Origin of the sequence: Pectobacterium artocarpous (assembly GCF_046159765.1) — a bacterium.
Classification (GTDB): Bacteria; Pseudomonadota; Gammaproteobacteria; order Enterobacterales; family Enterobacteriaceae; genus Pectobacterium.
Genome location: NZ_JBJXVK010000003.1, coordinates 57,672 through 115,342, shown reverse-complemented (window position 1 = coordinate 115,342; position 57,671 = coordinate 57,672). Strand labels below are relative to the sequence as shown.

Here is a 57,671-nt window from a genome sequence, read left to right as displayed (position 1 = left end):
TCAGGAGCATTTCCTGAAACTGTTGGCAAAACAGGAAGAAGGCACACAGATTCGCGTATTTGTTATCAATCCAGGTACGCCAAACGCCGAATGTGGCGTTTCTTACTGCCCACCGGATGCGGTAGAAGCCAGCGATACCGAACTGAAATTTGAAAAAATTTCCGCTTACGTGGATGAACTCAGCGCACCTTATCTGGAAGACGCTGAAATCGACTTCGTCACCGATCAATTAGGTTCTCAGCTCACGCTGAAAGCCCCAAACGCCAAAATGCGTAAGGTAGACGACAGCGCCCCGCTGATGGAACGCGTTGAGTATGTGCTGCAATCGCAGATCAACCCACAGTTGGCAGGCCACGGCGGTCGCGTGACGCTGATGGAAATTACCGATGACGGTATGGCGATTCTGCAATTTGGCGGCGGCTGTAACGGCTGTTCTATGGTCGACTACACGCTGAAAGAAGGGATCGAGAAAGAGTTGCTGGAAAAATTCCCTGAGCTGAAAGGCGTGAGAGATCTCACCGAGCACCAGCGCGGCGAACACTCCTACTATTAATCCTCTCCCCTGCTGATTATTCTTCTTCCTCCCCGACTCTGGGGAGGAAGACTTTTCGTTTCGCTTTAGGCTTTCTGCACTTACATCGGGGCGCCGCGACGTAAATCCATATCCCGAATCAGTCGTTCAAGGCAGCGATCGGCGAAGATGGATTCCAGCGGGCGTGTGAGCTTGCGCCGCCAGTTGGGGTATTCACGGTCAGTACCCGGCACATTGACCGGCGTGGCCATATCCAGCCAGTCTTCCAGTTGAAATCCAACCAGCGCACTTGCACTATCGGCGACATAACGATGAACACCGCGGCTCAACGGCGCGCCCATCGTCGTCAGTGCCGAGTTACGACCAACGCGCTGCGGCAATAGCCCGAATTCGTGCAATGCGTTGAGCAAGCCCTGTTTCGCTTTTTCACGCTGCAGCATCTGCTCTTGCAGTAGCGCTTCCGTCGGGTACAGTCCCAACTCCCGCCCCAGCGATAAATCCACGGTTTGCCAGTAGCCACGCAGCGTTGGGAGATCGTGCGTCGTAATGGTTGTCATGGCCTGACGCGGGTAGTCTTCCGGTGCGCGGAAGTGATTCTCCTCATCTTTTTCAAAGAACAGCACCTTGTAAGAATAGATACCGTAGTCATGCAGTTTGCTGACAATTTCCGGCGGCACGGTGCCTAAATCCTCACCGATAATCAGGCAGCGATGGCGCTGGCTTTCCAGCGCCAACACCGCCAGCAGATCGTCGACCGGATAATGCACATAAGCGCCGCTACCCGCCGACGCCGCCTTGGGTATCCACCACAGGCGCAAGAGTGCCATCACGTGATCGAGTCGCAACGCACCACAGTGCGCCATGTTGCTGCGCAGGACGTCGATAAACGGTTGATAGCCACGAAGCTGCATCATGGTGGGATTCATCGGTGCAAGCTGCCAGTCTTGTCCCTGTGGCCCAAGCGGATCCGGTGGTGCGCCGATAGAGGCATCAAGGCAATAGAGCTGTCGTTCGTCCCAGGTTTCCGCACCGCCCTGTGCGACCCCTACGGCCAAATCACGATACAGACCGAGCGGCAGGCCAAGCTGTTTACTGTGCGCGTAGCACTCCGCGAGTTGCTCATGCGCCACCCATTGCAGCCAACTGTAGAATGTAATCTCATCGCTGTTTTCGCGGCGGAATAACTTCACGGTTTCACTGTGCACGTCATGGTAATTGGCAGGCCATTGGTGCCAGTCCGCATAGTTCTCACCCTGCTTTTTCAGGTAGGCCTGTAATGCATCAAACGTCGCCTGAAGTTGGAGGCTCTGCCCGCCGCTAACGACAAACTGGCGAAAGGCGCTAATACGCGGATCCAGCGCGCTGCGGGTCGTAAAGTAGCGGAAAGCCAACCGTAAGGCGGTCAGTTTAAGGGCCGTCACAGGCTCATAATCGACCCAGCGCCCCGCTCGCAGCGAAGCAACCGCGCTTTGTGTCTCCTCACGGTGCCACCATGCCTGCGCCTCCTCGCTCTGCTGAAAATCATCAATACGATTCACATCGATATAAATAATGTTCAACCAGTGTCGGGAGGAAGGACTGTAAGGGCTTGCGGCTTCTGGCAGTGCGGGATACAGCGAGTGCAGTGGGTTCAAGCCTACAAAAGCGCCGCCGCGCCGGGCAATCTGCTCCACCAGTTGGCGCAGGTCACCAAAGTCCCCGACGCCCCAATTGTTCTGCGAACGTAAGGTGTAAAGCTGGACGGTAACGCCCCACCAGCGTTTTCCCTGCTGTAAGGCTTCAGGTTCATAGCAGCGGTGCGGCGCGACAATAATCCGGCAGCTCCAGCGCTGGTCAGCCTGCGTCAGCGTCAGGTAGTGGTAACCTAGCGGCAGCACGCCCGGCAAGGCCAGCGTTGAGCCGCCCGTTATCTGCCCTTGAATTTGACCGCCGTTTTCATACATCAGCGTCCAGAGGAATTCACCGTGACCAGCAAGCTCGATGGCCGCATTCCGCCCTTGCAAAAAGACACGAACAGGCGGCAAGGGCGCATTGCCGCTATCAGAAACGTCCATCATTGCCTGAATCTGGTTTCTGATTGCGGCCGCAACAATGTGCTCTTTGCCATAGGCATCAGTATAGTTTTCCGCGACGCCTGTCTGCTGGCTTGCCAGTTTATCCACCTTGAACACCCTCTCCTTTTCCTAACGATGCGCCTGCCAAATGCGCGTCTGGTAATCATGGATCGCCCGATCCGAACTGAACATCCCCATTTTGGCGGTATTCAGCACACAGCGGCGCGTCCATTCATCCGGCTCACGGTAAAGCGCATCAACACGCTGTTGCACCTCGCAGTACGGTGCAAAATCGGCCATTAACATATAGGGATCGCCCAGCTTCAGCAGGCTATCCAACAGCGGGGCAAACGCGCTTTTATCCCCCTGACTGAACACGCCGCTCGCCAGCTCATTCAGCACTTCACGCAGCAGCGGCGTCGAGGCAAGGTAGCCAGACGGCTCATAGCCCTGCGCCTGTAACGCTTTTACCTGTTCAACGGTGTGACCGAAAATGAACAGATTGTCTTCACCCACCTGCTGCGCCATTTCCACATTCGCTCCGTCCAACGTGCCGACGGTCAGCGCACCGTTCAGCGCCAGCTTCATATTACCCGTGCCGGACGCCTCTTTGCCTGCCGTTGAAATCTGCTCAGACACATCCGCAGCAAGAATCATCCGTTCCGCCAGCGATACACGATAGTCCGGCGGGAAGACGACCTTCAGGCGATCGTTAACACGGCGATCCTGATTAATGACCGCAGCGACCCGGTTAATGGCGTAAATGATGTTTTTCGCTAATACATAGCCCGGTGCCGCTTTGGCACCGAACAAAAAGACGTGCGGCACTATATCCAGATGCGGATTGTCACGCAATTGACGATATAGCGCGAGAATATGAAGCAGATTTAAATGCTGTCGTTTGTATTCATGCAATCGCTTGATTTGCACATCAAACAACGCCTGCGGATCGATCACGATGTCGTACTGCTGGCGCAGGTAGATTGCCAGTTGCGTTTTATTATCAGCTTTGATTTGTCGATAACGCTCACGAAAGCCCGCATCGTCAGCATAGGGTTCCAGCCCTTTCAGCGCGGGCAAATCATTCACCCACGGCGTGTGCAGCGTGTCGTCGATCAGCGCGGACAGCGCCGGGTTACACTGTTTTAGCCAGCGGCGTGGCGTAATGCCGTTGGTGACGTTATGGAATTTGGTCGGCCACAGATGATGGTATTCAGGGAACAGATCTTTCACCACCAGCGCCGAGTGCAGCGCCGCCACGCCGTTGACCGCAAAGCAGCTCACGACGCACAGGTTTGCCATGCGAATCTGACGCTGGTGACGGATAGCGAGCTTCGCCCACACCTGCCGATCGCCGGGCCACTTATCTTCAACCTGCGCCTTAAACTGCGTATCAATTTGCCGGACGATCGACAGGTGGCGAGGCAGCAAGCGGCCAAACAGCCGCTCATCCCAGCGTTCAAGCGCTTCCGGCATCAGCGTGTGGTTGGTGTAGGCAAAGGTGCGTCCGGTTATCGACCAGGCCTCATCCCATGACAGCTGATGTTCGTCCAGCAACAGCCGCATCAGTTCAGGAATCGCCAGCGTCGGGTGGGTATCATTAAGCTGGATGACTTCGTAATCCGGCAGCGTGGACAGCGCGCGCCCCGCCTTAAGATGGCAGCGCAGAATGTCAGCCACCGAACAGGCACAGTGGAAATACTGCTGCATCAGGCGCAGGCGCTTGCCCGCCGCATGATTGTCATTCGGGTACAGCACGCTGGTCAGGCTGGCGGCGGAAATGCCCGCCTGTGCCGCACGCAGATAATGTCCTTCGTTGAATAATGTCAAATCAAACGGATCGCGATGCGTCGCGCGCCACAGACGCAGCGGCTGCGCAGTGCCGTTATGATAGCCAATCACCGGTAAGTCACAGGCCTCGCCTCTGAAAACGGTATCCGGCAGCCAGCGCAGCGTCCCGTCCGTCTGGGGTTGCAGACGCCCGCCGAACCCGACATCCACCGCCAGTTCCGGGCGCGGCACAAACCACGGATAGGCGTCACGCTGCCAGTCATCGGCAGTTTCCTGCTGCTTTTCTTGCGCAAAGTGCTGACGGAACAGGCCATACTGATAGTTGAGGCCGTACCCCGTTGCAGGCTGCCCTATCGTCGCCATTGAATCCAGAAAGCAGGACGCGAGCCGACCTAATCCACCGTTGCCTAAACCTGGATCGGTTTCCTGCTCAAGAATATCGCTCAGGTTCAGCCCCTGCTCCGTCAGCACAGCGGCCACCGCGTCATACCATCCCAGATTCAGTAGGTTGTTGCCCGTCAGACGACCAGGCAAAAACTCCATCGACAGGTAGTTCACATGGCGCTGAGGCGTATTGGTAGTGGACGGCGTTGGCGACGCGATATGCATCAGCAGTTGTTCAGACAGCGCAAGGCTGACGGCACGCCAGCACTGCACCAGCGTCATCGCGTTAAGCGACGCAACGCCACCGAGCCACTGTTGACGGCGCAGCGCGGCGGCAAATTCTGATGCATCAAAGGCAATGGGGGGATGGGCGGAGGAAACAGGCTGCGCTAAAGCCTCTGGCTTTCTTGCAGCCGCCGAACGTGTTGACGAGCCTGATCGCTTTATAGAACCCGACTTTCTTGAAGAATCTGACATCGTGCCTCCTCCGTTCTCCGTCATGGAAAAGGCACATCGGGCTCAACACAACTCCAACTGTACCTTATGTTGTTCAATGATTTTCAGTACGCTGGGCGGTGGTGACTGATCGGTAAAAAGATAGTCGATCAAATCCATGTTGCCCAAATTCACCATCGCATTACGGCCAAACTTGGAATGATCCGTCACTAGCATGACGCAGCGAGAATTTTCAATAATCGCCCGTTTTGTGCGCACTTCATGGTAATCAAACTCCAGTAATGACCCATCCATGTCAATACCGCTGATACCCAAAATGCCAAAATCAAGACGGAACTGAGAGATAAAATCCAGCGTCGCCTCGCCCATAATACCGCCATCGCGGGTACGCACTTCGCCACCGGCCAGAATCAGACGAAAATCCTCTTTTGCCGTCAGCAGCGTTGCCACATTCAGGTTGTTGGTGACCACGCGCAGATCCTTATGCTGCATGAGCGCATAGGCCACTGCTTCAGGCGTGGTGCCGATATCGATAAACAAGGTGGCGCCGTCAGGAATCTGGCTCGCCACCCGACGGGCAATGCGCGCTTTTTCGTCCGACCACATCATTTTACGGTCATGGTAGGCCGTATTCACTGAACTGGACGGCAAGGCCGCACCGCCGTGGTGGCGATGAATTTTATTCTGCTCGGCCAGATCGTTCAGATCGCGACGGATGGTCTGCGGGCTCACCGCAAAATGATCCACCAGCTCTTCAGTACTGACATACCCCTGCCGACGCACCAGTTCAATAATGGCGTCATGCCGTTGTGTCTGCTTCACATTTATCCCCTAAGACGCCCCGATTTATCGGGGGTTTGTTTTATTATACGTGTCCCAAAAGGCCATCAATAGCCCGACAACCAGCCCAGCCACATGCGCCGCATTCGCGATCGACATGCCTAAAATATCGAAATATCCGGCGACCAGCCACAGTAAAGCGAAGACCATCAAACTGCGCGGCATCGATAAGTAGCCATCAGGCTCCCTTTCCCCACGCAGCCAGACATAGCCCATCAGGGCATAAACGACGCCAGACAGACCGCCAAAGTAGGTGCCGCTGAACCAAGACTGCGCCCAGCCGCTGACCAGCGCGGAAACCAGCGTGATGACCAGCAGTTTGCCGGTTCCCAACGCTTTTTCAACCGGCCCACCCAGATACCACCACCACATCAGATTGAACAAAATGTGCAGCAGGGAAAAGTGCAACAAAGCATGACTGAACCAGCGCCACAGCTGTAGCTGCTGTCCTTCCGCTGGGAACGCCAGCCACGTCAGCACGCTCTCATAGCCTGAAATCTGCATCAGGACAAACACCGCGATCGTTACGACCATCACGGATAACGTCAGCGGTCCCGCCTTTTGTTTCAGCGTTTGCAGGTAAGAATAACGTTGGTATTGAATACCGGTATCCATCGATCCCGTTTGCCAACTGGCCGCCAGATAGCGCGGGTTTGTCGGGTCGAGCAGGAAAATCTCCAGCGCTTCCTGAACCTTGCTCAATTGGGTTTCATCCTCCAGCCACAGTTCAGCTTCATACCCTTGGGGCCGCATTTCCAGATGCACCTGCTGCGTACGCATGTAATCAACAAATGCCTGAGCCAGACGTGGGTTGGAGAGAGCAATAACGCGGATTGTCATAATGAATTATTCACCGTAATGGATTGTTCTACGTATAGATTGCTCACCGTATCGTGAACTGATTGCGCGTAAAAATAACACATCTTGCTGTCAATCACCGTTTACTGCGCATTCCCCCTTCTCATTTACGGCGGGATTTACGTCACACATAACAACAAAAGCGTTTTCCAATATCACATTGATAACATAATAATTTATTTTTGTTTACTTCCGTTTCAACTTGTTTCTCATGACATTAGTCACTTTTTAATCAGCACACCTATTTTACTCTCCGGTAGAGACATTGGGAGGGAGCGTATGTTTCTTGAAGAAAGGCGAAATCGAATCCTGACCCATCTGGACAGACACGGACGGGTGAGCGTTGAGTTTCTGGCGAAAGAGTTCGCCGTCACTCGTGAAACCATTCGTAGCGACTTAAACGCCCTGTCAAATATGAACCTGATTCAACGTTGTCATGGCGGCGCCATTGTGACTCGCCGTAGCTTACAGTCCGAGCTTATCACTACCAACGGCGAAAATTTTGAAGTGCTGCTCAAACGTCTGGCCAGACAGCGCCATCCACAGGCTAGCAGAAACAAAGGAAGCAGGATGAACGGCAAGGTGTGTATTCTGGGATCGTTTAACATCGATATTGTCGCCAAGGTTGCCCGCTTTCCAAAAGGCGGCGAGTCGCTCATGGCGCAAGGCAGTACATTAGGCCCCGGTGGAAAAGGGGCAAATCAGGCGATGGCGGCCAGCCGGGCGGGATCGCGTGTCCATTTCGTTTCCAAAGTCGGCAAAGATCAATTCAGTCAGTTTGCCTACGACCATCTTGCGTCCTCTGAAATCCTGTCTTTTACGCTTTATCAATCTGAAACGGAGCCTACGGGCAACGCCATTATTTATGTCTCTCAGCAAAATGGGGAGAACATGATTGCGATTCATCCCGGTGCTAATCAAACGATTAATGAAGACGAAGTTGCAGCCATCACACCGGAGCTGACCCATGCGGATGTCCTGCTCCTTCAGTTGGAGAACAATTTCTCCGCAACCGTAAACGCCATGAAATTGGCTCGCGTGCTGGGTAAGAAGGTCATCCTCAATCCCGCACCTTATTCCGATGACATCCTGCCTTATCTGGATTATATCGATGTGATTACCCCGAACGAAACGGAGGCTTCACTCCTGTCTGGGATAGAGATTCACGACCTGGATAGCGCAAAAACAGCGGCACTGAAGATCGCCGAACGTGGCGCACGGTGCGTCATCGTGACAATGGGGGCGTGTGGCGCGCTATTGCTGGACAACCAACAGTTTCAGCATATTCCCGCCTTTCCCGCGCTCAGTATTGATACCACAGGGGCGGGTGATGCATTTAACGGTGCCCTCGCCGCCGCCATCGCCAATGGACAAAGTCTCGTTCAGGCTGCGACCTATGCCTCTGCTTTTGCATCGCTGGCCGTAGAACGCGAAGGCGCGGCGAACATGCCAGAACACCGTCAAGTCAAAGCGCGGCTAGCACAGCGTTAATGACACATTACATTCAAAAAAACCATCCGGTCAGGAGTAAATCATGAAAGAGATCGACGGCATTGTACCAGTCATGCTGACCCCGTTTACCGACAACAACAGTATTGATTACCCCGGTCTGGAAAAACTTATTGAGTGGTATCTGGATAAAGGCGTTGATGCACTGTTTGCCGTCTGTCAGTCGAGTGAAATGTTATTCCTTAGCCTGCCGGAACGTGTGGCTCTGGCTCGCTTTGTCGTCGACAAAGTCGATGGTCGGGTGCCTGTCATTGCATCAGGCCACATCAGTGATGATGTTGAGGAGCAGATTCATGAACTACGCGCGATGTCGGAAACCGGTATTGACGCTCTGGTACTGGTCACCAATCACCTTGACCCACACCATCAAGGTAGTGAGATATTTTACGCTACGCTGAACCGCCTGCTCACGGCGCTTTCGCCCGCTATACCTCTGGGGCTATATGAATGTCCGGCACCTTACCGTCGACTGCTGAGCGATGAAGAACTGAATTACTGCGCCCAAACCAACCGTTTTGTCGTGTTGAAGGACGTTAGCTGCGATTTGCCTACCGTCATGCGGCGCGTGGCGTTAACGGCTGGCACGCCGTTGAATATCATCAATGCCAACGCCGCTATCGCCTTTGAAGCAATGAAATCCGGCTCTAAAGGCTTTAGCGGCGTGTTTACCAATTTCCATCCCGAACTTTATCACTGGTTATACCATCACCATGCCCGCGATCCTGAATTGGCGCAGGAACTTGCGACATTCCTCTCACTTGCCGCCGTGACAGAAACATTGGGCTATCCCAAGAACGCCAAAATTTATCACCAACACCAGGGAACCTTCAGCAGTGCCCACTGCCGGGTCAATAAAGATGATGTGCTGGAAAAACATTGGGGATTGGCTGTGATCCTTGAGCAAATCCGCACGGGCACCGCACATTACAACAACAAAATAAACCAGATTAACTAACCGCCTTTTACCTATACCTCTATAAAAGGAAGCAATAATAATGAAATGCATCCGGTTAATGGCATTAAGTACGTTCTTCCTCTCCTGCTCCGCTTTTGCGGCCTGGCCGGAGAAACCGATTACAATTATCGTGCCCTGGGGCGCGGGTGGAAATACAGATACCGTGGCGCGCCTGGTTGCTCAAGGCCTGCAAAAAGAGCTAGGCGTGAATGTTAATGTCGTCAATCGCACCGGCGGTAGCGGCGTAGTAGGCCACGACGCTATCCACCGCGCCAAACCCGATGGCTATACGCTAGGGGTAGTAACCGTAGAAATCGCGATGATGCACCACCAAAAAATGACGAAGCTGAGCTACGAGGACTACACGCCAATCAGCCGTCTGGCCGTGATTTATGGTGGCTTGCAGGTCGCAAAAGATTCCCCGTATCAAGATGCCAATCAACTGATCGACGCGATAAAACAACAGCCCGGCAAGCTGCGCGCCTCCGGCAGTGGATTGAAATCCGTTTGGCATTTGAACACCCTCGGCATGTTAAAAAGTGCCAACTTACCGGAAACTGCGGTTCGCTTTATTCCATCGCAGGGGGCGAGCGCCGCCCTTCAGGAACTGGTATCCGGCGGCGTTGATTTCGTCACCTCATCGCCTGGCGAAGCCAAAAGTATGGTTGATGCAGGCATGGTGCGCCATCTTGCGATCATGTCCGATCAAGCCTCCGCGTTGTATGCGGCAATCCCCGTATTCAATGAGGTCACGCCTTATGACTGGTCATTGACTACGTGGAACGTGCTTTCTGCACCGAAGGGTTTGCCAGCAGACATTAGCGAAAAACTAACGGCGGCAATGAAGAAAGTGTATGAAGGGGGCGAACTCCAAAAATTCGCAAATAATCAGGGTTTTGAAGTGAGTGAACTGTACGGCGATGCGCTCTATCAGTTCATGAAAGACGAAGATGCCCAGTTTGGTAGCCTGCTTTCTGAAGCTAAATAACAGGCAGGTGTCATGAAAATGGCACCTGAACAATATGCAGAAACGACAATTATTGCTCCCTCTACTTTTCCTGCTATTTGGCCTTAGCGTCTTCGCCTATGCCTTCATTGAGCTCGGTGACGTCGCCACGTTTGGCGCAGGATTTATGCCAGCCATTACCGGTATGCTTATTGCGCTACTTGCATTACTGGATTTCATCACCGAGCGATTAAAAGCGGGCGTTTCCTCGTCCGATACGGCGCGTCGTGACATCCTGAGCGTAGCGTTAGTGGCATGCACGGTAATTTTTTATATCTATACCGTTGATTTAATAGGATTCATCTTAACAACCAGTCTCATTATGGCCGGGCTATTCATCTTTTTTATTCCTCAACACAGGATCCTCTCCGCTGTTGCGGCGGTGATGCTTTCGGCTAGTACTTACTACCTGTTTTCCAAAGTATTACTGGTGCCGCTCCCTGCTGGTATTCTCTTTTAAGGAAACATGACGATGGATATCCTGATTAACGCCAGCGATTACATTACGCTCAATGCCATCATTGCTATCTTCGCGGCAGGGTTATTCGGCCTGTTTGTCGGTGCCATCCCCGGCCTGACAGCAACAATGGCGGTGGCGCTACTGGTGCCTTTTACCTTTTTCATGGATCCGATTCCTGCCATAGCGATGATGATCTCTGTCGGTGCCTCAACGATCTACGCGGGCGATATTCCCGGCGTACTCCTGCGCATACCCGGTACACCCGCGTCTGCCGCCTATGTTGACGACAGCTACGCGCTAAGCCAACAGGGGAAAACCAACTATGTTTTGGGGCTTGGCCTGAGTACATCCGTGATTGGTGGAATCATCGGCGCGATAGTGCTGACATTTGCGTCACCGCTGCTGGCCTCCTTTGCGATGAAATTCAGTTCGTTCGAGTACACCTGGCTGGCGCTACTGGGGCTAAGTTGCTCTACGTTGATTTCTGGACAATATGTGGTCAAGAGCCTAATGGCGCTCTTGTTAGGGCTGGTACTGGCAACCGTCGGCTATGATGAATTTACAGGGCAACCCCGCTTTACGTTTGGGTATGTCGCGCTACTGGAAGGCATCAGTTTCATTCCTGCGATGATTGGTATGTTTGCGATCGCGAATGCTATTGAGTACTACGCCAACCGTCACCGCGACAATTCCCCCTCGCCCCGTGTGACCTCACAACCGGTGGAGACATCCTCATTCAATATTCTTTCCGGCATTCGCCCAGCATTAAAAAAGAATCGCCTCGGCATTGCGCGTAGTAGTGCCATCGGCACGCTGATTGGAGTTTTACCCGGTGCAGGGGCAGACATCGCCGCCTGGATTTCGTATGCCGTAGCGAAAAAATTCTCCCGCCAGCCGGAAAAATACGGTAAAGGTTCGGAAGAAGCGGTGATCAACGCTTCATCCAGCAACAACGCCAGTCTCGCTGGCAGCTATATTCCGACGCTAGTATTCGGCATTCCCGGCGATTCCGTCGCCGCTATTGTCATCGGCGTACTGTATATGAAAGACATGCAGCCGGGACCATCGTTATTTATCTTCCATCCCGAAAAGCTCTACGCGATTTTTATCCTGTTTTTTATCGCGAACCTCGCGCTGCTACCGCTGGCACTGGTGGTGGTGAATCTCCTGAAACGGCTGATTTCCGTCAATAAGGATATCGTGTATCCGGTGGTGATCGTGTTCAGCATTGTCGGCGCCTTCGCCATGAATAACTCAATGGCATCCGTGGTCGTCATGCTGGTAATGGGGATCGTAGGGTATTTCCTGCAAAAACATCACTACCCCATTGCACCCGTCATTTTGGGCATGGTATTGGGGCCGATGTTCGAAAAAAGCCTGCTTTCTTCCCTGCTGAAATCCGACGCGGATCTAATGGCTTTCATAGAGCGCCCGATTTCCGCCTTTCTGGCCGTGCTTTTCCTGCTGGTGGTGATCATGCAAGCGAAGAGCATTATGCAGGTATTCAGAAATACCGGATCCAAAACGACCCCGCACTAATCCCTGACGTCAAAACGGCGGCGCGTCCGAAAATGTGGACACGCCGTTTTTTAACTGGCGGATACCGTGTCTTGCGGGTAGCGATTTTGCCAGGCCTCAAAGCCGCCATCGATACTGTACACCGAATCAAACCCTAGGCTAATCAAGTACTGTGCGGCATTGCGGCTGCTAATGCCGTGGTAGCAAATCACCATGATCGGTGATTCGCGGTCAGCGCCGCGCACAAAATCAGATAAGGTTTCATTCGTCAGGTGCGTCGCGCCGGGAACATGGGCCGCAGCGAAGCTCTGTGGATCACGAATATCAACGACGGTGCCCCCTTCCTGCCAGCGGGAATGGGCTTGCTCAAGACTAATAGCTTCAAATTGTTCCATCGAAAGTGACAACCTTGTTAATAATGGACAGGATGTGAGTAACAACTGGCGTCATTGTAACCCGCCTTCGGTGGCATAAAACCTATATGGTTATAAGGTTATTTATAAAAACAGCGATTCATTAACGTGAGATATAACGACAAAAAACGGTAACCCTATGGCACAAACTTACTGGAACCGCATGGTACCTGAACTCACAGTGACGGATTTTTCCGCCTCGCGACATTTCTATGTACGCATACTCGGCTTCACTATCATGATACACCGTGAGAACCCAGATTTTGTCTATCTCAGTCTGGGGGAAGCGCAACTGATGTTAGAAGCGTTTCACGATGGAGGATGGAATACGGGGATACTCGCCAAACCGCTGGGACGGGGCATTAATCTTCAGATTGAGGTGGACGACGTAATGCCTTTACTAGATAGTCTGGCGCATCATCACATTCCGCTTTACCGACCGCTGAAAGATAACTATTACACAATAGAGGCTAGCGAAGGTACGACAGAAGCCACCAAAGCCTGTCAGCGAGAGTTTCTGGTTCAGGATCCCGATGGTTATCTCCTACGCTTCAGCCAGTATATCGAGCAACCGTAACGCCCTATGGGGCTATGACGTCAAAATAGCCCTAAAAAACCCCTAATACCCCTTATTTTAAGGTGGCAATCATCACCATATTGTTAGCTGTATCACGCATAAATGTTTTTATTTGGTTAACCATTAGCTGATTTGTTTGTTTTCGATTATTATGATGCTCGAAAACGAACATTTTGATTTATTCGAGGGTGGAGGAAAAAACGTGGAAACCAAAGATCTCATCGTTATCGGCGGCGGAATTAACGGTGCAGGCATCGCCGCAGATGCGGCTGGGCGGGGGTTATCAGTTCTGTTGTTGGAAGCGCAGGATCTTGCCTGTGCCACGTCCTCCGCCAGCTCCAAGCTGATTCACGGCGGCCTGCGTTACCTTGAGCACTATGAGTTTCGTTTGGTCAGCGAAGCGCTGTCTGAGCGCGAAACACTGCTGAAAATGGCCCCGCACATTATTTTCCCCATGCGCTTTCGTTTGCCTCATCAACCGCACCTGCGCCCAGCCTGGATGATTCGCATCGGCCTGTTCATGTACGACAACATTGGTAAACGCGTCAGCCTGCCTGCCAGTAAAGGATTGAAATTCGGTGTAGATTCCGTACTTAAGCCTGAGTTGAAACAAGGCTTTGAATATTCTGACTGCTGGGTGGATGATGCACGTCTGGTGGTGTTAAACGCGCAGGAAGTGACAAAACGCGGCGGCGAAGTCCATACTCGCACCAAAGTCACCCGAGCCCGCCGTGAACAAGGCGTGTGGATTGTGGATGCGGTCGATTCACTGACCGGTGAAACCTTCACCTGGCGCGCCAAAGGTCTGGTGAACGCCACTGGCCCATGGGTGAAAGAATTCTTTGATGACGGCCTGCAACTGAAATCGCCTTACGGCATCCGCTTGATTAAAGGTAGTCACATCGTGGTACCGAAAGTCCACAATCAGCCGCAAGCGTATATTTTGCAAAACAAAGATCACCGTATTGTGTTCGTGATCCCGTGGCAGGATGACTACTCGATCATCGGCACCACCGATGTGGAATACAAAGGCAATCCACACGATGTGAAGATCGACGACAACGAAGTCGGCTACCTGCTGGATGTGTATAACGACCATTTCAAACAGCAGTTGACGCGTGACGATATCGTCTGGACTTACTCCGGTGTGCGTCCGCTGTGCGATGACGAGTCTGATTCTCCGCAGGCGATTACTCGCGATTACACGCTGTCAGTGGATGATGATAACGGTCAGGCTCCACTGCTTTCCGTGTTTGGCGGCAAGCTGACGACGTACCGTAAGCTGGCAGAGCACGCGCTGGACAAGCTGCACAAATACTATCCGCAAGCGGGCAAAGCCTGGACAAAAGGTGCAATACTGCCGGGCGGTGATATTGCTGGAACGCGTGATGACTACGCCGCAGCACTGCGCCGTCGCTTCAGCCTGCCTGAATCACTGACGCGCCGTTACAGCCGCACCTACGGTTCAAACAGCGAACTGATTCTGACCAACGTAAAAAGTCTCAACGATCTGGGTGAAGATTTCGGTCATGACCTGTATGAGGCAGAGCTGCGCTATCTGGTCGAGAAAGAGTGGGCCGTTACGCTGGACGACGTTATCTGGCGCCGTACCAAGCTGGGCATGCGACTGGATGAGGCGCAGAAACAGCGCATCAGCGACTGGTTAGCCAACCACCGCCAGCAGCAAATAGTAAAAGCGGGTTAAAAAAATGGACGAGCATCTCGTCCATGTTGTTTCACCAGATGTTGCTGGCGTAAAAATCATGCTGAGGGGTGGGTTAACGCCGAGTGAGCGACAGGACGTCGCGAAAGCCAGTGCCGCGTCGGGAACGCGTCACTGGCGGCTCGATTCGCGTTAATCCAAGCCCGAAGGTACCGCACAGCGGCATGATTTAGCCAATAAGCTTGGGTACACAGGGCAAGCGGCGACTGAGCTGCCCTGTGTCGGGCGTGGCTCCCAGCAACAGAACCACGCCTATTCTCACCACGCACGAAACAATCACACTCCTCAATGTAAATCCGCAATAATGAAATGTCTTCAATCACAACCGTATCGGTTTGATATTCCAGATATCTTCTGCATATTCGCCGATGGTGCGGTCTGACGAGAAATAGCCCATGTTGGCAATATTCTGGACGGCACAGCGCGCCCATTCGTCCTTATTCGCATACAGCTCATCCACCCGATCCTGCGTGTCCACATAGCTGCGGTAGTCCGCCAATAGCTGATAGTAATCGCCAAAGTTCACCAGTGAATCAAACAGATCGCTGTAGCGGCGGCTATCGTCAGGGCTGAAAACGCCCGTGGTAATTTGCGTCAACACACGACGCAACTCGTCGTCCTGATCGTAGTATTGTCGTGGGTTATAGCCGCTCTGACGCAGCGCTTCGACCTGTTCAGCCGTATTACCGAAGATAAACATATTCTCTTCGCCAATATGTTCCAACATTTCGACATTCGCCCCATCCAGCGTGCCAATCGTCAGCGCGCCATTCAGGGCAAATTTCATATTACTCGTCCCGGATGCTTCGGTTCCCGCCAGCGAGATCTGCTCAGAGAGATCCGCAGCTGGAATAATTATCTGCGCCAGACTGACGCTGTAGTTCGGGATGAAAACCACCTTCAGCCGCTCGTGCAGTGCCGGATCGTTATTGATCACTGTCGCAACGTCGTTGATCAGATTAATGATATGCTTCGCCATGTAATAGGCTGATGCCGCTTTGCCCGCAAAAATGGCAACGCGTGGCACACGTTCAATCTCTGGATCATCTTTGAGCCGATTATAAAGCGTGATGATGTGCAACACATTCAGCAGTTGCCGTTTGTATTCGTGAATACGCTTAATCTGCACATCGAACAGCGACTCGGGATTAACCACAATATTCAGGTTTTCCGCCATATAGGTCGCTAAGCGCACTTTGTTCTTCAGCTTCACTTTACGGATTTTCTGCACAAACGCCGGATAATCGATGTGCTGCTTCAGTTCGCTCAGTTGGCTCAGGTCGGTGCGCCAGGTCTGCCCAATCGTGTCATCCAGCAGTTTGGATAGCGCTGGGTTAGCCAGTGCCAGCCAGCGCCGTGGCGTCACGCCATTGGTCTTGTTACAGAACCGGTTAGGGAAGAGGCGGGCGAAATCGGCAAACAAGGACTGCACCATCAGATCGGAGTGCAGTTCCGATACGCCATTGACCTTATGGCTGGCGACCACCGCCAGCCACGCCATCCGCACTTTACGCCCGTTGTTTTCATCAATGATGGAAACCCGCGCCAGCAGCTCGTTGTCATCGGGCGCTTCTTTCTGGACGTACTCCAAAAAATGCTCGTTAATTTCGAAAATCAATTGCAGGTGGCGCGGCAATATTTTACCCAACATATCGACAGGCCAGGTTTCCAACGCTTCCTGCATCAGCGTATGGTTGGTGTAGGAGAAGACTTTCCGCACCACAGTCCACGCCTCTATCCACTTGAATTTATGTTCATCAATCAGCAAGCGCATCAGTTCAGGGATAGCCAGCACCGGATGCGTATCGTTCAGGTGGATGGCGAATTTCTCCGCCAAATTGCTGAACGTTTTATGCATCATCCAGTGACGATTGAGGATGTCCTGAACCGTAGCGGAAACCAGGAAGTATTCCTGACGCAGGCGCAGTTCGCGGCCTGAATAGGTGGAATCATCGGGATACAGCACGCGCGACACGTTTTCCGAGTGGTTTTTATCTTCTACCGCTGCAAAATAGTCACCCTGATTGAATTTACCCAGATTGATTTCGTTACTGGCCTGCGCGCCCCACAGACGCAGCGTATTGGTGGCATCGGTATCAAAACCGGGAATGATTTGGTCGTAGGCGCAGGCGATAACTTCTTCCGTTTCCAGCCAGCGCATTTTGCTGCCTTCCTGCTGGATGCGGCCACCGAAACGCACTTTGTAGCGCGTGCTGTGGCGCGGGAATTCCCACGCATTACCGTATTCCAACCAGTAGTCCGGCGATTCCGCCTGCTTGCCGTTAACGATATTCTGTTTGAACATGCCGTATTCGTAGCGAATACCGTAGCCGCGACCCGGCAGCGCCATCGTCGCCAGCGAATCCAGGAAGCAGGCCGCCAGACGCCCCAGGCCACCGTTTCCTAAGCCGGGGTCATTTTCTTCCTCTAGCAGATCGCCCAATTCCAGCCCCATGCCATCCAGCGCCGCTTTCAGATCGTCATACAATCCCATCGCCAGCAGCGCGTTCGACAGCGTCCGCCCCAGCAAAAATTCCATCGACAGGTAATACACCTGTCGCACATCTTGCGAAAGCTGCGCGCGGTTAGAGCGCAGCCAGCGCTCCACCATCCGATCGCGCACGGCCAGCAGCGTGGCGTTCAGCCAGTCATGTTTATTGGCAATAGAAGGATCTTTCCCCACGGTAAACATGAGCTTGTAAGCAATAGAGTGTTTCAGCGCTTCCACACTGAGCGTTGGCGAAGTATAGATAAACGGAGAGTTCATAATATTCATTCCCAAGTGAGTGTTACCCTACCCTGTCGTTTTCAGGTTGCACGCGGATGACGCGCAACGGGAAAACTAGTGGGTATACAAGCGTTGATAGAGCGCACCATAAGCCTGAGCAGAAACCGGCCAACCAAAGTCCATCGCCATCGCCTGACGCTGCACATAGCGCCATAGCGTGGGTCGAGACCACAGCACAAACACACGACGAATCGCACGGGATAGCGACCCCACACTGCAATCGTTAAAGACAAACCCACTTGCCAGCCCATCCGCCAGATTCTCCAGCGAACAGTCTGCTACCGTATCCGCTAGCCCGCCGGTACGGCGTACCAGCGGCAACGTGCCATATTTCAGGCCGTAGAGTTGCGTTAACCCACAAGGTTCAAACCGGCTGGGCACCATGATGACATCCGCGCCGCCAATAATGCGGTGCGAGAAGGCCTCATGGTAGCCAATCTGTACCCCTACCTGACCGTGATATTCGGCCGCTGCCGCCAGAAAACCTTCCTGCAAATCGGCATCCCCCGCGCCCAACACCGCCAGTTGCCCGCCCTGCTCCAGCAGTTCGGGGACCGCACTCAACGCAATGTCAAGCCCTTTCTGGCTGGTCAAACGGCTGACAATGGCAAACACCGGCACTTTCTCATCAACCTTCAGGCCCATCGCCGTTTGCAGGCGTCGTTTGTTTTCGGCTTTGTTCGCCAACGTATCGCGGCTGTAGTGGCTGGTCAGTAAAGGATCGTGCGCCGGATTCCAAATTGCCTCGTCTACGCCATTGAGGATGCCGGACAGGCGCCCTTCCTCTTCACGCGCTTTCAGCAAGCCTTCCATACCATAGCCATACGCTGGCAACGTAATCTCATGCGCGTAGGTGGGACTCACGGTCGTAATATGATCAGCGTAGTACAATCCCGCCTTGAGGTAGGAAATCTGGCCGTAAAATTCCAGCCCGTAAACCTGAAAGAAATCGCCCGGCAACTGGATATCCGACATATGCCGGGCATCGAACAGCCCCTGATAGGCAAGGTTATGAACGGTAAAGACCGATTTAGCCGGACGGTTACGCGCCGCCAGGTAGGCGCAGGCTAGCCCCGCGTGCCAGTCATGGGCATGTACGATATCGGGCCGCCAGTAGTGGTCCAGGCCACATGCCATTTCGCATCCCATCCACCCCAACAGCGCAAATCGCAGATAGTTATCGGCATAAGCGTAAAGCGCCGGGTCGTGATAAGGGCTGCCCGCACGCTTATACAGTTCGGGCACATCAATCAAATAAATACCGACGCCGTTAAAGTGACCAAACAGCAGCGTGACGTGCCCGGCGAAGGTGTCCAGCTCACGCACAACCTGTAGATTGGCGATGCCTTTTTTCAGATCGGGGAAGGCAGGCAGGATGACGCGGGCATCCATCCCCGCCGTAATCTGCGCGCCGGGCAACGCACCCGCCACATCCGCCAGTCCACCCGTTTTTAGTAGTGGAAAGAGCTCTGAACAAACATGTAAGACCCGCATTATTACTCCCGTTTTGTTCCGATGGTGTTTACAGCTTTTCCAACATCGATCGCGTGACCAGCACGATCCCCTCTTCCGAGCGGTAAAAACGGCGGCTATCCTCTTCTGCGTTTTCACCAATCACCATGCCTTCCGGCAGGTGGCAGGCGCGATCAATCACGCAACGGCGCAAACGACAAGAGCGCCCAACGTTGACATCTGGCAAAATCACCGTCGAATCGATACTGCAAAATGAATTAACCCGCACGCGCGGGAACAGCACCGAATGCGTGACGACAGAACCGGAGACGATGCAGCCTCCCGATACCAGCGAGTTCATCGTCATGCCGTGGCTACCGGAACGGTCCTGAACAAATTTGGCGGGCGGTAGCGATTCAATCGCGGAACGAATCGGCCAGTGCTGATCGTAGACATCCAGTTCCGGCGTGACGGACGCCAGATCGAGATTGGCGCGCCAGTAGGCTTCCAGCGTGCCGACATCCCGCCAATAGCGGTGTTCATCTTCACCTGACGTAACACACGACAGGGTAAACGGATGCGCCCACGCCAAACGCTGCGAGACGATCTTCGGGATCAGATCCTGCCCAAAATCGTGGTTAGAGTCCGACGCGTGATGATCCGCTTCCAATAACTGATAAAGGTAGTCCGCATTAAAAACATAGATCCCCATGCTCGCGAGCGCCATGTCGGGGTTATCCGGCATCGGCGTCGGGTTATCCGGCTTTTCGGCAAAATCGAGGATACGGTGCTGTTTATCCACGCTCATGACGCCAAAGGCGCTGGCTTCCTCCAGCGGCACGGGCAGACAGGCGACGGTACATTCTGCGCCCTTCTCTACGTGATCGATGAGCATACGCGAGTAGTCCATCTTGTAGATGTGATCGCCCGCGAGGATCACCACGTACTCCGCACGGTAGCGCCGAATGATGTCGAGATTCTGACAAACGGCATCCGCCGTTCCCCGATACCAGTGATCGGTGGCATTACGCTGCTGTGCGGGAAGCAAATCGACAAATTCGTTCATCTCCGCATTCAGAAATGACCAGCCGCGCTGAATATGCTGCACAAGCGTATGCGACTGGTATTGCGTAATCACGCCAATACGACGGATACCGGAATTCAGGCAGTTGGAGAGCGCGAAATCAATAATGCGAAATTTACCGCCAAAATGGACGGCAGGCTTGGCACGCAGCGCTGTCAGTCCTTTCAGTCGCGTTCCACGGCCTCCGGCCAAAATTAATGCCACGGATTTCCGAGGGAGCTGTCTTGCCAACATCAGAGGGTCATGCTTGTCGTTATTCACCATGGCTATCTCCTGATTATTCTTTTAATGGCTTGCGCTTAGGTGGTAATACCGCTCGTTTAAGCATTGATATACACGGGGCACCCACAGGGGTGAGGCATCTCTGCGGGAACCTCCCCCTGTGTTTCCCCTCATAACGGGCTTAAGTGACCAGTATTGCGCTTAGGCGGTCTGCTTTATCAAGACGCATACCGCCTGCGCTTGTCCGTACCACATTCCACCCTCAGGCGGATTCGTCTCATCAAACGGCGGTGAAACTTGCCAGTGGCCTTCTGGCAATATGAACTCACCAGCGTGCAGGCTGGCGTTAAACAGCACTAGCCAACGACCAGACAGTAAAATCTGTAGCTGATGCTCCCCTTGATCCCACTGCTGCGGCGTCAACGGCTGCCCTTCTTTGTTCAGCCACCGCACCGCACCGTCCCCATCTTGCCACCACGTTTCCTGTTGTAATGCGGGAATCGTGCGGCGCAGTTGGATCAATCCGGCAACAAATTCACGCAGTGCGTTATTCCCGTTTTCCCAGTGCAGCCAGGCCAATTCGTTGTCCTGACAATAGGCATTGTTGTTACCTTGTTGGCTGTGCCCCAGTTCATCGCCCGCCAGTAGCATCGGCGTGCCCTGCGACAGCAGCAGCGTTGTCAGCAGCGCTTTCTGGCTAGCCAGTCGGCGTTGGAGGATGTCATCCTCCGCTTCCAGCCCTTCCGTACCGTGGTTATTGCTGAAATTGCTGTCTGTGCCGTCACGGTTGCCTTCACCGTTGGCATCGTTGTGCTTGTGGTTAAAACTCACCAGATCGCGCAGCGTAAAACCGTCATGAGCCGTCAGTTTATTGACAGAGGCGTAAGGCAGGCGGTCATGCTGTTGGAAGATGTCGCTGGAAGCTGCAAAGCGGCGAGCGAACGCACCGAGGGAAATATCACCATGCAGCCAAAAACGGCGCATGTCGTCACGGTAGCGGTCGCTCCACTCCGCGAAAGGCGTCGGGAACTGACCTAACTGATAACCGCCATGCCCGATGTCCCACGGTTCGGCAATCAGCTTGCAGCCCTGTAAGCGGTTATCATTTGTCATGGCCGACAGCAGCGGCGCGGCGGCGGTAAAATCTGGGGTACGTCCCAGCACCGTTGCCAGATCGAAGCGAAAACCGTCAACGTGGCAGACCTCGCGCCAGAAGCGCAGACAGTCCATCACCCAATCAATGATCGCAGGATGGTTCAGGCGCAACACATTGCCGCAGCCGGTCCAGTTATGGTACTCACCGTTTTCATTCAGCCAGTAATAGTTGCGATTATCGATACCGCGCTGGCACAGCGTAGGGCCTTCGACGTCCAGTTCGGCGCTGTGGTTGAACACCACATCCAGAATGACCTCGATACCCGCGTGATGCAGTGCTTTTACTGCATCGCGAAATTCATTGAGCGCGTCGTCACCCGCGGCCAGACTGTTATCCACAGCGAAGGGCAGCAGCACGTTATAGCCCCAGTAGTTACGCAGCCCCAGTTGCTGAAGCCGAGGTTCATCGGCATGCTGCTGTACCGGAAGCAATTCCAGCGCCGTAATGCCCAGCGAGGTGAGATAGTCAATCATCACCGGATGACCTAATGCCGCGTAGCTGCCGCGAATATCGTCAGGAATATCCGGATGCAACTGCGTCAGCCCGCGTACATGCGCCTCATAAATCACCGTCTGATTCCAGGACGTTTGCGGGTGTTGGTCGCCCTGCCAGTCGTACTCTTCCGTCGTGACCACGCACTTCGGCATGATGTCAGCGCTATCGCGCTCATCCCGCTGATCAAAGCCGCCTTGTAGGCACTTATCATCCACCACCCAACCATCAAGCTGGCGTGCGTAGGGATCTAACAGCAGCTTATTCGGGTTGAAACGTAAACCCTGTGACGGTTCAAACGGCCCATCAACCCGAAAACCGTAGCGTAGCCCCGGCCGTGCATCGGGGAGATAGCCATGCCAGATATCGCCGCTGCGTGCAGTCAGCGCAATCCGCTGCTCCTGCTGACGTTCATCAAACACGCACAGTTCGACCCGCTCGGCATTCGCCGAAAACAGGGCGAAGTTCACGCCCTTTCCATCAAAACTTGCCCCCAGCGGCGTCGGCTTACCCGTCTGTAGTTCCGCCATTTACGCCTCCTTCACCAGATACAGCGTGGCAAGCGGCGGAATAGTCAGAACCAGAGAATGCTGACGCTGATGGCTGCCCCACGCCTCGCTGTAAATCGTTCCGACATTGCCCAAATCACTACCGTTGTAGTGAACAGAATCCGTGTTGATCACTTCCCGCCAGCCACCGGGCTGGTTGATACCGATGCGGTATCCGTAACGTGGCACGGGCGTAAAGTTGCTAACCACCAGCACTTCATTGCCTTGCTCATCACGCCGGACGAAGGCAAAGACCGAGTTTTCCCGGTCGTCCACCACTAGCCATTCAAAGCCCTGCGGCTGAAAATCAAGCTGATACAGCGATGGCTGCTGGCGATAGTAGTGGTTGAGATCGCGCACCAGTGTCTGCACGCCGCGGTGCCACCCTTCCGGCTCATCCAGCAGATGCCAGTCCAGACTGGCGTCATGGTTCCACTCACGCCCTTGCGCAAATTCGCCGCCCATAAACAGCAGCTTCTTGCCGGGATACGCCCACATAAAGCCGTAATACGCGCGTAAATTGGCAAATTTCTGCCAGACATCGCCGGGCATGCGATCCAGCAGCGAACGCTTGCCGTGCACCACCTCATCGTGAGACAGCGGCAACACGAAGTTCTCGCTGTAGGCGTACAACATGCCGAATGTCAGCAAATCGTGATGGTATTTACGGTGAACCGGATCGTGCTGCATATACGCCAGCGTGTCGTGCATCCAACCCATATTCCACTTGTAGTGGAACCCTAAACCGTTGCAGTCAGGCGGCAGCGTGACACCCGGATAATCGGTGGACTCTTCAGCGAGCGTGATTGCCGCCGGTGCCGCATGTCCCAGCATGTGGTTGGTGTAACGCAGAAATGCAATGGCTTCGAGGTTTTCTTTACCCCCGTAATGGTTCGGCACCCACTGCCCTTCGCTACGGCTGTAGTCGCGATAAATCATGGAAGCCACAGCGTCCACCCGCAGCCCGTCGATGCCATAGCGCTCCATCCAAAACAGCGCGTTGCCCGCCAGATAGTTACGCACCTCATGGCGACCATAGTTATAAATCAGCGTGTTCCAGTCCTGATGGTAGCCTTCGCGTGGATCGGCATATTCATACAGCGCGGTGCCGTCAAACTGTGCCAGCCCGTATTCGTCGCCGGGGAAATGCCCCGGAACCCAGTCCAGCAGGACGTTGATACCCGCATCATGGAGCGCATCAACAAACGCCCTGAACTCCTGTGCCGTGCCGAAACGACGCGTTGGCGCATACAGCCCCAGCGGCTGATAGCCCCAACTGCCATCGAAAGGATGTTCGTTAATCGGCATCAGCTCCACATGCGTGAAGCCCATGAACTGCACATAATCAATCAGTTGCTTAGCCAGTTCTTGATAGCTCAGCCAGAAATTGTTATCCGTATGCCGCCTCCAGGAACCGAGGTGAACTTCATAAATGGAGATCGGTGAACGCAGGCCATTCGCCTCACGTCGGGCATCGTTGGTCGGGACTTTCTCGGGCAGCGGCGTAATCAGCGATGCGGTATCCGGGCGCATTTGCGCTTCAAACGCATACGGATCGGCCTTCAGTCGTATGCTGCCGTGGCTGTCGATCATTTCATATTTGTAGAGCTGTCCCGCTTTCACATCGGGCAAAAACAGCTCCCAAATGCCATTTTCCCTGCGCAGTCGCATCGGATGCCGTCGACCGTCCCAGAAATTGAACTGCCCCACCACCGAAACGCGCTGCGCATTCGGTGCCCAGACGGCAAAACGCGTACCTTCTACCCCGTCCAGCGTTTCCAGATGGGCGCCCAACCGCTCGTAAGGTCGTAGGTGAGTGCCTTCGGCCAACAGCCAAATGTCCATATCCTGCAATAGCGGACCAAACCGGTAAGGATCTTCAATCACCCAGGTTTCTTCACGCCAGGTCACGGCCAATTGATAGTGGAAGGCATTTTTACGGCGTGGTACCACGCTACAAAAAAAACCGCGGTCGTCTATGCGTTCCAGTTCAACGATTTTTCGTCCATTACTGGCATCAACAACCCATGCGGCCTGCGCATCCGGCAGCAGTGTCCGAACTTCAAGGCCTTTAGAAGAGTGATGCATACCTAACAGCGAAAACGGATCGGCATAATGTCCAGAAATAAGTGAATTAATCGCATCAGAAAACGCTGACATGGTATCCATCCTCTGATTAACCATTTGAATTAAATAAATAAGTAATATAAAAACGCATGACATTGCGCTTATATTCTCCGTTACGTGTTTTTAATAAAAAACCAATAAAAATAACGGGTTATTAGCTTGCTAATGAATAACGGCAACGTGTAAAAATAATGAATAGTATTAAAGAGTTCTTTAGCCACGCTCCTAATTTAGCGTAGTCAAAGAGTGGAGAAATATCAGAGATCTGATGCAACTTTTCCGTTTATATTTATATGAATAAGTTATGACACGGGATAATTAGCATCTTTTGTTTAAAGATCGATTCGTCCACTGGCAAAAAGCAGTACAATTTGACAATTGTGTATGTTGATAGATGCTGTATGACGAGACCCCGCCCATGGTTAGCCAGGTTGATCTGATTCTTTCCCTGTTACAGCAGATGTGTGTTTATCTGGTTATTGCCTATCTGCTCAGTAAGACACCGCTGTTCATCCCGCTAATGCAGGTCACCATTCGCCTGCCGCACAAGCTGGTGTGCTATCTGGTGTTTTCCGTGTTTTGCATTATGGGAACCTATTTCGGCCTGCATATAGACGATTCTATTGCCAATACCCGCGCGACGGGCGCCGTTCTCGGGGGCATGCTGGGCGGCCCTTCCGTTGGTTTTCTCGTCGGGTTAACAGGCGGATTACACCGCTATTCGATGGGCGGCATGACCGCACTGGCCTGTATGCTATCGACAATTGCCGAAGGCCTGCTCGGCGGGCTGTTACATCGCTATCTGGCACGCCGTAACCGTATCGATTTACTGTTTCAGCCCCTCGTCGTCGGTCTGACCGCACTGGTAGCGGAATGCCTGCAAATGGCAATTATCCTGCTGGTCGCTCGTCCGTTCGATAACGCCGTTGAGCTGGTGAGAGATATTGCGCTGCCGATGATGATCACCAATACCATCGGTTCCGCCATGTTTATGCGTATTCTGCTCGACCGACGCGCCATTTTTGAAAAATATACCTCTGCGTTTTCCGCCAAAGCGCTGCAAATCGCCGCCCGCGCCGAAGGGGCACTGCGTCAGGGGTTCAACCCACAAAACAGCATGCGCGTTGCCCGCATTTTGTATGAAGAGCTGGGTGTCGGTGCTGTGGCGATTACCGATCGCGACAAACTGCTGGCCTTCATCGGACTGGGCGATGATCACCACAATGTCGGTGCCCCCATCACGTCATCACACACGCGCCGGGCGATAGACAACAATCAGGTGGTGTACGCAGACGGTAACGAGGTGTCTTATACCTGTTCGGTGTCACCGCTGTGCAAACTCGGTTCCACGCTGGTGATCCCACTGCGTGGCGAAGATCAGCGCGTTGTCGGCACGATCAAGCTTTATGAGCCCAAAAATAAGCTATTTTCCAGCATTAACCGCACACTAGGGGAAGGGATCGCCCACCTGCTTTCCGCACAGATTCTGACAGGACGTTTTGAACAGCAGAAACAGCTGCTGGCTCAGTCGGAAATCAAGCTGCTGCACGCGCAGGTCAACCCACATTTTCTGTTCAACGCCCTGAATACGCTGTCCGCCGTGATACGACGCAACCCCGATCACGCTCGTCAACTGGTGCTGTATCTGTCGACATTTTTCCGTAAAAACCTCAAACGTAGCAACGATGAAGTCTCGCTCAATGACGAGCTGGAACACGTTAACGCCTATCTCGAAATCGAGAAAGCGCGCTTTGCCGATCATCTGACGGTAGAGATTTCGCTGCCGGAGACGCTGCGGGAGGCTCGATTACCCGCATTTTCCCTGCAACCCATCGTGGAAAATGCGATTAAGCACGGTATCTCACAAATGATTGAAAGCGGGCACATCCACATCAGCGGACGACTGCACGCCAACACGCTGGAGCTGTCAGTGGAAGATAACGCCGGTACCTATCAGCCTTGCAGCGGCGGCGATGGGCTAGGCATGAATTTGGTCGACCGCCGCATCAAAGCACGCTACGGCAACCGCTATGGCATCACCGTCGTCAGCGAAGCAGATAAGTTCACCCGGGTCGAAGTGCGTGTTCCACTGATTTCCCCTCGCAAGGTACTGGAACAGTTGGATAGCGTGGCGTGATGCTGAGAAAGCGTCAGATATCGTAATAAGAAGAGTGTCAGACATGTAATCGAAATATGGCGCAACACCAAGCGATGTTGCGCCAGACAAGCAGAAGTATTACAGCAGGATGCGCAGCATACGGCGCAGCGGTTCAGCGGCTCCCCACAGCAGCTGATCGCCAACCGTAAAGGCGGACAGGTATTCCGGCCCCATGTTCAGCTTACGCAGACGGCCCACTGGCGTACAGAGCGTGCCCGTCACCGCAGCAGGCGTCAGTTCACGCATGGTGATGTCGCGATCGTTCGGCACCACTTTCACCCAATCATTGTGAGTTGCCAGCAGTTGTTCGATTTCCGAAAGCGCCACGTCTTTTTTCAGTTTTATGGTGAATGCCTGGCTGTGGCAGCGCAGTGCGCCAACGCGCACGCAGAGGCCGTCAACAGGAATAACGCTGCTGGTGCCCAGAATCTTGTTGGTTTCCGCCTGACCTTTCCACTCTTCACGGCTCTGGCCGTTATCCAGTTGTTTGTCGATCCACGGAATCAGGCTACCCGCCAACGGCACACCGAAGTTATCGGTTGGCAGCGAACCGCTACGGGTCAACGCGGTAACTTTGCGCTCGATATCCAGAATCGCAGAAGCCGGGTCCTGTAGCGCTTCCGCCACTTCACCGTGCAGCGCGCCCATCTGCGTCAGCAGTTCACGCATGTGACGCGCACCGCCGCCAGAAGCAGCCTGATACGTCGCAGCAGAAACCCACTCAACCAGATTGTTGGCAAACAGACCGCCCAATGACATCAGCATCAGGCTGACGGTACAGTTACCGCCAGCAAAGGTTTTGATGCCTTTATCCAGACCCTGCTGAATCACCCCGTGGTTAACCGGATCCAGAATAATAATCGCGTCATCTTTCATGCGCAGCGAGGATGCGGCATCGATCCAATAGCCCTGCCAGCCACTTTCACGCAGCGTTGGGTAGACTTCATTGGTATAATCGCCGCCCTGACAGGTAATGATGATGTCCAGCGCGCGCAGGGCTTCGATATTATAAGCATCCTGCAACACGCCTTGATGACCGCCTAGCGTCGGAGCAGGTTCGCCGTGCTGAGAAGTCGAGAAGAATACCGGGTGAATCACATCAAAGTCGCGTTCTTCCACCATGCGCTGCATGAGAACCGAGCCGACCATACCGCGCCAGCCAATAAAACCAACATTTTTCATGGTAACTGTCCTGCTTTGGGGGTAACAAAAAGAATTGTGGCTAACGTCGATAGCGCCTGGTTATTGCTGACTCAGCGATCTGCGGCAGAGGTTGCGCGTGTCGTGTCGTAAACCCGTAAATAATTGTGTCATTCAGCCTTACAAAATGTACATCAAGTCGCAAGTGAATTTATTCGATAGTACGGCATTTTTCAGCAGTCATTCTAATATCATCGACCTGGCACAGGGTAATCACGTTGACCCGCCCGTGAAGATGGCACAGGTCAGGAAACAAGGTTTCGGGAGTAAAAAACCAACATGACAGAAATGATCTCCGCAACGGTGCTGCTGTTGCTCATTATGGATCCACTCGGCAATCTGCCGATTTTTATGTCCGTGCTCAAGCATCTTGACCCCAAACGCCGACGCGTGGTGCTGATCCGTGAAATGCTGATCGCACTCGGGCTGATGCTGATCTTCCTATTTGCGGGCGAACGCATTCTGGCGTTCCTGAATCTGCGTACCGAAACCGTCTCCATTTCCGGCGGCATCGTGTTGTTCCTTATCGCGATTCGTATGATTTTCCCCTCACAGGAAGGCAACAGCAGCGGTCTGCCAGCCGGAGAAGAACCGTTTCTGGTGCCCATGGCGATTCCGCTGGTCGCGGGGCCGTCGATCCTCGCGGCGCTAATGCTGCTTTCCCACCAGTATCCCGATCAGTTGCCGCACCTGACGCTGGCACTGTTTATCGCCTGGACGATCTCGTTCATCATCCTGCTGATGTCAGATGTGTTCTTACGTTTGTTGGGTGAGAAAGGGGTCAGCGCGCTGGAAAAATTGATGGGGTTGATTCTGGTGATGCTATCAACGCAGATGTTCCTCGACGGCGTACGCGCTTATATGAAGTTATAACTGCGTCATTGCCCTCTGTAGTCACATTTTTTATGCCGACTAAGAGGCGGTTTCGTGCGCGACAATACCGTAATTTCCATGCTACTGCGTAGCACGCGCCCGACGCAGGGCGCTCAGTCGCCGCCGCCCTGCGAACCCAGGCTTCCGGCTAAATCATGCCGCTACGCGGTGCCATCGGCGTTCATGATCACCGCTGCATAATTTTTACGCCGGATTAATGTCAAAACCTTCCCTTGTAAGAGGGGGGGTTAAACACATTAGAGGAAAATACTGCCCACCAGCGCAATCAGGAACGCGATAGTGCCAAGCAACGTTTCCATCACCGTCCAGGTTTTCAGGGTCGTTTTCTCATCCATTTCGAGGAAACGGCCAACTAGCCAGAAACCTGAATCGTTCACATGCGACAGCACCGTTGCGCCGCCAGCAATCGCCACCACAATAAAGCAAAGATCGAACTGGCTAAGGCCGGGGGTCGCTGCCACCGCAGGTGCCATCAGCGCCGCCGTCGTCGTCAGCGCCACCGTCGCGGAACCCTGAGCCACGCGCAGTGCAGCAGACACCACAAACGCCGCCACAATCACCGGCATTCCAGTATCCGCCAGCGCACCAGACAGCGCGTCACCAATACCGCTAGAACGTAAAACGCCACCGAACATCCCGCCCGCACCGGTTACCAGAATAATCGAACATACCGGCCCCAGTGCACCTTCACAGATCTTCTCAAGGTGTCTACGGCTATGCTGGCCGCTAAACATAATCATGGCGAACAAGACCGTGATCAGCAGCGCAATCGGCGTTTTCCCCAGCATACGCAGGAACTGCACCAAACCGCTATCGCCGCTGATAACGCCCATTACCGTCAGCGTATTCAGCCCGGTATCGAGGAAAATCAGGATCAGCGGCAGCAACAGCACCCACATCACCACGCTGAACGGAGGCGGCGTATGCTGTTCATCTGCCTTTACTTCGGTCAGGAACGTTGACGGCAGCGGCAAATGGAATTTTTTACCTGCCCACAGGCCGAACAGATAACCGCCAAAATACCAGGTAGGGTAAGCAATCACGGCACCCACCAGCACCAGCAGGCCAATGTTGGCACCCAGCAGCTCACTGGCAGCAACCGGACCGGGATGCGGTGGCAGCAAGGCATGCATAACGGCAAACGCGCCCGCGGCAGGGAAGGCATAAGTCAGCGTTGAGCCGCCAAAACGTTTCGCCACGCTGAAAATAATCGGCAGCATCACGATCAGCCCGGCGTCGAAGAAGATTGGGAAGCCGAATAGCAGAGAAGCAAGACCCAGAGCGAAAGGCGCACGTTTCTCACCAAATTTATTGATAAGCGTATCCGCTAGCACATTTGCGCCACCAGTCACTTCCAGTAGGCGACCAATCATTGCCCCCAGACCAACCAGCAAAGCAACGGATGCCAACGTGCTGCCGAAACCGCTGAGCAGCGTGGGAACGAGTTTCTCAAAAGGGGTTTTCGTCGCCAGTGCAGTGATCAGGCTCACCAACGTCAACGCCAAAAATGCGTGGACGCGGAAGCGCATAATCAGTACCAGTAACAGCGCGACCGAACCGGCGGCGATGGTCAATAACACACTGGCGCTATAGGCGGAGGTGATTTCTGTCATCGTTAATAATCTCTTTAGGGCACTCGATCTGGGTTGACTGATTGTTTGTGAGGTGTATCACATCATCATTTGATACCGGTAACATGATACGGGTAACATGTTAAAGTATGGAACCATTAAGTATCATTTAATTTACAGTTTGAGATAGAGATCAAATTATGTCAGGTCGAAGCATTATTCTGATGGGCGTATCAGGCAGTGGAAAATCCTCAGTTGGCGCTGAACTTGGCCGCGCCATTCAGGCAAAATTTATTGACGGCGACGATCTGCATCCGCGCGCGAATATCCAAAAAATGGCCAGCGGCACGCCGTTGAACGATGACGATCGCGCACCGTGGCTGGAGCGGCTTAGCGATGTCGCCTATAGCCTGGCACACAAAAACGAGACCGGCATCATCGTCTGTTCCGCGCTGAAAAAGCGTTACCGCGACCGCCTGCGCGAAGGGAACGAAAAGATGGTATTTCTCTATTTGAAAGGCAGCTTTGAGCTGGTGCTGGAACGTCACAAAGCCAGAGCAGGCCACTTCATGCCAACAGACCTGCTGAAAAGCCAATTCGATGCACTGGAGGAACCGGGCAGCGATGAGCCGGACGTCCTCAAGATCGATATTGACGGCACACGAGAAGAAGTCGTGCAACGCTGCGTTGACGCACTGCGCGCGGCAGGCTAACGCCGCAGTTAAAGGCTTCCACCGTCCAATATGGTAAAGCCGACATCGATCATATCCTGCGAAACTGGCTCACCCCGCAGACGAGCCAGCAAACGCTCGGTGCCGATGCGCCCCATATGCTCACGCGGCGTCAATACGCTAGCCAACTTCGGCACCATCGCCTGACCAATGTCGTGTCCGTGGAAACCCGCTACGCCGATATCTTCCGGCACGCGTAACCCCTGTCGTTGGCATTCAAACATCGCGCCGACGGCTAAATCGTCATTGGTACAAAACACGCTATCGACCTGCGGGTATTCCGCCTGCGTCTGCCGCAGCAACTCGCCACCGAGCGAATAGGAGGACGCCCTCTCGCTCATCACGCAATAGCTTTTGAGCCCACTTTCTCGCATCGCCTGTTCGTAGCCCTGACAGCGCATAATCGTACGTTCATCCTGCCGTGCCCCGAGATAGACGATATGGCGATGCCCCAACGTAATCATACGCAGCGTCATCTGGTAGGCGGCTTGAACGTTATCAAACCCGACGGCCATATCCAGACAGGGAGAGACAGAATCCATCAGTTCCACCACCGGAATACCGGCGACGTTCAGCATCTGGCGCGTTCGTGGCGTGTGGGTACGCTCAGCCAGAATCAGCCCGTCAATGTGATACGACAGCAGCGAAGTCAGACGCTGTTCTTCTCTGTCAGGATGATAGCCATAGTGCGCCAGCATGGTTTGGTAGCCATGCGCTTCCGCCGTGCGTTCAATACCGCGCAAGACCTCGGCGAAAACCTGATTGGTTAATGATGGCAGCAGCACGCCAATCGCCCGGCTGGTGGAACTGGCGAGCATATTCGGTGCGAGATTGGGAATATAGCCCAGCTCATCCAACGCAATCGCGATCTTTTCCTGCAACGCAGTTGACACCTGCGCAGGATTACGCAAATAGCGGCTTACCGTCATTTTGGTAATACCAACGCGGTCAGCAACATCCTGGAGAACGGGTCTTTTTTTCTTCATCGTCGACTAAAATGCCTGAAAAACAGTAATCTAAGTCTAACAAAAAAAGCATCAATAAAGTAAAGGCTGAGGGCAAAATCTGAAGGATAGCATGCGGCTTTTAAGAAAATAAAAAGCCCGCGTCCTTTCCTACGCGGGCTTCTCTGTAATGGCGTAGTGATTGTTATACTGGCGGCAAATCAAACAGCAGGATTTCGCTGTCCTCGCTGGCGTGTACGGAGATCATCGCTTCGTCCCAGATCGCGAACGCATCGCTGGTTTCCGCTTTCTGGCCGTTAATTTCTACCGTACCGCGCACGACCTGCACCCAGACGCGGCGTTCAGCCTGAATCTGATATACCGATTGCTCCTGCGCTTTCAGCGCCCAGCGCCATAGCCTCATGTCCTGAAAAACCTTCAGCGAGCCTTCACGCGCGTCCGGGGATAGCACCAGTTGACGCCCTTGCAGCCCATCAAATCGCTTCTGCTCGTAGCGCGGTGTCAGCCCGATTTTTTCCGGGATGATCCAGATTTGGTACAGGTGTAGCTGTTCGTCTTTGCTGGCATTGTATTCCGAGTGGCGAATGCCCGTGCCCGCACTCATAATCTGGAACTCGCCCGCTGGCACCTGCTCTTTATTTCCCATGCTGTCCTGATGCTCAACCGCACCGGACAATACATAGGTCAGAATTTCCATATCTTTGTGCGGGTGAGTGCCAAAGCCCTGACCGCCTTCGATAACGTCTTCATTGATAACGCGCAGAGCCGAAAATCCCATGAAATCAGGATCGTAATAATCGGCAAATGAGAACGTGTGCCAACTGTCGAGCCAGCCGTGATTCGCATGTCCGCGATCTTGCGCTTGACGTAAATAGATCATGTTCTTTCCTCCCACGTTTCTGATAAGGAAAGTGTAACGGGAAGGGGTAAATAAGATAGCGCAAAAAACTCACCGCGCTGTTCGAAAAATCAGAACGGGATACGGGACAAGAAAGATAGGCAAAAAAAAAGCCAGCACCCGAGCTGGCTAAATAATACTGGAAGCAATGTGAGCAATGTCGTGCCTTCACAGAGAAGCCGAATCGTCATGAAAACCATCGGTAGTTAACACAGGTACATGACATCGTTCCCCGGAACGCACAGCAATAATAATCATTATCATTCGCACTTGTAAAGTTATTTTTGCGATAGATTCTTATTCTCAACAAGAGTGGGGAAATAACCCGTTTTGCTCCCTGCCACCGTTTATTTTGGCTGCGCTAATGACCTCGCCAGCAGCGTGATCGGGTGTTCACACCGTTTGCTGGTCGACATCTCAATTTGCCACTTACAGGTTTCGCAGTCCGTCACCACGATATCGACGCCGCTTTCTTCAATCTGCTGGAACAGCGGTGCACCAATGCCTTGCGACGTGGCGTAATTCTCTTTCTTGAAGCCATAGGTGCCCGCAATACCGCAGCACTGGGAGTCCAGCATCACCAGTTCAAGGCTGGGAATACGTTGCAGCAGCGCCAGGGTATACGCTGTCCACCCCATCCTCTCCAGATGGCAGGGTGTGTGGTACGCCACCCGCAGCGGTAAGTGACGCAGCGGCAACGTTCGACCTTCCTCTTCCAGTAGGCGATAGAGCTGCCGCGTCACCAGTTCAACGCCATCACGCACGTGGCTGTTGTCCACCCCCAGCAGATGAGGGTACTCGTCTCGCAGCGTGAACGTACAGCTGGATGACGTCGCCACCACCGGCAGGGATTTCTGATTAATCGCCTCATCCAGCGACGTGATATTCGCGCGCGCCTGCTTTCTAGCCTTGTCGTGAAAACCATTGGCGATCAGAGGTACGCCGCAGCACTTCTCTTTATTCAGCAACTGAACGCCAATACCCATCGCGTTAAAAACCTGCACCAGATCTTTACCCAGTTGTGGATGGTTGTAGTTCACATAGCAGCCGTGGAAATAAGCCACCTGCTCATCATAGGCCTGCTGCTTCGCGGCCTGCTGACGATACCAACGCCGGAAGGTGCCGAACGAATATTTCGGCAACTGGCGACGGTGGTCGATTTTCAACGCGTTATCCAGCAATTGGCGTACCGGTTTCAGGCTGGTAGCGGTATTGACCAACGGCGCAAACGGCGTGGCAATCGACCCCATGAGGTCGGTATGGCTCAGAATTGCATCACGCAATGTCGGCTTGTGGCTGCTGTGCGTCGCTTTCGCGCGCTGAATGATGTCGCCAATTTTGACATCCGACGGGCACGCGACTTCACAGCGTTTGCAGTTGGTGCAATATTTCAACGCGTCATCGTATAGCGCCGGATCCTTGCGCCGCAGACGTTCACCGTCCGGTCCCGCCTGTTTCGGACCGGGATAAAGCGGATTCACGCGTGAAACCGGGCAATACGTGGTACAGACCGTACATTTGATGCAATCTTCAAAACTGTTATCGCTAATCAGGCTCATGGGTTGCCCTCCTTCAAAATCTGTTCGGCAACATGAAGTGCACTGAGCAAAGAAACGCCCGCCCCACATCCCTGCGCAATCGGATCGAAGCCTTCAAGCACTGCGCCAATAGCGTACAGATTATTGACCGTTTTTCCCCCGATACGCGGATGGAGATGCTCATCGACGATCGCACCAAACTGCATATAGGGCTGCGGCGCAAACACATCCTGCTGGCTCCAGCCCTCACGCTGGTTAGCGAACCGCACATCCAGCCCAAAGACCGGTTCGGTTACCCGATCAAACTGCGTTACCAACCCGTTGCTAAAGAAACTGCCGCTCGCCAATACCGCGTGCTTCGCCCGCAGCGGAATATCACGGTGATGGTGGCTATGAACGGCGATCTCCTGCGGCAACAGCGATGCCCGCACCGCACGATCGCCCGGCATCACCATGCCACCCAGTTGGCGAAAGCGCTGCGACAGAGCTTGATGCAAACGCAACCCGAGCACTGACGGCGGTAATGTTGGCAGTAGCAACACCGGTTTACCGAGTGCATCAGCGAGTTCACCCACAATCCCAGGGCTGTCCAATCCCAGACAGGCGGGCATGATGATGGCATCGTTACCGTTGGCCAGAAGCGACAGTTCTTCCAGCAGCGCCGAGCGATTTTCTGGTCGATCCAGCAGCCGGGCGATATTTACCGCGCGGAATTCACTGGGGTTTTGGCGTAACCGATCCAGTACGGGCAGCTTGAGTTCATCACTGCGTGCCGCAATCCCCTGCGCCTGAAGCGTGCCGGCAACAATACGTGACTGAAAATCCAGAAAGCCTTCGATACCGGCAATGAGCGGATTATCGCCAAAACCAGAATCCGGCAGACCACGCGTGACACTCTCGATCGGGCTCAGCCAGCATGGGCGGAATTTACCTAACGGCGTCATGCGCCAGTGGTTCTGCTGATACGTGCCCAACAGGGAGATAGCGCTGCGCTCCAGCAATGCTTCAACCTGTGGTAACAACGCCGCGAGCGCCTTCGCGCCCATGCGGGAATAAGGATGATGAGGAGCCTGACGCGCCAGCTCGTCTAGTGCTTCAAGCGGCTGGCTAACAAGCTGTCCATCGGGGAGATGAGAGAGTAAATCCAGCGCACCGGAAGAAAAATGCAGCGCATTCTGTCCGGCGCTAATAATCGCGCAGCGTTTCCCCTGTTCCGCTAAGCGAATGCCGCAGGTCAACCCCGCCAGCCCTCCGCCGATAACCACAACGTCATAGCGCATGGCGATCCTCCTGACTGTCGCTGGCCGTCAGGCCGCACAAGCCCTGATAAATCCAGCTGGTAAACTCGCTTTCACGCAGGGCATTGCCCCAGGCAATCGGGCGAATGCCTTTCCAGCGTTCGTTCAAAAACTGGCTGAGTTGCGTGAGCGACTGCTCCGGCCTCACAGTACCCAGACGGCACAACAGACCTGCCGCACGACAGGCGCACAGTTCCCCCTGACAGGTGCCCATGCCAACACGGGTACGCCGACGCAGGTCAATCAGGTTATTCACCTGCAATGATTCCACGGCGTAGCGCACTTCCCCCGCCGTCACGGCCTCACATTCGCACACCAGACTGCGGTCCAGACGCTCACCGGACAGCATTCGACCCGCGCGTTCACCGTGGCGATAAATCGCCGAACCGCGCAACGGTGCCGAGAGCGGTTTTGCTGGCGGATAAGCAGACAGCGCGTGGGGAACGGTTCTCACTTCATCCAGTGATTCCGATCCAGGCAGCGGCGTCTGTGCCGTCGAGCAGGCCACGTCATGGACCAGTTTTTTGCAGACAGCGTCCGTCACCCATTCCGCCATCAGGCGATAGGTCATCAGCTTGCCGCCAGTAATCGTGATAAACCCTTCCAGTCCGTCGCGGCTCGCGTGGTCAAGCAGCACAATGCCGCGGCTTACGCTACGGCCGCTGGGATCACTGTCGCTGGCAACCAGCGGACGGACGCCCGCATAGGCACGCAGAATGCGCGTGCTTGCCAGCGACGGTGCCAGCATGGAGCCTTCCCGCATCAGCGTTTCCACCTCGGCAGGCGTCACCAGCATATTGTCGATTTGGTCGTAGTCGATGTGGGTTGAGGTCGTGCCGATCAGCGAAATAGTGTCGCCCGGCACCAAAATGTCGGCATCCGCCGGTTTACGGCAGCGGTTGATCACCATGTTGTTGATGCGGTGCCCAAGAATCAATAACGCGCCTTTTGCCGGGAACATGCGCACGCGCAGGTCGGCATAGTCCGCAATGTGCTGCCCCCAGATACCGCCCGCGTTGACGACTACCTGTGCGTATATTTCTGTTTCTACACCTTTTTTATGGTCGAAAACGCGCACACCGGTAACCCGATCGCCCTGACGAATCAGCCCGATGACCTCATGATAGGTCAAGACTTCCGCACCGTGCTCGCAGGCATCGATCATGTTGGCCGCCGTCAGGCGAAAAGGATCGACGGAACCATCCGGCACGCGTACCGCGCCAATCAACGCCGGATTAGCCGCCGGCTCCAGCCGCAGCGCTTCCTGCGGATCCATTACCTGCGCGCGAATGCCCGCCTGTTGACAGGCCGTAATAAATTGCGCCTGCCAACCGAGATCGTCTTCTGGCAACGTGATAAACAGGCCGTCGGTGGGTTCAATACAGTGGCGGGCGATCCGGCGGAGAATCTGGTTTTCTTCAATGCATTCTCGGGCAGACTCGCCGTCGGTTACCGCATAGCGTGCGCCGCTGTGTAATAAGCCATGATTACGCCCGGTCGCTCCGGTCGCAATATCATAACGTTCAAGTAGCAGGCAGCGCAGTCCGCGCAGAGCACAGTCTCGTACCGTACCCGCCCCCGTCGCACCACCGCCGATGACAACGACGTCAGTTTCACGCCAGTTCCCAGTATTTTGCTTCATGTTCTCGCTCCAGGCGGAGGATATGTATGTTGCTATTGGGACACAGAAAGAAGGGTTAATGTTTGATAAAGAGCAAAATCGAACACAAAACGAAAATAGAAAGGAGCTTAAAAACAATAAGTGTGATTTGTGTCACCAAAATCACACTGTGTAATTTTCCGGTTCTGTTAACATGAGCGCAAAAATCGTCACAGTTTCATAAAAGTGTAACATTATCGTCATAAATCACACTCATTTGCACGCTAGCCCCTTACAATAACGTTCGTAATAGAACAAAAAAGCTATTGTTTTTTTCGCATTGGAGATATCTATGCTGAGTATTTTTAGGCCCGCAGCCCACCAGGCTCGCGTATCGCAGGATCGTGTCGATCCCCTCTATCGCCGTCTGCGCTGGCAGATTTTCATGGGGATCTTTTTTGGCTACGCCGCCTACTATCTGGTACGTAAGAACTTCGCACTCGCCATGCCTTACCTGATTGAGCAGGGCTTCTCACGCGGCGATCTTGGCTTTGCGCTGTCAGGCATCTCTATCGCCTACGGCTTTTCCAAATTCATCATGGGTTCGGTATCCGACCGTTCCAACCCGCGCGTGTTCTTGCCTGCTGGTCTGATTCTGGCCGCCTCCGTCATGCTGTTCATGGGCTTCGTACCGTGGGCAACGTCCAGCATCGCGACTATGTTCGTTCTACTGTTCCTGTGCGGATGGTTCCAGGGAATGGGATGGCCACCGTGCGGACGCACCATGGTTCACTGGTGGTCACAGAAAGAACGTGGTGGCATCGTGTCCGTGTGGAACTGTGCTCACAACGTCGGCGGTGGTATTCCTCCGCTGCTGTTCCTGCTGGGTATGGCCTGGTTCAACGACTGGAAAGCCGCACTTTACATGCCAGCCTTCGCCGCCATTCTGGTTGCGCTGATTGCGTTTGCGCTGATGCGTGATACGCCGCAATCCTGTGGTCTGCCGCCAATCGAAGAGTACAAAAATGACTATCCGATTGATTATAATGAAAAAGCGGAAGAAGAACTGACAGCGAAGCAGATCTTCATGCAGTATGTTTTCCCGAACAAACTGCTGTGGTATATCGCCATCGCCAACGTCTTCGTTTACCTGCTGCGTTACGGTATCCTCGACTGGTCACCGACTTACCTGAAAGAAGTGAAACACTTCGCGCTGGATAAGTCCTCCTGGGCCTACTTCCTGTACGAGTACGCCGGTATTCCGGGCACGCTGCTGTGCGGCTGGATGTCCGATAAGGTGTTCAAAGGCAACCGTGGTGCAACAGGCGTGTTCTTTATGACGCTGGTTACCATAGCAACCATCGTGTACTGGATGAACCCAGCCGGCAACCCTGGCGTGGATATGGCCTGTATGATCGTCATCGGCTTCCTGATTTACGGCCCGGTTATGCTGATTGGTCTGCACGCGCTGGAACTGGCACCGAAGAAAGCAGCAGGTACAGCAGCAGGCTTTACCGGTCTGTTCGGCTACCTCGGTGGTTCCGTGGCCGCCAGCGCCATCGTCGGCTACACCGTTGACTTCTTCGGCTGGGACGGCGGCTTCATGGTCATGATCGGCGGCAGTATTCTGGCCGTACTTCTGCTGATTGTTGTTATGCTGAATGAGAAAAAGCATAAAGCAGAGTTAGCCAGCCGCGCCTAACCCACACGAGTAAGCATCCCTCTGGCGGCGTCCTGATGACGCCGCCTTTCTCTCAACAGAAAGAGGTTTGATCGCATGAACGTTACCGTAACATCCCTACTCTCCGCCCTCGCACTCTCCGTTTCCTTTAGTGCTTTCAGCAATTCTGATGTTTCTGCTTCCTCAACAACCGACAAAATTGTCATTGCCCACCGCGGCGCCAGTGGTTATCTCCCCGAGCATACGCTTCCAGCGAAGGCGATGGCCTACGCTCAGGGTGCTGATTATCTGGAACAGGATCTGGTACTCACTAAAGACAACGCGCTTATTGTCCTACACGACCACTATCTGGATCGCGTCACCGACGTGGCAGAACGTTTTCCTCAGCGCGCCCGTAAAGATGGACGCTTTTACGCTATCGACTTCACGCTGGAAGAGATCAAGTCGCTGAAATTTACCGAAGGGTTCGACATCAAAGATGGCAAGCAAGTACAGAGCTATCCAAACCGTTTCCCGATGTGGAAATCTGACTTCCGTATTCACACCTTTCAGGAAGAAATTGAATTTATTCAGGGGCTGAACCACTCAACCGGAAAAAACATCGGCCTCTATCCTGAAATTAAAGCACCGTGGTTTCACCATCAGGAAGGGAAAGATATCGCCCGCGAAACGCTGGCCGTATTGAAGCAGTATGGCTATACGCAGAAAAGCGATAAGGTTTTCCTGCAATCGTTTGATGTGGCAGAGCTAAAGCGGATTAAAACCGAATTGCAGCCACAGATGAAGATGGACCTCAACCTGATTCAGTTGATCGCCTATACCGACTGGAATGAAACCTACGAGAAACAGGCTAATGGCTCGTGGGTGAATTACAACTATGACTGGATGCAAAAGCCCGGCGCTATGCGGCAGATTGCCACCTATGCCGACGGCATCGGCCCGGACTACCACATGCTCGTCCAGAAAAGTGCAACGCCTGACAGCATCACGTTTACCGATATGGTGAAGGAAGCCCATCAGAATAAACTTCAGGTACATCCGTTTACGGCAAGGGCCGACAGGCTACCGCCGTATGCCAAAGATATCGACCATCTCTACGACATTCTCTACCATCAGGCAGGGGTTGACGGGCTGTTTACCGATTTCCCCGACAAAGCGGTCGATTTTCTGAATAAACCGCGTTGAGAATCGGCGTCCTCATCGGGCACCACGGTGCCCGATCATGCATGGGTTTGATAATACGCGGCTTATTTCAGAAACAGTTCTCGCAGGTAATTCGGCACAGCACTGTCTGCGTTAGAACCAATCACTTCGCAGTCCGGCAGTAAATCTTTCAGACGCTGATGCGCGTTTTGCATCACGCAGCCTTTGCCCGCCATCGACAACATTTCGTAGTCATTCATGCCATCGCCAAACGCCACGCACTCTTTGAGCGAGAAGCCGAAAATCTTCGCCACCTGCTCCAGTGCATGACCTTTAGACACACCGCCAGCCATCACTTCCAGACAGGTGAGCGTCGAGAAGCTCACGTTGACGCGGTCACCCCAGCGTGCGTTGATCGCTTCTTCCAGTGGCAACAGCTGTTCATGGGAATCACAAGTAAAGAACACTTTGCTGACGCCATCGGTTTCAAGCAGCGCGGGTTCAAACAGTTTGTATTTAAAGATCGACTCTTTGAAGAACCGCTCTTCTTCCGCACGCGGACGATTCATAAACCAGTCGTCATCACGATATACGTGCGTCAGCATATCGGGATGATTGTGTACCACGCTATAAAGGTCACGGGCAATGTCCTGATCCAGATTGTGACTGAAAATCAGCTCGCCCTGTGAGTTATGCACACGCGCACCATTCGAGGTAATCATAAATGCACTGATGCCGAGATTATCCCGGATCTGCGCAACATCCATGTGATGCCGTCCCGTAGCGAACACAAAGTGAATCCCTTTTTCCGTCAGCAGCCTGAGGGTTTCTTTCGCATACGGGGACAGCGAGTGGTCAGGTGACAGCAGTGTGCCATCTAAATCGGAAGCAACGACATGGTACATAACGATGAGATCTCACTTCTGGTGTGTTGTAGCAGCACGCGCCGCAAAAAGTTAACGAGGTGACTCCGCGTCCGTTAAGCGGTTTACCAACAGCCTACAATCAATGATAACGCGCAAAGTGCGCCAGAATCAGCACAAATGCCTGAGCACGAAGGTTATCCGTTTCAAAGAGAATTTCATGCCGCGCACCGGGGATAACCTGTAAAGCGCCATGCACATTGGCGTTACCGCGCTGTGTCAATGCCTGGCAAAATGCATTCTGGCTACGGTTATCCACCACGCGTTCCTCTCCCGCCTGTAGCAGCAAAAGCGGCGTAGTGACGGCGCTGGCCTGTGCCTGCAACTGTTTCCCCGCCAGTATCGCTTCACGCACCCAGTGATAAGTGGGGCCGCCGACGCGCAAATCCGGTGAGTCCGCATAAAATCGAATGCTGCGCTGGTAGCGTTCACGGCTGTGCGTCAGCACATTCATCCGATAAGGCAACGGACGCCACTGTCCAGTGCCGATAGCGTAATAATCGCGAATCGCCGGGCGACGCTCTGCCCAATTGACAATCCACCCCGCGACGCAATGAGGAAATGGCAAACGAATGCCAAACATCGGCGCACACAGCGCGACGGCATCAAACGTCCCGGGCTGACGAATCAACAGTTGTGCCAGAATCGCGCCTCCCATTGAATGCGCTAACGCAAACCGACGGGTGTATCGTTTGGGGCCAATGTGCTGCTGACACAGCGTTTCGGCATCATCAACATAGTCACTAAAACGCACGACGTGTCCACGGTGGCCGTCTGGTAGCACCCGCCCAGACCGCCCTTGCCCACGGTGATCCATGATGAGAACATCATAGCCGCTATGAAAGAGGTCATAAGCCACTTCGCTATATTTAACATAGCTTTCGATACGGCCTGAAAAGACAACGACAAGCTTGTCGTGCTGTGGCGCGGTAAAACGAACAAACCGGATAGGCACATCATCAACGCCAGAGAACTCACCCTCTTCGCGCTGACGCCAGAAATCCAGTAATGCTCCGGTAGCAAAAGCGGCAAACTGCGCTTCTCGCGTTAACAGGTTCGAGGTTAACCCTTCAGGCGTTAACTGTTCCGACGTAAGCAACGTATTGTAGCGTTGAATCATCACACCTCTCCGGTGACGCAGGAAAACGAAAGCTAGCGGAAGAACATGACAAACAGTGAAGCACAAGCGTATTGTGACATAAAAAACAGACAGACTCTCGTAATACAGAACGTGATTCAGGGGCAGGCTTCATGACATTGGATTGGTGGTTAACCTATTTACTCACAACGCTGATTCTCAGCCTGTCACCCGGCTCCGGTGCCATCAACACCATGAGTACCGGAATTAGCCACGGCTATCGTGGCGCAGCGGCGTCGATCTGTGGTTTACAGGTCGGGCTGGCGATTCATATCGTGCTCGTCGGCATCGGATTAGGCGCACTGCTTAACCAGTCTGTACTGGCTTTCGACATGCTCAAATGGCTGGGCGCAGCGTATCTGATTTGGCTGGGGTTCCAGCAATGGTGTGCCGCAGGCGCACTGAATCTTCAGGCGCTCGCCAGCGCGATGCCGCGTCGGAGACTCTTTAAACGCGCAATACTGGTGAACCTGACTAACCCGAAAAGTATCGTATTTCTGGCAGCACTGTTCCCACAGTTTATTATCCCCCACCAACCACAGGCCGCGCAGTATCTGGTGTTAGGCATCACCACCATCGTCGTCGATATTATCGTGATGATTGGCTACGCCACGCTGGCCACGCGCATCGCCGGCTGGCTAAAAGGCCCACGGCAGATGAAGATGCTCAACCGAATATTCGGTTCACTGTTCGTACTGGTCGGCGCGTTACTCGCCACGGCGAGAAAGGCCTGATTAAGGCAGTGCGCCGTATCAACTAGCGGTGCACTCCTGTCGTTAACAGGGAAAGATTAGCGGGAGAAAATCAGGTGCAGGCCAAACCCGGTAAACAGTACCCCAGCTACGCCATCCACCCATTTCGCCAAACGCTGATAGCCACGACGCATGGTCGGCAAGGCGAAAACCATTGCAACCAGACTGAACCAGATCAGCGTTTCAATCGAGATCAGCGCAAACAATCCCCAGCGGGCACCGCTGCCGACACTGTCGCCAACAAACAGTGAGAACACGCTACCGAAATAGATCAGCGCCTTCGGGTTCGCCAGATTCGTCAACAACCCACGCATAAAGGTCTTGCCACGCTGAGGCAAGACCACCGCCGTCTCCTGAGTGGTTTCCAACTGTGCTTTACGCCGTGCGGAGCGCAGCATCTGCCAGCCCATCCAGCACAGATACAGTCCACCACCGACGGTAATAGCCGTATGCAGCCAGGCCATTTTTTGCAACAGTAGGTGCAGCCCCAGCAGCGCGATCGCCGCCCAGACCACCACGCCCAGTGAAATGCCCAGCACGCCCATCATCGCTTCACGGCGGGAACGGCTAGCTGCCGTTTGCGAAACGAAAAAGAAATCCGGTCCCGGGCTCATCAGTGCAATGAAATGTACCAGCGCCACCGTCAGAAATAGCATCAGCATGTAGGTTTTCCTGTTTTTTAAATGCAATCAGATAAGGCGAGCGTCACTCGTCATCATTATCGACATGATCGCGAATCATGTTCATGAAAGGCGCACCAAAACGTTCGAGTTTACGGTGGCCTACACCGTTGATATTCAACAACTCACCCGCGGTGATCGGCATCAGCTCCGCCATCTCCAGCAGTGTCGCGTCACTGAATACCACGTAAGGCGGGATATTGTCTTCATCCGCGATGGATTTACGCAGTTTGCGTAATTTGGCGAACAGCTTACGGTCATAATTTCCGCCGTAAGATTTTTGATTAGCGCGAGGTTTCAGGTTAATGACACGCGGCACAGCTAGCTGTAACGGCACTTCTCCCCGCAATACCGGACGCGCCGATTCGGTAAGCTGTACAGCAGAATGCATCGTGATGTTCTGGTTCAGCAAGCCCAGATGAATCAACTGGCGCAGTACGCTGACCCAATGCTCTTGCGATTTGTCCTTACCGATGCCGTAAACCGGCAGCTTGTCATGACCAAAGTCTCGGATACGCTGGTTATTTGCGCCGCGTAGCACCTCGACGATATACCCCAGACCAAAGCGCTGCCCGACCCGATACACGCAGGACAGCGCCTTTTGCGCGTCAACCAGCCCATCGTAGCGCTTCGGTGGATCGAGACAAACGTCGCAATTACCACAGGGTTGCTGGCGTCCTTCACCGAAATAGTTCAGCAGCACCAGACGGCGGCAGGTCTGTGCTTCGGCAAACGCGCCCATCGCATTGAGCTTATGGCGCTCGATATCCAACTGCGGCCCGGCCGGTTTTTCTTCCAGACAGCGGCGCAGCCATGCCATATCCGCCGGATCGTAGAACAGCGCGGCTTCCGCCGCGAGGCCGTCACGTCCGGCACGCCCCGTTTCCTGATAGTAAGATTCGATATTGCGCGGAATGTCGAAGTGCACCACAAACCGTACGTTCGGCTTGTTGATGCCCATACCAAATGCGACGGTTGCTACCACCACCTGAAGATCGTCACGCAGGAACGCTTCCTGCACCTGCGCACGCCGTTCATTATCCAGACCGGCGTGATAAGCCCCTGCGCTCAGCCCACGGGCCTGCAAACGTGCGCAAATATCTTCCACACGGGAGCGGCTATTGCAGTAAATAATGCCACTTTTTCCACGCTGCCCCTGCACGAACATCCAGAGCTGATCGAGCGGTTTGAACTTCTCTACCAGCGTGTAACGAATGTTCGGGCGGTCAAAACTGTTAATCTGGATGAGCGGCGACCGAAGATCCAGCAGGCGAACGATATCGTTGCGCGTGGTCTCGTCAGCGGTGGCCGTCAAAGCAATGAAAGGGAGATGAGGAAGACGCTGTTTAATCTGCCCCAGCGCACGATATTCAGGGCGGAAATCGTGCCCCCATTGGGAAATACAGTGCGCCTCATCCACTGCGATCAGTGCGATCTGCCAGTAGGCGAGATGATCAAGGAAGCTGTCCGTCGTCAGGCGTTCCGGCGCAATATAAAGCAGTTTGATCTGACCGGTACGGCAACCCGCCATCACTTCAAGCTGCTGTTCACGCGTCTGCGTCGAATTCAGACAGGCTGCTGACACGCCGTAAGCCTGAAGCTGATCGACCTGATCTTTCATCAGCGAAATCAGCGGAGACACCACCAGCGTCAGCCCGTCCATCACCAGCGCGGGAATTTGATAGCACAGCGACTTGCCGCCGCCTGTCGGCATGATAACCAGACAGTCCTGCCCACTGAGCGTTGCGCTGATAATTTCCTGCTGACCCGGTCGGAATTGCTGGTAACCGAATGTGTCCCGTAGAACCTGAATCGCCAGCGCTTCCTTATTCAATACTTCCGCCGTAGACACGCCTTCCCCAATTCAATGAAATCAAACAGGCGCTATTTTCAGCGCCGTTTGGTAAAACTGCAATGGTTAAGTTTGGTAAAACGGCAATCGTTAAAACATGTCGTTCAGCGTCACACCAACGCCGAAGCGGGTCTGGCGGTGGTTGTAGTCAATCAGGGATTCACCGTAGCCGCTAAAGACCTTGGTGTAAAAACGAACATGACGCGTCAGCGGGTAGCTCCAGCCCAGCTCACCACCGCCGTAGCCGCTGTTCCAGTTATAACGCCCTTCCGCGCTAAACACGCTGTCGCCCCACACATAGCCGACGCGTAAGCGGTAATGGCCCATGTATTTGGTGATGTCCGGGTTATCGTCCTGGCTATCGGAGAAACGTATCCACGGTTTCACATCGACTTGCCAGTTGCCGTTCTGCGCCATCAGGCGAGCATAAGCGCGGTTCCAACTGCGTGAAGTCGGTTCGGAACGCCCATTAGACTGGTGATTAAAGCCCACTTCCACATCTCGCAGTGTCCAGCCCGCGAAGGTGTAGTTCGTTGCCCAGCCCAGGAAAACCTGTGGTTCATAGTCGGTTTCACGGAACGGAGAGGACTCGCTCCTGTTCGACAACTGCCACCACGAGCGCTGCGTATAAGAGGCCCCCAGCAACGAATTCCCTCCCAGAATGCCACGCCAAATCGGGAACCCCAGACTCAGTTGGTAATGCACTTCATCTTTACGTGCTTCATCGCTCCAGTTATCACTCTGGATCGCCGTTTTATTGATGTTGCTGGTATAGGTGTACAGCAAGTAGTTGCTTTCATAAGGATAAAGGACAAACGGGGTATCGTGCTCTTGTAACAGACTGGCGATAATGCTGCCACGTACCGCCGGTTGACCTGGTGCAGGCGCGTTTGTTGTTTCTTCGGCATGAGCCTGCGCCATCAGTAATGCTGTCAGTACGAGTACTATTTTACGCATTTATTTTCTCCGACATATTTTTCTCCGGCATTCTTTTATCCAAATAAAATCTTTTATCTAATCGGCCGTTCCCCACTCAAGCCCGCCATTCTACACAGTTCCGCGACATTTGAATTACCGTTCCCCTGTTTATCGGTCTTTTCTGGAAAGAAACAAAATCAACGCATAAAATAAACAATTCAGTAACCTTTAATCATCAAATTAACCACACTTAATGCATTTCTCTTATCGTTCGAACGGGGAACGACTATGGCTGACGTACCATCATCTCAGGACATTCTCTCATTTCAGGGAACCACATTAACCAAAGATACCGTGCGCCAACTTGTTGGCGAGATTTTCATTTACAAAATGCCGTTCAACATCGAATTGGGTCTTGAATTACAGCAATTTGAAGCCGACAAAGCCGTCCTCACGTTCGCCCGACAAGAGAAGCTCATCGGTAATGTGGCACAAAAAATTTTGCACGGCGGTGTGATTGCCGCCGGGCTGGACGTCGCTGCTGGATTGGTGTGCGTCGGTAACACGCTACTGCGCCATGAGACGATCAGCGATCAGGAGTTTCATCACCGGCTTGCCCGCATGGGAACCATTGATATGCGGGTAGATTACCTGCGTCCAGGCCATGGGGAACACTTCACCATTACCAGCACGCTGCTGCGCGGCGGCAATAAAATCGCCGTCGCACGCGCCGAATTGCATAACGAACAGGGCTTGCATCTGGCCAGCGCCACCGCCACCTATATTGTCGGATAGCATTTCGTTGGCAAAGATTATCATTAACACTTTACGTGAAAGCGCTCACCGTTTTGGGTAGACTTAGCGTTTTACCTCCGTCCTTATCGAGTTACTCATGAACGCGCAACAAACCCGTGAGGGGATATTTTTCGCCCTCGGCGCGTATTTCATTTGGGGAATTGCTCCCGTTTACTTCAAGCTGCTTGAGCACGTTCCACCCAATGAAATACTCACGCACCGTATTATCTGGTCATTCTTCTTTATGCTGATCCTGCTGACGATTGGCCGGAAATGGCATCAGGTGAGCTATGCCTGCCGCAACGTCAAGCATCTGTTTCTGCTGGCATTAACAGCGGTACTTATTGGCGGAAACTGGCTGTTGTACATCTGGGCGGTTAACAACCATCACATGCTGGAAGCTAGTCTCGGGTATTTCATCAACCCGTTGGTCAACGTCATGCTGGGCATGATCTTCCTTGGAGAGCGCTTTCGTCGTCTGCAATGGCTGGCCGTGCTGCTCGCGGTGACGGGGGTATTGGTTCAACTGTGGACGTTCGGATCGCTACCGGTTATCGCGCTGGGACTGGCATTCAGCTTCGCGTTATACGGCCTGCTGCGTAAGAAGATCGGTATTGACGGGCAAACCGGCATGCTGATCGAAACGCTGTGGCTGCTGCCAGTAGCGATCATTTATCTGTTTTTTATTGCTGATACGCCAAGCAGCCATCTGGCGGCCAATCCCTGGTCGCTGAACCTGCTGCTGCTCTCCGCGGGTGTCGTCACCACGGTACCGCTGCTATTTTTCACTGCGGCTGCCATGCGCCTTCGCCTGTCGACGCTCGGCTTTTTCCAGTATCTCGGCCCCACGATCATGTTCCTGCTGGCGGTCGTGTTCTACGGCGAAACGTTTAGCAACGACAAGCTGGTGACGTTTGCCTTTATCTGGGGCGCGCTGGGGCTGTTCATTCTGGATGCGCTTTATACGCAGCGTAAGCTGCGGTGCACGCCGATTACACCTTCCCAGCCTCAACACGACGGGAAATAAAACGCGATAAGATCGGGCTAAATAACAGCGTCGAAAATAGCCTCAGCGTCTGCATGGCAATGACAAACGCCATATCGACCCGACTGCCTGCGGCGATAATCGCAATCGAATCCAGCCCGCCAGGGCTGGTCGCCAGAAAGGCGGTCAGCATATCCACTGGCATCATTTTCGTCACCATCCACGCCATTCCGCCACACAGCAACATCAATCCGACTATCGACGCCATCATATGCGGCAATGTGCGTATCGCCAGCAAAAAGATGGGGCGAGTAAAACAGAGTCCTACGCTCCAGCCGATAAAGGCATAGGCCAGCGCCAGCAGCCACTCAGGGGTTTGCAAATGCAAGGTGCCGCTGGCATGCAGCATTGAACCAATAATCATCGGTCCCAGCAGCGCCCCAGAGGGAATGCGCAGGCGTCTTCCCAGCCAGGCACTGCCAAACGCCACGCCGAGCGTCGCCAGAAAGCGCCAGTCCAGTTCAGGGAACCAAACCAGCATCGCGCTGTTTTCTGCCGCCTCATCGCCCAAACTCAAGCGCGCCACAAACGCTGCCGAAGCGGTAACCATCAGCACACGTAGATATTGCATGAAAGCGACCAGCCGAACGTCTGCGCCAAATTCCCCGGCCATAGCGACCATCGCCGACGCACCACCCGGCGATGCTCCCCAGGTTCCAGTGGTTCCGGGTAGTTCGCTAAATTTGACCAGCAGCCAGCCGGACAGCCCGCTGGCAACCAGCGTCGCCAGCAGAATGAACAGCACCAGCGGCCATTCGCTCATTAACGGTTTCAGGATAGAGAACGACAGGCTTTGTGCCACCAGACAGCCCAGAACGGCATTGCTGCCCGCAAAGCAAACGGGCGGGATGCGAATCGTCGCGCCGTTTAACCCCATGACGACGCCGACCATCATCGGCCCCAGCAACAGCGCGGCGGGAACGTGGTAAACCTGTAACCCAAACCCCAGAATTAATGAAACCGACAGCAGGATTCCCCATTGCCCCCACGGTGACATCCTTTTCATGCACACGACCTTTTTTAGGAATAAAGAGTAAGAATAGAAAAGCGATTCACCATTCTAAACAGAATAGTTGGAGAATAAACAGGAATAGTAAGGTGCCAAATTATCAAGCAGGAAAGGAGTTTTGCATCAAAGGAAGGAATATCATGCACCTGATGGTGAATACCCGTCAGGCGCATCGGTGAAAACTTACAGCCAGTTTTTACGTTTGAAATAGAGGTAAGGTGCCAGTCCGGCGAGAATCATCAGCACAATCGCCCCCGGATAACCAAACGACCACTTCAGCTCCGGCATAAACTCAAAGTTCATCCCGTAGCTGGACGCCACCAGCGTCGGCGGCAGGAACACCACGGAGACCACCGAGAAGATCTTGATAATCCGGCTCTGCTCGATGTTAATGAAGCCCATTGCCGCCTGCATCAGAAAGTTAACTTTCTGGAACAGGGATTCGTTGTGCGGCAGCAGAGATTCGATATCGCGTAAAATTTCGCGCGCCTGCTCCAACTGGCCGGATGGCAAGCGGGCTTTACGCACCAGAAAATTCAACGCGCGTTGGGTATCCATCAGACACAGGCGCACTTTCCAGCCCACGTCTTCAAGCTCCGCCAGCGTGGACAACGCATCGTCGTACTCTTCGCCCTGCCGCCCTTCCATAATAATGCGGCTCAGCGATTCCAGATCGCTGTAGATGTTCTCGATTTCGTCCGCCAGTTGCTCAATTTTGGTCTCAAAGAGATCGAGCAGCAGTTCGTAAGCATTGCCGTCCACCAGCGTTTGGTTGCGGGCACGCATGCGATACAGGCGGAACGCGGGCAGTTCACGCTCGCGCAGGGTGTACAGGCGACCATCGCGGATGGTAAACGCCACCGTGGAGTTACCGGCGTGATCCTCAGCATCTTCAAAAAAGAAAAAGGAGTGAATATGCAGACCATCTTCATCTTCAAAAAAACGTGCCGACGCTTCAATATCTTCCAGTTCCGGACGGGTTGCCAGGCTTTGTCCCAGTTCGTTTTGTACTTTTTCACGCTCATCGTCTTCCGGTTCGATCAAATCGACCCAAACTGACGTGGTGAGATCATCGGAGTCATCCAGTTCCAGACGAGATAAACGGCAATTATCCAGTTTAAATGCGCTCAGCATGGGCCATAGCTCCCCTTTCAGTAGCAGAGATGGACAACGCGATTGAAGCACAGAAACAAAGGTGAGGTGTCACCAGCAGGTTTCAGTCCGTTCGACGGATCTGACTCATAGCGACAAAAACAGCGTCGCTGACAACCACGAAGGCTATCAGCAGAGGAAGATAGCCTTAGAAGTTGTACCTAATGAACAGGTTAGTGAGCCAGTATCGACTGGGTGTGTCCAAGGCGTTAGTCCTCCGAGAATAATGATGCGCGCATGTTACGCCGAGATGAAAAAGACTTCAACTTTAAAACCGCGGCTGAAACACGCTGTAAAATATTGGTCAAATGGATAGGGTTTATCCAATAAATCCGGCGCTGAAGCGGTAAAAAACGCAGTCCCCAAAGCAAAAAGGCACTGCGTCTGTCGATCAGGCATTATCCGGCAAATAGGCAATGGCACGGACGGGGAAACCGGGTGCGCCAGCGAAATTGGGGTAGCTGACGTGAATATAAGCGCCGGTAGGCGGCAGCTGATGCAGGTTATTTAGTACCTCGACCTGCCAGGCATTTTGGTTCAACACGAAGAATTCGCCAATAAGCCCGTTATTGCGACGGAAATCAGCGGCGGAATCCGTATCCAACGTTTCGTGCCCCACCGCGCTAATGCCGCGCTCTTCAAACAGGAACGTCAGCGCCTCAAGAGACCAACCCGGCGTATGGCTGTTACCCTGCTCATCTTTATTGGCGAAGGCATCACTATCGGGCCAGCGCGTGCTCCAGCCGCTAGCAAACGCGACAAAGCTGCCTGACGGAATGTCCCCGTGCTCACGCTCAAACGCCAGGATGTCGTCAACCGACAGGCGGTAGTCGGGATCGTTCGCGACGGCATCTTGCTTATGGAGCACGATCAGCGGCAGCAACAGTTCTTTATTATCAATACGATCCAGATAACGTTTGCCCGCGACAAAATGCCCCGGCGCATCAATATGCGTCCCCGTTTGCGTCGCGAATGTCACGGACTGTGCGAAAAAGCCATGCTCTTCAATGTTAAATAACGTCTTGCGCTGCAATACGCCTTCAAACGCGCTAAAAATAGGAATCGACTCCGTCACCGTATGCGTGAGATCGACCCATTTCTTCTTCTGTAACTCGGCAATAATCTGATCTAGCGTCATGGGCATGCTCCTTTTTTATTGTGATACCACACCCCCATGGATACGTGGCAGACCACCTAGCATTGTCGAAAATGACGATAAAAATTAATACAGGATTTTTATAAGTTATGCCGTCGCACACATGACGATCACACCGTTTCCAACCGGGCATAGGCGGCAACCAGCCATTTAATGCCCTGTCCTTGAAACGCGACCTGTAGACGGGCGTGATCGCCACTGCCTTCCAGATTCACGATCGTCCCTTCACCAAACTTCGCATGGCGAACTCGCTGCCCCAATTTGTAGCCGCTGTCGTTTTGCGTCACGGGTGTGCCGAGGCGCTGATGATTCACCGGGCGGGAGACGCTGGCGCGTAGCCGCACTTCTTCTACACACTCTTCAGGCAGTTCGCCAACAAATCGGGAAGGTCGATGATAGGCTTCTTTTCCGTATAAACGGCGGGATTCGGCGTAGGTTATCGTCAGCTTTTGCATCGCACGCGTCACGCCGACGTAAGCCAGACGGCGCTCTTCTTCCAGACGCCCGCCTTCATCCAGCGACATCTGGCTGGGGAACATGCCTTCTTCCATGCCGACGATAAACACCTGTGGGAACTCCAGCCCTTTCGCCGAGTGTAGCGTCATGAGCTGTACCGCGTCCTGATTGGCATCCGCCTGACCTTCCCCCGCTTCCAGCGCGGCATGCGACAGGAAAGCCTGAAGCGGCATCAGATCCTGATCTTCTTCCTGATAGCTGAACTGGCGCGTGGCCGTCACCAGTTCTTCCAAGTTTTCTACCCGCGCCTGCCCTTTCTCGCCTTTTTCCTGTTCGTACATACTCCACAGGCCGGAATCTTTAATCACCCGGTCGGTTTGTACATGCAGCGGCAGCTCAGAGGTTTCATAGGCCAGTGCATCGATCAGTTCGATAAAGCGTTGCAGCGATGCCGCCGCGCGTCCCGCCAGCACTTTCTCCTGCAACAGCGCCCGCGTGGCTTGCCATAGCGTCAACTGACGATCGCGTGCCGTCTGGCGTACGACATCCAGCGTGCGATCGCCAATGCCGCGCGTCGGCGTATTCACCACTCGCTCGAACGCCGCATCGTCGTTACGATTGGCGATCAGGCGCAGATAAGACAGCGCGTCTTTAATTTCCTGACGTTCGAAGAAGCGCATGCCGCCGTAGATGCGGTACGGCATACTCTGCTGCAATAGCGCTTCTTCCAGTACGCGCGACTGGGCGTTACTCCGGTACAGAATGGCGTTATCCTTCAGCGCTCCGCCATTCTCCTGCCAGGTTTTAATCCGGTTGACGACGTAACGCGCCTCATCCAGTTCATTGAACGCGCAATACAGCGAGATAGGTTCACCCTCTGCGCCATCGGTCCACAGATTTTTTCCGAGTCGTCCACCGTTGTGGGCAATCAGCGCATTCGCCGCTTTCAGAATATTGTTGGTCGACCGATAGTTCTGCTCCAGACGGATCGTTTCTGCGCCGGCGAAATCTTTCAGGAACAGCTGAATATTTTCGACCTGCGCCCCGCGCCAGCCGTAAATCGACTGATCGTCATCCCCGACGATCATCACTTTAGCGCTATCGCCCGCCAGCATACGGATCCAGGCGTACTGAATGCGGTTGGTATCCTGAAATTCGTCCACCAGAATGTTGGTAAAACGCTCACGATAGTGGTTCAACACATGCGGTTTGTTCAGCCACAGCTCGTGCGCACGCAGTAGCAGTTCGGCGAAATCCACCAGCCCGGCGCGATCGCACGCTTCCTGATAGGCCTGATACACGCGCTGCCACGTTTGCTCGATAGGGTTGCCGTAGCTTTCAATATGCTGCGGACGCAGACCTTCATCCTTCTTCCCATTGATGAACCACATCGCCTGACGCGGCGGCCACTGTTTCTCGTCCAGATTAAGTGCCCGAATCAGGCGTTTCAACAGACGCAGCTGATCTTCACTGTCCAGAATCTGGAAATCCTGCGGCAGATTGGCATCCATATGGTGCGCACGCAGCAGGCGGTGTGCCAACCCGTGGAAGGTGCCAATCCACATGCCGCCTTGGCTGGTGCCGATCAGGTGATCGATACGATGGCGCATCTCCGCCGCCGCTTTGTTGGTAAACGTCACCGCCATGATGGAGTACGGTGAGCAGTTTTCGACAGACAAAAGCCAGGCTATGCGATGTACCAGTACCCGCGTTTTGCCGCTGCCTGCCCCCGCCAGCACCAATAAATTGCTGCGCGGCGCGGCTACCGCGTCACGCTGTTTGTCGTTGAGGCCATCGAGCAGATCAGAAACGTCCATAGGTACGGGTTATCCGGTGACGGGAAACGCTGCACATGTAAGTAATGTCGATCGTTTAAGCATCCGAGATACACGGGGCGACCACAGGGGTGAGGCCTCCCTGCGGGAACCTCCCCTCGTGTTTCCCCTAATAACGGGCTTAAGTGACCAGTATTAGCACATGTAAGGAGCATTTCCACTGGTGATTTATACAGATTAATGCGGTGATTATAGCAATGCCGACAACGATGCCAACCGCGAAATTTCAATATGCGGCAGCAGCCGGGCATCCGCAATCTGCGTCAGGCTACCTTCACGCAGGTTAATCCAGCAGGCCTGCATACCGCAGCGGATCGACCCCGCGACATCGGTCGTAAGATCGTCACCCACGTGCAGGATCGCATGCAAAGGCAGATTGAGCTTTTCCGCTGCCAGATGGTACATGTCATCAAACGGTTTGGCGCGACCGTGTGGGCCCGCACGCAGGATGAACGAAAAATAGCGATCGAGACCAAAGCGATGCGGCTCAGCGTTACCATTGGTGATGGCGGCCAGCGGCACTTTCTCGGCTAACGCCGCCAACGTCTGGTGGGTCTCTTCGGTAATCGTAATCTGGCTGCGCCAGTAGGCAAAGTTTTCCATTGCCGCGTTTGCGCCATCCTTAGCTTCTGCGGCACTCAGTCCACGTTCTAACATGGCCAGTTCAGCCGCACGGCGACGCCACTCAGTGACGTCGTGATAAATGTCTGGCTCGCGCTCAAGCAAGGTCTGGCGTAAATTCTGAAAATCATCCGCCTGAAAATCACAAAGTGCAGGATGGTACTGTTGCAGAAAGCGGATTGACTCTTGCCCTGTGCGCCGGATGACTTCTGCATTGTCGTAGAGCGTGTCATCCAGATCGAACGTGATCGCACGGATCGGGCCAAGAGATCGGTAAAAATGCATCAGGGTTTCCCTCGTTTGGCGCGTGGATGCGCAGCATCGTACACGGAGGCTAAATGTTGAAAATCAAGATGGGTATAAATCTGTGTTGTAGACAAGTTGGCGTGGCCAAGCAGTTCTTGCACCGCCCGTAAATCACCGCTGGATTCCAGCATGTGCGTCGCAAAGGAGTGACGCAGCTTATGCGGATGGACATGGCTATTGACGCCCTGCTTAACGCCCCATTCGGCAAAACGCTTCTGTACGTTACGCATCGAAATGCGTCGTCCCTGATTGGAAATGAACACGGCATCATCCTGTGGGCCAAACAGTTCACGCAGCGCCAGCCAGCGTTCCAGCCAGGTTACCGCCATTTTTCCTATCGGCAATTTGCGCTCTTTACTGCCTTTCCCCATCACCCAGATTTCACCGCTGGCCAGATCGATATGCTGACAGTCCATACCGACCATTTCCGCCAAACGCAGCCCCGCACCGTACATCACTTCGAGCATCGTGCGGTCGCGCACGGCAAGGGGATCGTCTGGATCGATCTCCAGCAGCCGGTCCATTTCATCCACATCCATATTCTTTGGCAACGGCCGTCCGGCTCGAGGCGTGGATACCCCTTTCGCCGGGTTCGCCGCCAGTGCGCCGCGTGATACCATCCAGTCGAGAAAGCTACGTAACGCCGACAGACGCAACGCCAAGCTCCCTGAATGCAGGCCATCGCGCTTACTGCGGGACACCACGGAACGCACGCCAGCGGCATCCAGCTTACGCCAGTCAGTCACACCCGCCGCAGAGAGAATGGTGATAACCGCTGACAGTTGACGCAAATAGCTGGTCTGCGTCAGCGGACTTAGCTGACGTTCTACTTTCAGATAACGCAGGAAAGCCTCAACATCGGCGTGTAAAGGGGAAGAGGAAGGCACCTCCGGTGACACGGGCTGTCGGCTCATACCCGCTCAACCCAGCGCGCCAGCATCGCCGGCAGCATCATGGCCATTTGCTGGAGCAGTACGGTTCCCATGCCATCCTGATAATGATGACTGTCACGGCTGCTGAAAATCAGCACGCCCAAATCGTGGTTATTGCCCATCAGCGACAGCGCAACTGACCCAATCTGCCTAGCCTGTGGCAGCAGGAGCAACAGTTCCGGCCCGTTCAGACTGCCAAGATAATGGTTGCTTTGTCCGAAACGCTGAATGCGCAACGGCTCAAATGTGGTGCGATTTAGCCCAAGGTGGGTAAAACCGGATGGCGCGCCAATACGCCATTTATCGCTGAACAGACGAACCGTCGCCCCCGCCAGACCAAGCTGGCGCGCCCAGCGCTGCAACCGATCCAGCATGTCCGTCAGGCTATCCGCCGATGCCAATTCAGTTTGTAATCCAAGCAGGCGATTGAACAACGTTTCGTTCGCCCCTGCCTGTTCCATAAGCAGCGTAATTTCTTCCTCAAGCTGAGTAATGTGGTTACGCTGACGCGCCAGTTGCCATTCCACCAGCGACACGGTTCCCCGAACGGGGTGAGGAATGCGCATCTGCTCGACAGGACGCGCATTACGGATAAAAAAATCGGGATTCTGTTGCAGGAACTGCAAAACCATCTCGTCACTGAGTGCGATCTCGCGCTCTGCCTGTTCCTCGACATTCTTCATAAATGAATAAATCCATCGTAGACATGCGTTGCAGGCCCGGTCATGAATAACGGATGTCCCGGCCCATCCCACTGAATATCCAAATCCCCGCCCGGCAGAGATACGCGAACGTTCGCGGACAATAACCCCTGCTGGATCCCTACCGCCACGGCGGCACACGCGCCGCTACCACATGCCTGCGTTTCTCCCGCACCGCGCTCGTATACCCGCAGACGGACCGTGTGGCTATCGACAACCTGCATAAAACCAATGTTGGCACGCGCGGGAAAACGCTCGTGACTTTCCAGCAGCGGCCCCAGCGTTTCCACCTGCGCCGTGTCCACATCCTCAACCTGAATCACACAGTGCGGGTTACCCATCGACACCACGCCGCACAGCACCGTGTGCTCGTCGGCACGCATGATGTAGGTTTTTTCTGCTTTGACCGCGCGAAACGGCACCTGTTGCGGCTCGAAATTGGGTTCGCCCATATTGACGCGCACCAGATCATCATCCGTCACAGACAGCACCATCCGACCCGTCTGCGTACTGACGGCGATATCACGCTTGTTGGTCAGCCCTTTCAGGCGAACAAAACGCGCAAAGCAGCGCGCACCGTTTCCGCACTGTGCCACTTCACTGCCATCCGCGTTAAAAATACGGTAATGAAAATCCAATTCAGGATCGTAAGGCGGTTCAACGACCAGCAGTTGGTCAAACCCGACACCACAGTGCCGATTCGCCAAACGGCGAATCAATTCGGGTGAAAAATAAACGTTTTGCGTAACGGCATCAACAACCATGAAATCGTTGCCTA

Annotated in this window: 48 protein-coding genes (2 of these 48 cut by a window edge); 17 read left to right on the top strand and 31 right to left on the bottom strand. The window is 53.9% G+C overall.

Translation table 11 applies throughout. The annotated features are described in order from the left end of the window. Window positions 1–553: the 3' portion of a Fe-S biogenesis protein NfuA gene (gene nfuA / locus ACKQAD_RS02610; RefSeq protein WP_180743298.1), read on the top strand. Its footprint begins 23 nt before the window's first position; only the last 553 of its 576 coding nucleotides appear in the window; its start codon lies off the left edge, out of view; it ends in the stop codon at window positions 551–553. An 80-nt stretch (window positions 554–633) separates the two neighbouring features. Here the strand turns inward: nfuA and malQ are convergent, their stop codons facing one another. From malQ to glpG, 4 genes are read right to left on the bottom strand one after another with little or no spacing between them, the layout of a single operon-like run. Continuing rightward, window positions 634–2,703, bottom strand: coding sequence for a 4-alpha-glucanotransferase (gene malQ / locus ACKQAD_RS02605; RefSeq protein ID WP_409158708.1), 2,070 nt, complete (start codon window positions 2,701–2,703; stop codon window positions 634–636). A gap of 12 nt (window positions 2,704–2,715) precedes the next feature. Continuing rightward, window positions 2,716–5,238 carry a maltodextrin phosphorylase gene (malP, locus tag ACKQAD_RS02600; protein ID WP_409158707.1) on the bottom strand — a complete coding sequence of 841 codons (2,523 nt, stop codon included), beginning with the start codon at window positions 5,236–5,238 and terminating at the stop codon, window positions 2,716–2,718. A gap of 42 nt (window positions 5,239–5,280) precedes the next feature. Beyond that, window positions 5,281–6,039 (bottom strand): DeoR/GlpR family transcriptional regulator, encoded by a 759-nt coding sequence (locus ACKQAD_RS02595; RefSeq protein WP_005969330.1) that lies wholly within the window; start codon window positions 6,037–6,039, stop codon window positions 5,281–5,283. Window positions 6,040–6,063: 24 nt separating this feature from the next. After that, on the bottom strand, window positions 6,064–6,897 hold the full coding sequence (glpG, locus tag ACKQAD_RS02590; protein WP_409158706.1) for a rhomboid family intramembrane serine protease GlpG: 834 nt from the start codon (window positions 6,895–6,897) through the stop codon (window positions 6,064–6,066). Window positions 6,898–7,194: 297 nt separating this feature from the next. Between glpG and rbsK the strand changes: the two genes are divergently transcribed. Genes rbsK through ACKQAD_RS02565 form a run of 5 tightly spaced genes read left to right on the top strand, consistent with a single transcriptional unit; the run spans window position 7,195 to window position 12,384 of the window. Beyond that, window positions 7,195–8,406 carry a ribokinase gene (rbsK, locus tag ACKQAD_RS02585; RefSeq protein WP_409158705.1) on the top strand — a complete coding sequence of 404 codons (1,212 nt, stop codon included), beginning with the start codon at window positions 7,195–7,197 and terminating at the stop codon, window positions 8,404–8,406. A gap of 43 nt (window positions 8,407–8,449) precedes the next feature. After that, window positions 8,450–9,379: a dihydrodipicolinate synthase family protein gene (locus ACKQAD_RS02580; protein WP_409158704.1), complete on the top strand. Its 930-nt coding sequence runs from the start codon at window positions 8,450–8,452 to the stop codon at window positions 9,377–9,379. Between the two features lie 40 nt (window positions 9,380–9,419). Then, entirely contained in the window at window positions 9,420–10,367 is a 948-nt protein-coding gene (locus tag ACKQAD_RS02575) for a tripartite tricarboxylate transporter substrate binding protein (RefSeq protein ID WP_409158703.1), read from the top strand. A gap of 34 nt (window positions 10,368–10,401) precedes the next feature. Continuing rightward, on the top strand, window positions 10,402–10,845 hold the full coding sequence (locus ACKQAD_RS02570; RefSeq protein ID WP_409158702.1) for a tripartite tricarboxylate transporter TctB family protein: 444 nt from the start codon (window positions 10,402–10,404) through the stop codon (window positions 10,843–10,845). A 6-nt stretch (window positions 10,846–10,851) separates the two neighbouring features. Further along, a complete protein-coding gene (locus ACKQAD_RS02565) occupies window positions 10,852–12,384 on the top strand; it encodes a tripartite tricarboxylate transporter permease (protein ID WP_409158701.1) in 1,533 nt (510 codons plus the stop codon). Between the two features lie 50 nt (window positions 12,385–12,434). On the opposite strand, the gene glpE is transcribed toward ACKQAD_RS02565, so the two are convergent. Next, on the bottom strand, window positions 12,435–12,758 hold the full coding sequence (glpE, locus tag ACKQAD_RS02560) for a thiosulfate sulfurtransferase GlpE (RefSeq protein ID WP_409158700.1): 324 nt from the start codon (window positions 12,756–12,758) through the stop codon (window positions 12,435–12,437). 181 nt (window positions 12,759–12,939) lie between these two features. On the opposite strand from glpE, the gene ACKQAD_RS02555 reads away from it, so the two are divergent. From ACKQAD_RS02555 to ACKQAD_RS02545, 3 genes are all read left to right on the top strand, one after another. Next, window positions 12,940–13,353 carry a bleomycin resistance protein gene (locus ACKQAD_RS02555; RefSeq protein ID WP_409158802.1) on the top strand — a complete coding sequence of 138 codons (414 nt, stop codon included), beginning with the start codon at window positions 12,940–12,942 and terminating at the stop codon, window positions 13,351–13,353. Window positions 13,354–13,555: 202 nt separating this feature from the next. Next, a complete protein-coding gene (gene glpD / locus ACKQAD_RS02550) occupies window positions 13,556–15,058 on the top strand; it encodes a glycerol-3-phosphate dehydrogenase (RefSeq protein ID WP_409158699.1) in 1,503 nt (500 codons plus the stop codon). A gap of 4 nt (window positions 15,059–15,062) precedes the next feature. Further along, entirely contained in the window at window positions 15,063–15,212 is a 150-nt protein-coding gene (locus ACKQAD_RS02545) for a hypothetical protein (RefSeq protein WP_159440280.1), read from the top strand. 183 nt (window positions 15,213–15,395) lie between these two features. On the opposite strand, the gene glgP is transcribed toward ACKQAD_RS02545, so the two are convergent. The 5 genes from glgP to glgB form a co-directional block, all read right to left on the bottom strand. Next, on the bottom strand, window positions 15,396–17,843 hold the full coding sequence (gene glgP / locus ACKQAD_RS02540) for a glycogen phosphorylase (RefSeq protein WP_409158698.1): 2,448 nt from the start codon (window positions 17,841–17,843) through the stop codon (window positions 15,396–15,398). A gap of 75 nt (window positions 17,844–17,918) precedes the next feature. Continuing rightward, the gene (gene glgA / locus ACKQAD_RS02535; RefSeq protein WP_409158697.1) at window positions 17,919–19,358 is read right to left on the bottom strand and encodes a glycogen synthase GlgA; all 1,440 of its coding nucleotides are present in this window, start codon (window positions 19,356–19,358) and stop codon (window positions 17,919–17,921) included. 28 nt (window positions 19,359–19,386) lie between these two features. After that, on the bottom strand, window positions 19,387–20,664 hold the full coding sequence (glgC, locus tag ACKQAD_RS02530) for a glucose-1-phosphate adenylyltransferase (protein WP_409158696.1): 1,278 nt from the start codon (window positions 20,662–20,664) through the stop codon (window positions 19,387–19,389). A 159-nt stretch (window positions 20,665–20,823) separates the two neighbouring features. Then, on the bottom strand, window positions 20,824–22,800 hold the full coding sequence (glgX, locus tag ACKQAD_RS02525) for a glycogen debranching protein GlgX (protein WP_409158695.1): 1,977 nt from the start codon (window positions 22,798–22,800) through the stop codon (window positions 20,824–20,826). After that, complete coding sequence (gene glgB / locus ACKQAD_RS02520; protein ID WP_409158694.1) at window positions 22,801–24,978, bottom strand: 1,4-alpha-glucan branching enzyme; 2,178 nt, start codon at window positions 24,976–24,978, stop codon at window positions 22,801–22,803. A 385-nt stretch (window positions 24,979–25,363) separates the two neighbouring features. On the opposite strand from glgB, the gene ACKQAD_RS02515 reads away from it, so the two are divergent. Further along, the gene (locus ACKQAD_RS02515) at window positions 25,364–27,082 is read left to right on the top strand and encodes a LytS/YhcK type 5TM receptor domain-containing protein (protein WP_409158693.1); all 1,719 of its coding nucleotides are present in this window, start codon (window positions 25,364–25,366) and stop codon (window positions 27,080–27,082) included. A 99-nt stretch (window positions 27,083–27,181) separates the two neighbouring features. Here ACKQAD_RS02515 and asd read toward each other — a convergent pair whose 3' ends face one another. Next, window positions 27,182–28,285, bottom strand: coding sequence for an aspartate-semialdehyde dehydrogenase (gene asd / locus ACKQAD_RS02510; RefSeq protein WP_409158692.1), 1,104 nt, complete (start codon window positions 28,283–28,285; stop codon window positions 27,182–27,184). A 297-nt stretch (window positions 28,286–28,582) separates the two neighbouring features. Here asd and ACKQAD_RS02505 point away from each other — a divergent pair, with 297 nt between their 5' ends. Beyond that, the gene (locus ACKQAD_RS02505; protein WP_409158691.1) at window positions 28,583–29,176 is read left to right on the top strand and encodes a YhgN family NAAT transporter; all 594 of its coding nucleotides are present in this window, start codon (window positions 28,583–28,585) and stop codon (window positions 29,174–29,176) included. A gap of 257 nt (window positions 29,177–29,433) precedes the next feature. Here ACKQAD_RS02505 and ACKQAD_RS02500 read toward each other — a convergent pair whose 3' ends face one another. Then, a complete protein-coding gene (locus ACKQAD_RS02500; RefSeq protein ID WP_409158690.1) occupies window positions 29,434–30,810 on the bottom strand; it encodes a GntP family permease in 1,377 nt (458 codons plus the stop codon). 158 nt (window positions 30,811–30,968) lie between these two features. Here ACKQAD_RS02500 and ACKQAD_RS02495 point away from each other — a divergent pair, with 158 nt between their 5' ends. After that, window positions 30,969–31,481 (top strand): gluconokinase, encoded by a 513-nt coding sequence (locus ACKQAD_RS02495; protein WP_409158689.1) that lies wholly within the window; start codon window positions 30,969–30,971, stop codon window positions 31,479–31,481. A gap of 8 nt (window positions 31,482–31,489) precedes the next feature. On the opposite strand, the gene gntR is transcribed toward ACKQAD_RS02495, so the two are convergent. From gntR to glpA, 5 genes are all read right to left on the bottom strand, one after another. Then, entirely contained in the window at window positions 31,490–32,485 is a 996-nt protein-coding gene (gntR, locus tag ACKQAD_RS02490; RefSeq protein ID WP_409158688.1) for a gluconate operon transcriptional repressor GntR, read from the bottom strand. A gap of 163 nt (window positions 32,486–32,648) precedes the next feature. Next, window positions 32,649–33,344 (bottom strand): pirin family protein, encoded by a 696-nt coding sequence (locus tag ACKQAD_RS02485; RefSeq protein WP_409158687.1) that lies wholly within the window; start codon window positions 33,342–33,344, stop codon window positions 32,649–32,651. 365 nt (window positions 33,345–33,709) lie between these two features. Continuing rightward, window positions 33,710–34,921: an anaerobic glycerol-3-phosphate dehydrogenase subunit GlpC gene (gene glpC, locus ACKQAD_RS02480; RefSeq protein ID WP_409158686.1), complete on the bottom strand. Its 1,212-nt coding sequence runs from the start codon at window positions 34,919–34,921 to the stop codon at window positions 33,710–33,712. Continuing rightward, a complete protein-coding gene (gene glpB / locus ACKQAD_RS02475; RefSeq protein ID WP_409158685.1) occupies window positions 34,918–36,180 on the bottom strand; it encodes a glycerol-3-phosphate dehydrogenase subunit GlpB in 1,263 nt (420 codons plus the stop codon). The genes glpC and glpB overlap by 4 nt, the downstream gene beginning before the upstream one ends. After that, complete coding sequence (gene glpA, locus ACKQAD_RS02470) at window positions 36,170–37,840, bottom strand: anaerobic glycerol-3-phosphate dehydrogenase subunit A (protein WP_409158684.1); 1,671 nt, start codon at window positions 37,838–37,840, stop codon at window positions 36,170–36,172. The genes glpB and glpA overlap by 11 nt, the downstream gene beginning before the upstream one ends. Window positions 37,841–38,150: 310 nt before the next feature. On the opposite strand from glpA, the gene glpT reads away from it, so the two are divergent. Both glpT and glpQ read left to right on the top strand, forming a co-directional pair. Then, window positions 38,151–39,500: a glycerol-3-phosphate transporter gene (glpT, locus tag ACKQAD_RS02465; RefSeq protein WP_409158683.1), complete on the top strand. Its 1,350-nt coding sequence runs from the start codon at window positions 38,151–38,153 to the stop codon at window positions 39,498–39,500. Window positions 39,501–39,575: 75 nt separating this feature from the next. Then, window positions 39,576–40,664: a glycerophosphodiester phosphodiesterase gene (glpQ, locus tag ACKQAD_RS02460; protein WP_409158682.1), complete on the top strand. Its 1,089-nt coding sequence runs from the start codon at window positions 39,576–39,578 to the stop codon at window positions 40,662–40,664. A gap of 62 nt (window positions 40,665–40,726) precedes the next feature. Here glpQ and yigL read toward each other — a convergent pair whose 3' ends face one another. Next, window positions 40,727–41,527, bottom strand: coding sequence for a sugar/pyridoxal phosphate phosphatase YigL (gene yigL / locus ACKQAD_RS02455; protein WP_409158681.1), 801 nt, complete (start codon window positions 41,525–41,527; stop codon window positions 40,727–40,729). 100 nt (window positions 41,528–41,627) lie between these two features. Then, window positions 41,628–42,665 (bottom strand): lysophospholipase L2, encoded by a 1,038-nt coding sequence (gene pldB / locus ACKQAD_RS02450; protein WP_409158680.1) that lies wholly within the window; start codon window positions 42,663–42,665, stop codon window positions 41,628–41,630. Window positions 42,666–42,796: 131 nt separating this feature from the next. Here pldB and rhtB point away from each other — a divergent pair, with 131 nt between their 5' ends. Continuing rightward, the gene (gene rhtB, locus ACKQAD_RS02445) at window positions 42,797–43,417 is read left to right on the top strand and encodes a homoserine/homoserine lactone efflux protein (protein WP_409158679.1); all 621 of its coding nucleotides are present in this window, start codon (window positions 42,797–42,799) and stop codon (window positions 43,415–43,417) included. Window positions 43,418–43,473: 56 nt separating this feature from the next. Here the strand turns inward: rhtB and rhtC are convergent, their stop codons facing one another. The 3 genes from rhtC to pldA form a co-directional block, all read right to left on the bottom strand. Further along, window positions 43,474–44,097, bottom strand: coding sequence for a threonine export protein RhtC (rhtC, locus tag ACKQAD_RS02440; RefSeq protein WP_409158678.1), 624 nt, complete (start codon window positions 44,095–44,097; stop codon window positions 43,474–43,476). 43 nt (window positions 44,098–44,140) lie between these two features. After that, window positions 44,141–45,967, bottom strand: a complete 1,827-nt coding sequence (gene recQ / locus ACKQAD_RS02435) for an ATP-dependent DNA helicase RecQ (RefSeq protein ID WP_409158677.1) — start codon at window positions 45,965–45,967, stop codon at window positions 44,141–44,143. Window positions 45,968–46,057: 90 nt separating this feature from the next. Further along, window positions 46,058–46,924, bottom strand: coding sequence for a phospholipase A (gene pldA / locus ACKQAD_RS02430; protein ID WP_409158676.1), 867 nt, complete (start codon window positions 46,922–46,924; stop codon window positions 46,058–46,060). A 249-nt stretch (window positions 46,925–47,173) separates the two neighbouring features. On the opposite strand from pldA, the gene ACKQAD_RS02425 reads away from it, so the two are divergent. Both ACKQAD_RS02425 and rarD read left to right on the top strand, forming a co-directional pair. Beyond that, window positions 47,174–47,680 carry a thioesterase family protein gene (locus ACKQAD_RS02425; RefSeq protein WP_409158675.1) on the top strand — a complete coding sequence of 169 codons (507 nt, stop codon included), beginning with the start codon at window positions 47,174–47,176 and terminating at the stop codon, window positions 47,678–47,680. Between the two features lie 97 nt (window positions 47,681–47,777). Next, window positions 47,778–48,707 carry an EamA family transporter RarD gene (rarD, locus tag ACKQAD_RS02420; protein ID WP_409158674.1) on the top strand — a complete coding sequence of 310 codons (930 nt, stop codon included), beginning with the start codon at window positions 47,778–47,780 and terminating at the stop codon, window positions 48,705–48,707. On the opposite strand, the gene ACKQAD_RS02415 is transcribed toward rarD, so the two are convergent. From ACKQAD_RS02415 to dapF, 9 genes are all read right to left on the bottom strand, one after another. Beyond that, window positions 48,673–49,731, bottom strand: a complete 1,059-nt coding sequence (locus ACKQAD_RS02415) for an AbrB family transcriptional regulator (protein WP_409158673.1) — start codon at window positions 49,729–49,731, stop codon at window positions 48,673–48,675. The genes rarD and ACKQAD_RS02415 overlap by 35 nt on opposite strands. Window positions 49,732–49,917: 186 nt before the next feature. Next, on the bottom strand, window positions 49,918–50,868 hold the full coding sequence (gene corA, locus ACKQAD_RS02410; protein WP_225086096.1) for a magnesium/cobalt transporter CorA: 951 nt from the start codon (window positions 50,866–50,868) through the stop codon (window positions 49,918–49,920). 166 nt (window positions 50,869–51,034) lie between these two features. After that, window positions 51,035–51,091: a YsgD/CorL family protein gene (gene ysgD, locus ACKQAD_RS02405; RefSeq protein ID WP_349814568.1), complete on the bottom strand. Its 57-nt coding sequence runs from the start codon at window positions 51,089–51,091 to the stop codon at window positions 51,035–51,037. 186 nt (window positions 51,092–51,277) lie between these two features. Beyond that, on the bottom strand, window positions 51,278–52,024 hold the full coding sequence (locus tag ACKQAD_RS02400) for a cyclase family protein (protein ID WP_409158672.1): 747 nt from the start codon (window positions 52,022–52,024) through the stop codon (window positions 51,278–51,280). A gap of 128 nt (window positions 52,025–52,152) precedes the next feature. Beyond that, on the bottom strand, window positions 52,153–54,315 hold the full coding sequence (gene uvrD / locus ACKQAD_RS02395; RefSeq protein WP_409158671.1) for a DNA helicase II: 2,163 nt from the start codon (window positions 54,313–54,315) through the stop codon (window positions 52,153–52,155). Between the two features lie 207 nt (window positions 54,316–54,522). Next, window positions 54,523–55,239 carry a 5-amino-6-(5-phospho-D-ribitylamino)uracil phosphatase YigB gene (yigB, locus tag ACKQAD_RS02390; protein ID WP_409158670.1) on the bottom strand — a complete coding sequence of 239 codons (717 nt, stop codon included), beginning with the start codon at window positions 55,237–55,239 and terminating at the stop codon, window positions 54,523–54,525. Then, complete coding sequence (gene xerC / locus ACKQAD_RS02385; RefSeq protein ID WP_409158669.1) at window positions 55,239–56,174, bottom strand: tyrosine recombinase XerC; 936 nt, start codon at window positions 56,172–56,174, stop codon at window positions 55,239–55,241. Before xerC ends, yigB begins: the two co-directional genes overlap by 1 nt. Beyond that, window positions 56,171–56,875 carry a DUF484 domain-containing protein gene (locus tag ACKQAD_RS02380; protein ID WP_409158668.1) on the bottom strand — a complete coding sequence of 235 codons (705 nt, stop codon included), beginning with the start codon at window positions 56,873–56,875 and terminating at the stop codon, window positions 56,171–56,173. The genes xerC and ACKQAD_RS02380 overlap by 4 nt, the downstream gene beginning before the upstream one ends. Further along, window positions 56,872–57,671, bottom strand: the 3' portion of a protein-coding gene (gene dapF / locus ACKQAD_RS02375) for a diaminopimelate epimerase (protein ID WP_409158667.1). Its footprint extends 25 nt past the window's final position; 800 of the gene's 825 nt are visible here — the last part of the coding sequence; its start codon lies off the right edge, out of view; it ends in the stop codon at window positions 56,872–56,874. Before dapF ends, ACKQAD_RS02380 begins: the two co-directional genes overlap by 4 nt.

What these genes read in the sequence shown, in the direction of transcription:
- glpG (WP_409158706.1), bottom strand. Translation starts at nt 6,897, where the DNA reads ATGACAATCCGCGTTATTGCTCTCTCCAACCCACGTCTGGCTCAGGCA.
- ACKQAD_RS02580 (WP_409158704.1), top strand. Translation starts at nt 8,450, where the DNA reads ATGAAAGAGATCGACGGCATTGTACCAGTCATGCTGACCCCGTTTACC.
- ACKQAD_RS02515 (WP_409158693.1), top strand. Translation starts at nt 25,364, where the DNA reads ATGGTTAGCCAGGTTGATCTGATTCTTTCCCTGTTACAGCAGATGTGT.
- corA (WP_225086096.1), bottom strand. Translation starts at nt 50,868, where the DNA reads ATGCTGAGCGCATTTAAACTGGATAATTGCCGTTTATCTCGTCTGGAA.
- ACKQAD_RS02425 (WP_409158675.1), top strand. Translation starts at nt 47,174, where the DNA reads ATGGCTGACGTACCATCATCTCAGGACATTCTCTCATTTCAGGGAACC.
- ACKQAD_RS02545 (WP_159440280.1), top strand. Translation starts at nt 15,063, where the DNA reads ATGGACGAGCATCTCGTCCATGTTGTTTCACCAGATGTTGCTGGCGTA.
- ACKQAD_RS02400 (WP_409158672.1), bottom strand. Translation starts at nt 52,024, where the DNA reads ATGACGCTAGATCAGATTATTGCCGAGTTACAGAAGAAGAAATGGGTC.
- glgX (WP_409158695.1), bottom strand. Translation starts at nt 22,800, where the DNA reads ATGGCGGAACTACAGACGGGTAAGCCGACGCCGCTGGGGGCAAGTTTT.
- glgC (WP_409158696.1), bottom strand. Translation starts at nt 20,664, where the DNA reads ATGGTGAATAACGACAAGCATGACCCTCTGATGTTGGCAAGACAGCTC.
- ACKQAD_RS02415 (WP_409158673.1), bottom strand. Translation starts at nt 49,731, where the DNA reads ATGAAAAGGATGTCACCGTGGGGGCAATGGGGAATCCTGCTGTCGGTT.
- ACKQAD_RS02575 (WP_409158703.1), top strand. Translation starts at nt 9,420, where the DNA reads ATGAAATGCATCCGGTTAATGGCATTAAGTACGTTCTTCCTCTCCTGC.
- ACKQAD_RS02505 (WP_409158691.1), top strand. Translation starts at nt 28,583, where the DNA reads ATGACAGAAATGATCTCCGCAACGGTGCTGCTGTTGCTCATTATGGAT.
- glgP (WP_409158698.1), bottom strand. Translation starts at nt 17,843, where the DNA reads ATGAACTCTCCGTTTATCTATACTTCGCCAACGCTCAGTGTGGAAGCG.
- pldB (WP_409158680.1), bottom strand. Translation starts at nt 42,665, where the DNA reads ATGATTCAACGCTACAATACGTTGCTTACGTCGGAACAGTTAACGCCT.
- glpB (WP_409158685.1), bottom strand. Translation starts at nt 36,180, where the DNA reads ATGCGCTATGACGTTGTGGTTATCGGCGGAGGGCTGGCGGGGTTGACC.
- ACKQAD_RS02500 (WP_409158690.1), bottom strand. Translation starts at nt 30,810, where the DNA reads ATGACAGAAATCACCTCCGCCTATAGCGCCAGTGTGTTATTGACCATC.
- glgB (WP_409158694.1), bottom strand. Translation starts at nt 24,978, where the DNA reads ATGTCAGCGTTTTCTGATGCGATTAATTCACTTATTTCTGGACATTAT.
- glpC (WP_409158686.1), bottom strand. Translation starts at nt 34,921, where the DNA reads ATGAGCCTGATTAGCGATAACAGTTTTGAAGATTGCATCAAATGTACG.
- glpT (WP_409158683.1), top strand. Translation starts at nt 38,151, where the DNA reads ATGCTGAGTATTTTTAGGCCCGCAGCCCACCAGGCTCGCGTATCGCAG.
- ACKQAD_RS02565 (WP_409158701.1), top strand. Translation starts at nt 10,852, where the DNA reads ATGACGATGGATATCCTGATTAACGCCAGCGATTACATTACGCTCAAT.
- gntR (WP_409158688.1), bottom strand. Translation starts at nt 32,485, where the DNA reads ATGAAGAAAAAAAGACCCGTTCTCCAGGATGTTGCTGACCGCGTTGGT.
- glpE (WP_409158700.1), bottom strand. Translation starts at nt 12,758, where the DNA reads ATGGAACAATTTGAAGCTATTAGTCTTGAGCAAGCCCATTCCCGCTGG.
- ACKQAD_RS02485 (WP_409158687.1), bottom strand. Translation starts at nt 33,344, where the DNA reads ATGATCTATTTACGTCAAGCGCAAGATCGCGGACATGCGAATCACGGC.
- malP (WP_409158707.1), bottom strand. Translation starts at nt 5,238, where the DNA reads ATGTCAGATTCTTCAAGAAAGTCGGGTTCTATAAAGCGATCAGGCTCG.
- rhtB (WP_409158679.1), top strand. Translation starts at nt 42,797, where the DNA reads ATGACATTGGATTGGTGGTTAACCTATTTACTCACAACGCTGATTCTC.
- uvrD (WP_409158671.1), bottom strand. Translation starts at nt 54,315, where the DNA reads ATGGACGTTTCTGATCTGCTCGATGGCCTCAACGACAAACAGCGTGAC.
- rhtC (WP_409158678.1), bottom strand. Translation starts at nt 44,097, where the DNA reads ATGCTGATGCTATTTCTGACGGTGGCGCTGGTACATTTCATTGCACTG.
- ACKQAD_RS02380 (WP_409158668.1), bottom strand. Translation starts at nt 56,875, where the DNA reads ATGAAGAATGTCGAGGAACAGGCAGAGCGCGAGATCGCACTCAGTGAC.
- rarD (WP_409158674.1), top strand. Translation starts at nt 47,778, where the DNA reads ATGAACGCGCAACAAACCCGTGAGGGGATATTTTTCGCCCTCGGCGCG.
- pldA (WP_409158676.1), bottom strand. Translation starts at nt 46,924, where the DNA reads ATGCGTAAAATAGTACTCGTACTGACAGCATTACTGATGGCGCAGGCT.
- glpQ (WP_409158682.1), top strand. Translation starts at nt 39,576, where the DNA reads ATGAACGTTACCGTAACATCCCTACTCTCCGCCCTCGCACTCTCCGTT.
- ACKQAD_RS02570 (WP_409158702.1), top strand. Translation starts at nt 10,402, where the DNA reads ATGCAGAAACGACAATTATTGCTCCCTCTACTTTTCCTGCTATTTGGC.
- asd (WP_409158692.1), bottom strand. Translation starts at nt 28,285, where the DNA reads ATGAAAAATGTTGGTTTTATTGGCTGGCGCGGTATGGTCGGCTCGGTT.
- yigB (WP_409158670.1), bottom strand. Translation starts at nt 55,239, where the DNA reads ATGCATTTTTACCGATCTCTTGGCCCGATCCGTGCGATCACGTTCGAT.
- ACKQAD_RS02555 (WP_409158802.1), top strand. Translation starts at nt 12,940, where the DNA reads ATGGTACCTGAACTCACAGTGACGGATTTTTCCGCCTCGCGACATTTC.
- yigL (WP_409158681.1), bottom strand. Translation starts at nt 41,527, where the DNA reads ATGTACCATGTCGTTGCTTCCGATTTAGATGGCACACTGCTGTCACCT.
- xerC (WP_409158669.1), bottom strand. Translation starts at nt 56,174, where the DNA reads ATGAGCCGACAGCCCGTGTCACCGGAGGTGCCTTCCTCTTCCCCTTTA.
- rbsK (WP_409158705.1), top strand. Translation starts at nt 7,195, where the DNA reads ATGTTTCTTGAAGAAAGGCGAAATCGAATCCTGACCCATCTGGACAGA.
- glgA (WP_409158697.1), bottom strand. Translation starts at nt 19,358, where the DNA reads ATGCGGGTCTTACATGTTTGTTCAGAGCTCTTTCCACTACTAAAAACG.
- ACKQAD_RS02495 (WP_409158689.1), top strand. Translation starts at nt 30,969, where the DNA reads ATGTCAGGTCGAAGCATTATTCTGATGGGCGTATCAGGCAGTGGAAAA.
- glpA (WP_409158684.1), bottom strand. Translation starts at nt 37,840, where the DNA reads ATGAAGCAAAATACTGGGAACTGGCGTGAAACTGACGTCGTTGTCATC.